Source organism: Petrocella sp. (genome assembly GCF_059865615.1).
This window is the reverse complement of the sequence record NZ_JCBCDA010000043.1, coordinates 1-57671: the sequence shown is the minus strand read 5'-3', so window position 1 is coordinate 57671 and position 57671 is coordinate 1. Positions and strand designations below refer to the sequence as shown.

Sequence of the window (57671 nt, the reverse complement as noted above, 5' to 3'; positions counted from 1 at the left end):
ACTAGTTTATTGAATATTCAACTTAAAATTTAGTTGCCTGATACTTTTGCCTCAAGCTCTAACTTACCATCTTTTACAGTTATAATGGATATGTCTTTGATTGGGTCACCATTTTCATCAAATGTAATATAACCACATACCGCTGGCATATCTGTTGCTTTAAGGGCCTCCACTACTTTTTCAGCATCTGTACCACCAGCTGCTATTATAGCTGCTAACATAACATTGGTTGCGTCATAAGCAAGTGCGCCTAATGCGTTTGGTGTTTCACCAAATTGCTCTTCATAAGATGCAATAAAGTCTTGTACAATTGGATCCGGGTCTGTTGTTGAATAGTGATTTGCGAAGAAATAACCTTCTACTTCGGCTGCGAAGTCATTTTGGATACCATCCCAACCGTCTCCACCTAGTAATACAGATTCAATACCAAGCTCACGTACTTGAGAAGCTACAACACCAACCATATTAAAATAGTCAGGTACAAAGATTACATCCGGTGCATTGGCCTTAACTTTGGTAAGGATTGCACTGAAATCATTATCTGCATCTGTATAACCTTCTGCATCTGTAATGCTACCACCACCTGCTTCAAAAGTTTCTATAAAGGCTTTTGCTAAACCATCTGAATAGTCACTACCAACATTGGTAAATACCGCTGCTGTTTTTGCTTCAAGATTTTCCATTGCGAATTTTGCAACAACACTACCTTGGTAAGGGTCAATGTAGCATGCTCTAAACACATAATCAAGACCAGGTGTTACGTCTTTGTTTGTTGCTGTTGGTGAGATCATAGGAATGCCTAGCTCATTGGCAATCGGTGCCACTGCAAGACTTGTTGTAGAAATAACCGGGCCGATTAAAGCGTCAATCTTATCAACATCTACCAACTTATTAAACAGGTTAACGGTCTTAGTTGAGTCACCTTCATTGTCATAGAAGAACAATTCCACATCAACGCCATTTAAGCCGCCAGCTGCGTTGATTTCTTGAATGGCAAGTTCCACTGAGTTCTTAACCGCTTGTCCATATGGTGCAAGCGCGCCACTTGTTGGTGCTAGAAGACCAAGTCTTATAGCTTCACCTGAAGCTTCTGTCTCAGTCTCGGTTTCCGTTGCATCTGGTGTTGTTGGTTTGTCATTGCCTGCACATCCTGTTAAGAACGTTGAAAGCACGATGACTAAAACCAATGCTAATGATAAAAGTTTTTTCATATGATTTTCCACCCTTTTCTATTTTGCTCTTCTGAGCTATTTTTATCATGGTCACCTAAAAAAAGAATCCATGACTTCACAATAATGAAATTATACACGCTTTTTCTTTCATTTTCAAGCGGTTTTGCACTTTATCTTGCTATAATGGTGAATTTATGCAACGTCAACGTATAATTTAAGCTTAAACCTTGATTTTTGGACTTATTTTCGAGTGTTACTTAAAAATACATTGTTTTTTTTTTTAGTTTTCTTTTAATTACCTTAATATGTAAAAAATATATTGTGAAGGATTAATAATTCTATTATTCATTTTTATCGACTCACAACCATATTTTCAAAAATAATAGAGCCTTCCTTCTTTAATACCATAAGTTTTAAGGTATATGATGGTTTTTCGAATATATTTCTATCACAAGCATGATCCTTTTATGAAGAAGGGGTCACAGATTAATATACTACTGTAACATGATAGTTTTCATCACGAAGGGCTTTTTTGATTTCTTTAACGTGCTTATAACCATTAGTTTCTAGCGTTATTTCAAGTTGAACATGCATAAACCGGTCAAGGGTCTTAAACTGATTATGTTCAAGCTTAATAACATTGGCTTTATGATCCGCTAGTATTTTTGCAATCTTTAACAACTCACCTGGGGTGTCATGTAACTCCACCGAAAAACAAAATAAACGCCCTCTAGAGATTAATCCTCGGTTAATCATTTCAGAAATGGTCACCACATCAATATTACCGCCACTAATAACACTTACTATTTTTTTATTCTTATAAGGGAGCTTTTTTAATGCCGCTAAAGAAAGAACCCCTGCATTTTCTACAATCAACTTTTCTTTCTCCACCATGAGTAGAAAAGCCTCCAATACATCCACATCAGAAACAACAACAATCTCATCCACATAATTCTTAACCATGGAAAATGTTAATTCTCCTGGACGTTTAACCGCTACACCTTCTGCAATAGTAGATACGACTGCCAGTTCACTAACACAGTTGTTTTGCATCGAATAATTCAAAGTCTGTGCGCCTTTGGGTTCAACACCTATTACGCGTATTTTAGGATTGATTTCTTTAATGGCACAGGCTATACCACTGATGAGACCGCCGCCACCAATTGGAACGATAACGATATCAACATCTTCAAGGGCTTCCATAATCTCAAGCCCTATCGTCCCTTGTCCTGCAATAACATAAGGATCATCAAAAGGATGTACGACGGTGGCGCCTTTATCATTATGAATTTCCATAGCCCTCCCATGGGCATCGTCATAACAATCTCCAAAAAGCACCACTTCAGCGCCATATTCTCTGGTTGCTTCTATTTTTATTAATGGCGTCTGGCTGGGCATAACGATGGTTGCCTTCACTCCTAGTTTATTTGCTGCAAAAGCGACACCTTGCGCATGGTTACCGGCCGATGCAGCTACAATACCACATGAACGTTCCAGTTCTGTCAGATGACTAACTTTATTATAGGCACCGCGAATCTTGAAAGCACCTGTTATTTGTAGATTTTCCGGTTTTAAATACACTTCATTACCGCTTTCAGCACTAAATACCTGGCTATAAATTAAAGGCGTCTTCTTAATCACATCTGCGAGTAAGTCAGCCGCCTCTTTTATCATCTCTATTTGCATAATACACCTCATATTCTAAGAATAAGGATGTCAAAAAAAAATCAACATCCTTATTAAAAATAACATTATGATTATGGATTGTCAACAGGCTTTAGAACTTATTAAACCTATAGCCTGCACCCCAAACCGTCTCTATGATTTTGGGTGTGGATGGATTTTTCTCGATTTTCTTGCGTATTTTCTGTATATAGACCGCCACAGTTGCAATGTCACCATACTCATCTTCACCCCATATACGGTCAAATAGAATGGTTTTGCTGTGCACGATATCCGGGTTTTTCATAAAAAACTGAAGCATATCAAACTCTGTTGCCGTAAACGCTACCTCTTTTCCACCAACGATCACCTTTCTTGCTTCCTTATTAAGAACGATGTTGTGATACTCCAAGGTAGCCCCATCTTCATTGCTTTTTAGGAATCTTTCATAACGGGCCAACTGATTTTTGACTCTGGCTATAAGCTCACTTGGGCTAAATGGCTTCGTGATATAATCATCTGCACCTAGTCCCAAGCCTTTAATCTTATCAATATCATCATTTCGTGCCGATACAATAATCATTGGGATGCTTAACTCATCACGAATCATCGCACATATATCAAACCCATTGATTGTAGGCAACATCACATCAATAATAATAAGGTCATATATTTTGGTTCTGGCTTCCTTAACACCCTCTAAACCGTCTGCCACGATTTTTGTCTCGTACCCGTTCATTTCTAAATAATCCTTTTCAAGACCTGCAATATTTTTATCATCTTCAATAATTAATATCTTAGCCATGCCTTACCTCCTTTTGCTGATCTAACAGTGTGAAGTAAATGGTTGTACCCTTACCCGGTGTGCTCTCTGCCCATATATTGCCGCCATGAGCTTCAACTAACTGCCTGGATATAGAAAGACCCAGTCCTGTACCACCTACATCCTTGCTTCTTGAATCATCACCTCTGTAAAACACCTCGAAAATCTGATGAATATGGGCTTCATCAATACCAACTCCGTTGTCTGATACACGTACCATAATGCCATGCTTTTCACCTTCTAAAGTCTTCACTTCTATGTGTAAATTCAGTTTTTGCTTATCATTATACTTAACTGCATTTCCTATTAAGTTGGTTACAACTCTATGAACTAACTTTGAATCTATGGCCATAACAAATGCATCATCAATATCTATATCATAAACCACTTTTGCACCTTGTTCCTCCAAGTCAATTTTCTTTTCAACACATATATCCAAAAAATAGTCCTTTACAGAAATAGGTTCAAAATGATATTCCATTTGATTAATATCCAACTTTGAAAAAAGAAAAAGGTCATCAATAAGCTGGTTGGTATACTGTGCATTTTTATAAATAATATCCATATACGTCTGCATTTTTTCTTCCGTATTGGCAACCCCTTCATTTATACCTTCTACATAACCTAGAATAGATGTGATGGGTGTTTTTAGGTCATGTGATATGCCGGCTATAAGCTCTTTACGGTTTTGTTCATATTTTTCTTTGACCGCTTGGCCTTCTTTTAATTGTACGCTCATTTTATTAAAAGAATGAAAAAGTCCACTGATCATGGTAGGAACTGTATCATCCACTGTATAGCCATAATTGCCACCCGCCACCTCATCTACTGCCTGTTGAAGGTGTTCCAAAGGACGTAAGATGTTGTTACGCATCCTAAAAGAGAAAATTAAGGTGCTGACTTCTCGGATGAAAATAACCATAAAAATCCCTGACAAAATCAATCTAGGAAAATTATATCTTGATAGAAAAAAAAGTAGATAAAAAAAACCTGTGGTCACAAGTAAGAAAATAAATGGAAAGAGTCTTAAAAATAACAGATATTTTTTAAGCCTCAAGCGCTGTTCCTCAGTGGTATTGGTATTGTTTCCATTTGTTCTAATAAACGTTTTGATAAAAATCTGATTGGTTACAGGCATCTCTGGTTTTTTTCTCACCGGTTGCTCTGCTCCATCTTTTTCTTTGTTGACCACAAAGCCACCTCCTTAAAAATTAAGCCTATTTTTTATTATTTTAACACGTACTTCTATATAAGTTCATAAAAACTTATAAAAGCTTTATAAAAATGAGAGAAACAAATTCGCAAAAAAAATTGATAAAATATTGACAAACTCTTAGAAATCTTTTACAATGGTACTAAATTCATTTTCTAAACTCAAGGATGCGTCTAAGAGTAAGGAATTCAAGTGTTTCCAGTCACTATGTGAAGTGGGTATCCATAACACAGCAGGGTTGGGTTTTCTTATACCTTTTTTCACCTTATCATCTTAACTTTTTGAAAGTAGGTTATTATGGTTTTCGCACAGAAAAAGACCAGTTAGGCTCAATGTTTATTCATTCAGATGCCTACGATGGCATACATACCAAACGGGCCCTTCATAATTTTTTACTGGCCAATCGACCGGTTCATCCATTATGCCCGGTAAGGTCAATCCCATCATCTGCGAATCTGTTCTCCAAGCAAGTCTAAAGGTCATTGGTAATGATGCCGTAATAACACAAACAACAAAAGATGAAGACATAACCCTTAGAACTTATCTAATAAAACACCATGTATTGCCTGAAGCTACTGTTAATCTTATTCTAAATCCTAGACAAGTGACCAAACCGGCTGTTCCCGGCAAGTCATAAGGAGAATCATATGAGCCTTAATCAAACACCCCAATCCAACCGCATACATATTGCTTTTTTCGGACAAACCAACGCCGGCAAGTCCAGTCTAATCAATGCTGTTACCCAGCAAGACATCGCTTTGGTCTCCGAGGTAAGAGGTACAACAACGGATCCTGTTTATAAAGCAATGGAACTTCTTCCCTTGGGACCGGTTATGCTCATTGATACCGCTGGACTTAACGACACCACCAGGCTTGGTGCTTTGAGAAAACAAAAAACTTTGGAGGTGCTCAATAAAACCGACCTTGCCGTTCTCGTGATTGACGGCCTCCAATCTTCTTTTGAATTTGAAAAAGAACTTATTGAGACCATTCACAATAAAAAAATTCCTTTAATCGGTGTGATTAACAAAATGGACCTTACTGCCTTGGATGCTTCTTGGCAAGAAGCTTTTTCAAAAGACTTAGGCATCCCTATCTATCCTGTATCAAGCGTAACAAAGGAAGGGATCAAAAAACTAAAAATAGCCATGAGTCAAGCACTGCCTTTTGATGAAAATGCATTCAAAATTGTCGGTGATTTGCTTCATCCAGGAGACTTTGTCGTCTTGGTCACCCCTATAGACAAAGGCGCGCCCAAAGGACGCCTCATCTTGCCGCAACAACAAACCATAAGAGATATATTAGAAAGTGATGCCATAGCCATTGTCTGTAAAGAGCATGAACTTAGAGAGACTTTAGATCGACTGGGTACCAAACCCCAACTGGTCATCACCGACTCACAGGCCTTTTTAAAGGTTGCAGCCGATACTCCAAAGGACATTCTCATGACTTCTTTTTCCATTCTTTTTGCCAGACACAAAGGTGACCTCTCGCAACTTGTTAAAGGTGCAAAAGCCATTGAAGCCCTAAAAGATGGTGATAAGATACTCATTTCAGAAGGCTGTACCCATCATAGACAGTCCGACGATATCGGTACTGTCAAAATTCCGAGATGGCTCAAACAACTCACCGGTAAACAATTGCATTTTGATTATGTATCCGGTGTAAGTTTTACAGATTCTGCTAAAGATTATGCCTTGATTATCCACTGTGGTGCCTGCATGCTCAACAAAAAAGCTATGGCCCATCGGCTTGAAACAGTAGAAACCCTTCAAGTCCCAATTGTCAATTACGGCGTTATGATTGCCTATGTACACGGCATTCTTGACAGAGCACTGGAACCCTTTCCACTTGCAAAAATGATATGGGATGAGGTGAATTAGCATGATAGAAAATCGAATTGGCGTTGTAGGTATCGTTATAGAAAAAGACGGTGATATACATCGCATTAATCAAGTCTTACACGACCACAATCAAATCATCGTCGGTCGAATGGGACTACCCAATATCAATCAGCGTGAGATCAGTATTATTTCCGTTGTCGTCGATGGGACAACCGATCAAATTGGAAGCCTAACCGGTCAACTCGGCGCCCTAAAAGGCGTCAACGTCAAAAGCGCCCTGTCAAAGAAAGACAATAAATAACATAAAATGGAGGATTACAAATGCAGAATTTTATAGATGACCAAAAAATAAGAGCATTATTGGAAGCGGGTTACAAACATAGTAAAGAAGACATACGTGCCATCATAGAAAAAGCTAAAACCTGTGTCGGTTTGAGCCTAGAGGATGTCGCTGCCCTCTTACAGTTTGAAGACCAAGAACTGTTAAATGAGATATATGCTTGTGCCAACCACATAAAAAACACCATCTACGGTGATCGCATCGTTATGTTTGCACCTTTGTATATCTCTAACTATTGCGTCAATGGCTGTATTTATTGTGGTTATAAACAAAGCAACACTATAGCAAGACGTAAGTTAACCGATCAGGAAATTGCAAAGGAAGCCCTGAAAATCGAAGCTATGGGTCACAAACGTATCGCACTAGAAGCCGGTGAAGATCCCATCAACTGTGATTTGGACTACGTGCTTCACGCTATGGATGTCATCTATAAGACCAAAAGTGACAATGGGGCCATAAGACGTATCAACGTTAATGTGGCTGCAACAACCGTAGAAAATTACAAGCGACTCAAAGCTGCCGATATCGGTACTTACATCCTATTTCAAGAAACATATCATCAACCCACTTATAAAAAATACCATCCAAAAGGACCAAAATCCAATTACGAATACCATCTAACCGCTATGGATCGTGCTATGGAGGGTGGTATTGATGATGTGGGTATTGGTGCTCTTTTCGGACTCTATGATTACAAATATGAACTGCTCGGGATGATGATGCACAAAGAACATCTTGAAGAAGTCTTCGGTGTCGGACCCCATACCATGTCCGTACCACGCATCAAAAAAGCCATGAACGTAGCGGTTGAAGCCTATCCTTATGCTGTTGATGATGAAGCTTTTAAACGTTTAGTTGCTATAATCAGACTGGCCGTTCCCTACACCGGCATCATACTCTCAACAAGAGAAGAGGCTAGCTTTAGAGAAGAAGTTATTCACATCGGCGTTTCTCAAATCAGTGCCGGTTCCAAAACCGATGTCGGTGGTTATACGGATGAAGAAAAAATAGCAAGTCAGTTTCAACTAGCCGATGAGCGCCCGCAACATGAGATTATAAAGTCCTTACTGGAAAAAGGCTTCTTGCCAAGTTACTGTACGGCTTGCTACCGTGCCGGAAGGACCGGCGATCGATTCATGCAGGTTGCAAAAAGCGGCCAGATTCATAATCTATGTCAACCCAATGCCTTGCTTACTTTAAAAGAGTACCTAGAAGATTATGCTGACGAGGATCTAAAAGCACTTGGTGAAGCTACAATTAAAATCCACATCGATCGAATTCCCAATGAAAAGATGAAACAAACAACTTTTTCGCGTCTAAAAGCCATAGAAAAAGGTGAAAGAGACCTTTTCTTTTAGGATTTTAGATTTTGAAAAGACAATCTTCCAAAGCTTGAAGATCCAGTATCTTAACTGTATTCTGATAAAAGTCTATAATGCCTTCCGTTTTCATTTTTCCCATGGTCCTAGACAAGGATGGTCTTGGCACATTCAAGTAGCCTGCCAAATCCTTCCTACTAAGAGGTATATTAAAAGTCGTCTGTCGCCTAGCCTTATACTCTTCCAAGATATAACTGGCCACTTTTTCCTCTATGGTTTTAAAAGACAATATAGATGTCTTCTTATTTAGCATTACAACTTTATTTGAAATGACAGATACAAAATTTTTGAGAATGGATTCACACCCCTCCATTAATTGCAAAACATCTTGCCTATTAATATACAGAACTTCTGTTTTAATGGTCGTGATAATCGTGGCAGGATACTTAGAAACATTTGAAAAAACAATGACTTCTCCGAAAATATGACCACTTTCCAAGTAAGTCAACGTCATGTAATGTCCAGCCGGAAACTCTTTTCTCAGTTCTAGATTTCCTGAAAGAACAATCCCAATTTGATTACAACCATCCCCTTCCCTAGCAATAACTTCGTTCTTGTCATAGTTTTTTACTTGATAATTCATTTTGTTCATATTAAGCAAAATACAATCTGGTGTCATGGTCCTAAAGAGGTTGACTCCGCTAAGTACCTCTATAATCTGCTCTTTTTTCATTGTATCACCCTTCTTGATTAAGTGTTATAGTGATTCTTCAATGTACTGAAGCTTAGTTCAAACATCTTGAAGAATCATTATAACATAGGAAATAGTAGGTACAAAACACTAAAAAAATGATATAATATAAGAGCTCAACAATCATACAACTTGAAAGGATGATATTATGCTAAATTATACTTGGTCAATGGATTATAGTGTTTTGAACCCTGTTTTGGACGACCACCACAAAAATCTATTAAAACTCTTTAATGATGCTTATGACTTGATTATTTCCCAAGCACCTATGGAAAATACCATCAAACTCATTAGTGAACTAAAGGTCTATTCTATTTTTCATTTCACAGAAGAAGAAAAGCTAATGAGGGCAGCCAATTATCCAAACTATGAAGAACATGTAAAAGAACACAAAAAATTCGTAGAAGATGTGACCAAATTCAAAGACGCTATATCCGAGCAAACTTCGGAACTCAATGAAGAAATATTCCTTTTTCTAAGTGATTGGCTCATTCATCATATACAGAAGACTGACCGAAAATACATTGACTTCCTCTAAGGTCTATTTAATATATCCACATGATATTTATAAAGTTGTGATCTATAATAAGATTCTTCATAGAATAACTTTAGGTCATTTTGAGCGTAGGTAATACCTGTTATTTTCAAAAGCGCTGTTTGCTTATTTAATCCCATGGCCTCCATAATAATTCTACTTGAGATATTGGCTTCAATATCGCAAGTAATATGGGTCAAGTCATATCCATATTTTTTTTCAAGTATCTTATATAATGAAGACGTCAAATCATATTTATGAATGCCTTCTGCATATTTTTTTGGTATGTATATGGTTTCTAGGGCGATGGGTACGCCATCCCCTAGTCTTAACCGTTTAACCTTATAGTAAGAATCCATTGAATCCACATTCAGCCATTGGCTAATTTTTTTTACTTGTGAGATTGTGGCAACCTCAATCACTTTTGTTGAAGGAACCATCCCTTGACCAATCAGTGTCTGAGTGAAACTTTTCAAATTCTCCTGATATAGACTGGGCGAAGACACAAATGTGCCACGTCCCATGGATTTGTACAAAACACCTTCCACTACAAGCTCTGATAAAGCCTGCCTAATGGTCATCCGACTCACTTTGAATACAAGACTCAAATCTCTTTCAGAAGGTATCTTCTCCCCTGCTTTATAATCACCTTCATGAATTCTATGGATTAATTCTTTTTTCACATCTTGGTAGATTGCCATTCCCTCATTCTCCCATCGTTAAGCAAGTGTATATTGGTTATACTATCAAAAAAAACACTTCTTTACAAATAATTTCTACAGGTAGTAACACAACTTTCAGTAAAAGCGTAAAAACACTTGACGTGTATACAGTATACAGTTATAATGATTATGGGACTCATTTTCTATTCCTGTAAATATATGGTTAAGGCGTCAAAACTATATAGTTGAACTTTTGCATACCATATATAGTTACGAATGCATTAACGTAATCTATATATGGTATGTGAATTTAGTGAAACTTAGTTTTGACCCTTTAACCAATATATAACACTTTATGGTACACTTTAGTCAACAATAATAATTCCAACTGACCCTCAGGAGGTATAATATGAATCAAGCTTGGAAAAATTTCAAAAAAGGAACATGGCAAACATCCGTAGATGTTCGTGATTTTATACAGCATAACCACATACCTTATGAAGGTGATGAGAAGTTTTTGGTAGGTCCTACAGACATCACCAGCCAACTTTGGCAAAAAGTCATCGTACTCTTTGCAGAAGAATCCAGTAAAGGCATTCTAGATGCCGAGAGTAAAATACCCTCTTCCATCACATCACATGGCCCCGGTTACATTGATCCGTCTCTAGAAACCATTGTCGGTTTCCAAACTGATCATCCCTTAAAGAGAGGCATCATGCCTTATGGCGGGGTTAAAGTTGTCAAGGATGCTTTGACCGCCTATGGTTATGAACTAGACCCTGAAACCGAAAAAATCTTTACTGAATATAGGAAAACCCATAATGCAGGGGTTTTTGATGCTTACACAGAAGCAATGCGGGATGCCAGACGTTCTGGTATTATCACCGGACTTCCTGATGCCTATGGCAGAGGTCGAATCATTGGCGACTATCGTCGTGTTGCCCTCTATGGCATTGATTTTCTCATTCAAATGAAACACAAAGAGAAAAAAGAACTTGAAATGGATTACATGGATGCTTCTGTTATCAAACTTCGAGAAGAACTCTCTGAACAAATACGTGCTCTTGGCGCTGTAAGGGAAATGGCAAAGACCTATGGCTTTGACATCAGCCAACCTGCAGCAACAGCTAAGGAAGCGATACAATGGACATACTTTGGTTATCTAGCGGCAATAAAAGAGCAAGATGGTGCTGCTATGAGTCTTGGAAGGGTTTCAACCTTCTTTGATATCTATATTGAGCAAGATCTTAACAATGGCCTTATCAATGAAAAAGATGCCCAAGAACTCATTGACCATTTTGTTATGAAGCTTAGAATGGTTCGTTTTCTTAGAACACCCGCCTATAACGAACTTTTTTCTGGGGATCCCACATGGGTGACGGAAGTTATTGGCGGTGTTGGTGTAGATGGTCGCACTTTGGTTTCTAAGACCTCTTACCGCATGCTTAACACCCTATATACCTTAGGTGCTGCACCGGAACCTAATTTGACCATCTTATGGTCCAATCGACTTCCTGAAGCCTTTAAGAAGTATGTCAGTAAAGTATCTATAGATACCAGTTCCATCCAGTATGAAAACGATGATCTCATGCGACCAAAATATGGGGATGATTACGGTATTGCTTGCTGTGTATCCGCTATGCGCCTTGGTAAACAAATGCAATTTTTTGGTGCACGTGCTAACTTGGCGAAGGCTTTGCTTTATGCCATTAATGGTGGTAAAGATGAAAAAACAGGTTTACAGATTGCACCCATTTTTGCACCCATCACCGGTGATGAACTGACTTATGAAGAAGTCATGCCCAGGTTTGATATGGTAATGGACTGGCTGTCTCAACTCTATATTAATACTTTGAACATTATCCATTATATGCATGATAAATATGCTTATGAAAAGCTTCAACTGGCTCTACATGACCGTGATGTCCATCGTACGTCCGCTTGCGGCATTGCCGGTTTATCTGTTGTCGCTGATTCTCTTTCAGCAATTAAGTATTCTAAAGTAAAAATCATACGTAACGCCGATGGTCTCGCTATCGATTATGAAGTTAAGCCCGACAGCTATCCTGCTTTTGGAAACAATGATGATGCAGTTGATCAAATCGCTAAAGATGTGGTTGAGCAGTTTATGACCAAGTTAAGACGACACAAAACATATAGAGATTCCACGCCTACCATGTCCATTCTTACCATTACCTCTAATGTGGTTTATGGTAAGATGACTGGTTCAACCCCTGATGGTCGAAAAGCCGGTGAGCCCTTTGCCCCCGGAGCCAATCCTATGCATGGGCGCGATCACCATGGCGCCATAGCTTCCATGGCTTCTGTGGCTAAGTTACCCTACGATCAAGCAGAAGATGGCATCAGCTACACTTTCTCCATCGTACCAAGGGCTCTTGGTAAAGACAAGACGCAACAGGTCAATAATCTGATGGGGCTGCTAGACGGTTATTTCTATGACGGTGGACATCATATTAATGTAAATGTATTTGATAAAGAGACGCTTATTGATGCTATGGAGCATCCTGAATCCTATCCTCAATTAACCATACGCGTTTCCGGTTATGCCGTTAATTTTGTCAAGCTTACACGCGAACAACAACTTGATGTTATTCACAGAACCTTCCACGAGCGAGCATGAATAATGAAACTAGGAGGTCGATCACATTGAAACACGGTAAAATACACTCTATTGAAAGCTGTGGCACGGTTGACGGCCCCGGCATCCGATTTGTTCTGTTTCTTCAAGGATGCCCCCTGCGTTGCCAATACTGCCACAACCCTGACACCTGGAAAATTGGTGCCGGAACAGATATGACAGTAGAAAGTCTCATGAAGGAGATTGTTAAATACAAATCTTTTATGCGTTTTTCAAATGGTGGTGTCACCATAACCGGAGGTGAACCTTTGCTTCAGATTGAATTTGTATATGAACTGATTATGGCCTGCAAAGATGAGGGTATACATACCGCCATTGACACTTCTGGTTATGTCTTTAATGATGCTGCAAAAAAAGTTATCGATGCTGTGGATCTGGTTTTATTGGATGTCAAGCATTCTGACCCTAAGCAATATGATTTTATTACCGGGGCCAAACTACAACCTACTTTAGATTTTTTACATTATCTTGGTGATTTAGACAAACCCGTCTGGATTCGCTATGTGTTGGTACCGGGCCTTACGGATCAACCTAAAGCCATAGAAGCTTTGGCTCTTCACTTAAGTCAATATGATAATATTGAAAAAATAGAAATATTACCTTTTCACAAGATGGGCGAATACAAATGGGAAGCACTAGGGGAAACTTACCGGCTCCATGATTTTGATGAACCCACCAAAATACAAATGATTGAGGCCATGGCAATATTAAAGAAACATAATCTAAATGTAGTCACCGCTTAACATAAAAGTCTTTACACAAAGAAGCATTTGGTTTACAATAAGGTGGTAAGTCTAGAATGAGTAACCATGTAATATTTGCATATACTCACAACTAATATGGAGGTGCTTGAAATGGCATATTTTATTAATGATGATTGTATCTCATGTGGCGCTTGTGAATCTGAGTGTCCAGTAAACTGCATCACTGAAGGCGAAGGCATTTATGTTATCGATGCTGACGAATGTATCGACTGTGGCGCTTGTGCTGACGTTTGTCCGGTAGATTCTCCAAAACCGCTATAAGTCACACGGTTTTTTTATCAAAAACTGCAAAAAGAACAAGTTGATTGTCCGTCAACTTGTTCTTTTATTATTCTCTAGAAAAGACTATGCTATGTAACTATCAAGGAAATCTTACCTTTCGAACCGTTTAGAAATATGAGCAGAGCTCATAACGAAGCGAAGCTTCTTTTCTTGTATTTGAGAAAGTTTAGTTTATAACTACATAACTTTAAAAGTTTCTTTACTGGTTTTTTCGGTAATTCGATAGATTTCTCCACCGAGGCCTCTAAGCTTATCTTCAAAATGCTCGTAACCCCTATCAATATACTGAATATTATTGATTAACGTTTCACCTTTTGCAGCAAGCCCGGCTAAGACCAAAGCAGCGCCCGCTCTAAGGTCCGGCGCATTGACTTCCGCTCCGGTCAACTCGGCTGCACCTGTCACAATAGCTGTGTTTCCCTCCACCTTAATCGATGCACCCATTCTAGACAAATCACTGGTATAAGTGAATCTGTTTTCGAATATGCTCTCCGTCATAATACTTGTGCCTTCTGCAATAGATAGCAAAGCAGTAAATTGGGGTTGCATATCTGTCGGGAACCCTGGATAAGGTAAGGTCTTGACTTGTATGTTTTTTAACTTTTCTTTCTTATAGACCCGAATAGCATCATCGTACTCTTCTACACCGACGCCCATTTCATGCAGCTTAGCTACAACCGCTTCCATATGTTTTGGAATCAGGTTGGTAATCGTGACATCCCCACCTGTTATGGCACTTGCAACCATATAGGTACCTGCTTCAATCTGATCCGGAATAATCATGTACTCCGTACCGTGCATTTTTTTGACACCGCTAATCTTAATAACATCTGTACCGGCACCTTTTATATTTGCACCCATACTGTTTAAAAAGTTGGCAACATCAACGATATGTGGCTCCTTGGCAGGGTTTTCAATCTGCGTAACACCTTCTGCCATTACCGCTGCCATCATGATGTTGATGGTAGCACCTACACTGGCCATATCCAAATAGATAGTAACTCCTACAAGGCTATGGGCTTTGACCTTAATCATGCCGTGTTCAATGTCTACAATGGCACCAAGGGCTTCAAAGCCTTTAATATGTTGATCAATAGGACGACTCCCTATATTACAACCACCAGGCAATGCCACCTCCGACTTGTTATAAGCGCCTAAAAGGGCGCCTAACAAATAATAGGAAGCACGAATTTTCTTAATATGTTCATAATCCACAGTGAGTTTTTTGATATGCCGACAGTCCATAATCACTGTATGGTTGTTGTCTTCAAACTTAATCTTAACACCTAGGTCTTCCATGGCCTCAAGTAATACTGTAATATCATTCACACATGGTACATTCTCAATCCTACATATATCACGAGATAATAATGCTGCAGGCAATATACCAAGAGCGGCATTTTTGGCACCACTTACCGCGACTTCCCCACTTAGAGGCTTACCGCCTTTTATTAAAAATTGATTCATAATACACCTCTTATCTATTAATGCTCTCAAAATATTTCAATTATAATCTTATATAGTATAACATAGCTTATTTCATTTGTAAAAATAAACGTTCAAAAAGCCTATATTTAAAAGGATTTCTCCTATTTTACAGTAAATTGTTCATAATATGAACGTGTCATAATTGATCAAAACTTTTATAAATGGGTTTGAGCCTTTTGTAGATTTTTTTATAGATTCTATGATAGATTCTTTCGTATAGGTCAACTTGATCTTTTTGAGGTAGAAACGCATCTTGATTATGGACCATATGTAGTATTGCTTCCTCATAATCAGCGTAAACCTTCAATCCTACAAAACCGGCTATGGCAGCTCCTAGGGCTGAAGTTTCATATGTCTGGACCCTATTAACTGGAAGATTAAAGATATTGGCTGTAATCTGGCATATGGCATCACTTTGTGAACCGCCACCTGAGACCATGATTTTTCTAACTTTGATTTTCGATTTTTTCTCTATACGTTGCATACCTTCAAAAAGCGCAAAACCAATCCCTTCAATAATAGCACGATAGATATGCAAACGGGTATGATCATCTGAAAATCCCAAAATCGCCCCTTTGGCATCATGCATCTTCACGCCTGCGCCCCAATAAGGTTGTAAAATCAATCCATCTGAGCCGGGTGGAATCTTTACTAAAGCCTTTTCTAATAACGCTTCCGGCGTGATCCCTAGTTTCTCGGCTAACTTCACTTCTTTTGCTGCAAACTCTTTCTTAAACCATGAAATCATCCAATAACCTCTATAAATCTGTACCTCAGGATTGTAATAGCCGGGTATAACCGCTTGAAAAGGCGGTATAAAAGTTAGCGCCTCATAGTACTTACTTGTTGTCGTTTGGACACTCGCTTGAGAACCCAAGGATATGGATATGCTTTCATTATCCATACAACCTACACCAAGGGTTTCACACCCCTTATCCGAACCGGCAGCAATGACTTTTAGATTAGGTCTAAGTCCTGTTTCTTCAGCTGCCTTACCCGTTAGTCTGCCTATCGTCTCTGATGACTGAGCTAAGGTACATAGTTTATCATCTTCAATATGAAAAATGTCATGCTTAAGACTATTCTTTTTCTCCCAACGAAAATGTTTATAACTGAAGGGAATATGGCCTATTTGACTAGCTACTGAGTCTAAAAAAAGGCCTGTCAATTTATGGTTTAAGTACCCTGACAACTGAAGATATTTATAAGTTTTTTCCCATATCTTGGGCTCATGATCTTGTATCCAATGTGCCTTACAACTTCTACTTAGAATGTCCGTCGTAGGTTTCATGCCTATAGCGGTAAACGCTAAACGATGATGAAATGCCATCTTTCTTGGCACCTTAATCATCCGTTGGTCTGCCCAAATAATAGCCGGTCTTAGAGCAACCCCCTGCTCATCCACACAGATAGCCATATCCCTTTGTGTAGTCACCGTAACCGCTCCAATTGCATCGTATAAAATAGGATGGGCTTCTATCAGATTTCTTGTTGCTTTGCAAAGGCTTTTATAATACATTTCCGGATCTTGTTCTGCATAACCAGGCATATTGGCATAGTAAGGCTCAAATCCAACGCGCTGAACCGCTATGGTTTTACCTGTTTTGTCAAAAACCACCGCCTTCAAACTTTGTGTGCCACAATCTATAGCAAGTACATACATATCAAAACCACCTCTTCAGGTATTACTTAAGGCCTATATATTTCATTAGTGTAAGCATTGATAAAATAAGTTTGCCCCGTATTCAGTTTAATTCTATAATAAGGTTCAATTTCTATCCATATAACATTCTCAAGGGTGCTCTGACCAATTGCATAGCCAAGATCCAAATCTGTAATCATAATGCTTGTTTCTTCAAATGCTCTAATATAATTCATAAACTTATATAAAGCCTCATCTGCCGGGAATATTTCAAGAGGACTACCAACAAAACCTTGAGGCACATACCTTATAGCTCTGGCTTCTGTAATACCTTCTTTTTCAATACGTACAACCGTTTCATTAGAAAAAATAAGCTCTCCTAAAAATCGTTCATTATAGTAATAGATGGAAAAATCATCTCCATCTCGTTGATCTGTCAACTCGAACTTCCCCTTACCTAGGGTCACTTCTTTTACAAACTGAGAAACCGTTTTGATTTTTTCATGGTCTAATAAATTATTAGGTACAAAAGTGGGTTCACTACTTCCATAAAAAACTCTACCTTTTTCATTGACTTGATCAAAAGTAAGGCGTTCTCTTGATGTCTCATGGGTGTGGGCGTTCGCTGAGATTATAAACCGCACCGCTTCATCTAGAAAAAAGCCTTCCACCAACTCTTTCTCCATATCTATAGGCATCGACACTCTCAGTCTACTTTTAGGGTAAAAATTCGGTAAATGGTCTACCAAATATATATTATTTTTCTCAAGAATATTTTCAAGTTGAATGACACGTTCACTCGAAAGTGTGTACCTGGTGTTTTCTCTTTGAAAGATAAATAAAAACAAAACGACATTGATCACTAGGAAAATAATAATAAAGCCATTCAACATTTTTTGCATGTTCATAGAAACACCTCATTCCACAAGATAAAAGTGAGGGCTACCGTCATACTGAACAACCCAATTAAGTGACATTTCCATCGTATCCCTATTCCAACTGTAACCAAGATACATTTCTTCAATCTCAACATCCAAGGTGCCTGCTTCAAGGATGACTTTATCAAGAATATTTTCATACTTAGCTTGAAAGGTCTTGTTCTGAGGATTCATGTCATCAATTTTCCTTAATATTCTTCTGTATTTAATGACTTTATCGCCACTAACAGTAACTTCAATGGCATGTGACATGCCGTATTTCTGTTTGACTTCTTCTGTCAAGACAAAGGGATAATCATTAAAGCCAATATCATAGTAGAAAACCGTTCTTTGAGCCTCTTGAAGATAGGTCTTCAAAAAATATTCTGTAGGCATTCTTTGAATATCTTGCTCAATAAATTGGTTGGCTACCGTTAGGGCAAGGGTTAAACTGGTCGATTCGGCATTTTCTTTGACTATACGATTATACTCAATTAATCCTTCTGTGTTATATCGAACCACAACATTCCCATCTACGTAGCGAACCTCATTCTCAAGTGGGATTGCTTTCATAATATCCGGATTATCAAAAAACAGACTTACGTAACCATCTAACTCTGAGACATTAACCGCAGCATCCGACACAAACGGAATCCTCATGAAAATCGGATCATGATAGCGGTTATCTTCTGATGGCAAGGGTAATAAAAGATGTTTACTATAATAAGGTATGTTGTTTTTAAGTGTGGAAATAAAAGATGTCCTACTGCCATTTGCTACGACATTCGATAACTGATATGCCAACGAATCATTGGCGATTACAACCTCCGATTTGGGAACTTGATAGTGATGATACAGACCTGTTGAAGGGTCTTCCAAGTAAATATTTAGCCATATTTCATTTCTAAAAGCCGGCATAATCAAAATTGTATCCACTGATCCAATACTTTCAAGTGCCTTTTGCGAGATACCTAAGTTTCTGGCAAGAATCGCCTGTTCCAAAGGAAAATCCAGATGAATGCTGGTATGCTGATTACTCCAAAGCAACGCTTTATCTTCTACAACACCAACATAATACTTTTGATCAAGGCCCATTATTAAGATCTTGATAGACTCACTTCTAAGGGTTTCATAATGGGGGACCCCCTTTTTTACAATCGTGTATTCAAGATTGGGGTGGCCTAGATAGACACCCAATTGCTTGGGTGTTATCATATTACCGGCATCTCTCACAGCCTCCAGATTTTCTATGGTAGAAGATGAGAAAATGCGATAAAAAAGGTTAGGGTCTGATTGATCGTCAAACCATAACCTACTTGTCTGATAAACACTGGTGACAATTAGTGTTATTAATATTACAATTTTGATGGTGCTTACGGCTGCTTTCATCATTATAACCTCGAAAGTATCCTTACAGTGCTTTTATTAAAACTCTACATTGCTCTTCAACTTAAGCCAATCATACATAGATTCCACTGATGTATTAACTTGCTTGTCTTCACTAACAAATCTTATCTGAATGTTTTCAAGTTTTACTTTAGTTTCCATGGCTTTCGTCGTGATTTCAAAAATTCTCCTAGTTACACCTTGATGATCTTTTACAGCAATCACAAGATATTGAGTACGATTAGAGGCATAGGTAATGGTTTCACTGAACATACCGGATGCACCTAATGTCTTAATCGCATAGCTTTCAATCACTTTTTGCTGATTGCTATTAACTGTATATACCATTAGTCCTACTACAGAACCCGACTGGCCTTGTCCTACAATACTCTTGTCACTTGCAAAAGTAGAGAACGCTTGCCTACTAAATCCATTGCTTATTTTTAGAGTTCCTACTGTACTCAACGCTTGTGTTGTCATACCTGTGTCTAATCTATTATTCCCATACTCAATATTTTGTTCTGTTAAATTAAATGTATTGAGATATGTATTAAATGCAGCTTGATTGGCTTCTATAGGTTCCGCATAGGCTGCAACTGAACTTAAGACCATAACTATTGTAAAAAGAATACAAATTTTAATAAATTGCTTAAACATATGCTTCACCACCTTACTTATATTCTCTAAAAAGAATGAACATAAACATCCACACTATGATTATATAAGTCTTAGATTACACTATGATTACAAATACATAACGTTTGGCTAACAGTTAAGGTAACTATAGGGCATACTACGTCGAATAAGGCTCCTGTAAGATTAATATGAACTATCCTTGTTTTTTAAGAAAATATAACTCGAAGGTTGTGCCAACGCCCACTTCAGAATCGACCAGTATTTTTCCACCATGATACTCCATAATCTCTTTGGCAATCGCCAACCCAAGTCCAGTTCCTCCCATTTCTCTGGATCTGGCTTTATCTACGCGATAAAATCTCTCAAAAATCCTCTTCAAGTCATCCTTACTTATGCCCAAGCCGTTGTCCGCTACAGAGACTTTGATATATTTATTCTGATCTTCCATATCAATCTCAATAATAGCGCCTTCCGGACTATATTTAACTGCATTTGAAATAATATTTTTGATGACTTGTTCAATACGATTGACATCGCCAATGGTCCTATACGCGTAGTTCGGTTTATGGTAAATGAGGCTTTGATTTTTTTTCTCAGAATGAATACGGTATTTATTAATACTATCGTCTAATATGCTCTCCAGATTAATATCATTCATAGCGAACTTGATTTGTTTATTATCCAACTTGGATAATTCGAGAAGGTCCTGAACCAACGCGGTCATTCTGTCACTTTCATGATTGATAACATTCAAAAATCTTGTGGCGATTTCTGTGTCTTCTAATGTACCTTCAAGCAAAGTCTCTGTATAACTTTTTATTGTCGTCAGCGGGGTTCTAAGCTCATGAGATACATTAGCAACAAATTCTTTTTGCATCTCTTCCAACTTTTTGTGTTCTGTTATGTCCTGTATAACACAAATAAGACCAACGGCTTCATTGTGTTGATCTAAAAATTTGGCAAAATAAACACTATAATATCTATGTTCTACAATGACAACATGAAGAATGGTTTCTTCCTGCACCATATTTTTTAATTCATTATAACCAACCCCCAAATAAGGGTTAAATACTTCTTGGAAACTAATCTGCTTATCTAACTTAAGCATATCAATAGACGCCGGGTTGGAATGAATCATAACCCCTACTTTATCAAATACCAGTATACCATCTGTCATATGTTTAAAAACAATTTCTAATTTATTTTTCTCACTGGTAATCTCATTTAGAGTTTCATTCAATGATTTTGCCATTCTGTTAAAATTCTTCGTTAATTGACCAATCTCATCGTTTGCATATACTTTAATCGGTTTATCTAAATGACCTCTTGCCATATCTCTGGCTTTAACCGTCAAGGCGGTAATCGGTTTGGTCAAAAAGTCTGAAAAGATAAAGCCCAGTACAACCGCAATCAAAATAGCCACCGCAGCTGCCGAGATAATCACCATGATGGTTTTCTCAATGCTGTTGGTGACAGATGTTGTTTCACCTAAGACATAGACCACATAAACCACTCGGCCGTTACTGTCTTTTATGTTCTCTGCATAACCTATGTATTTCCTATCATCCCCCGGTAAGCTCCGGTTCTTGTCATACATCTCATAGGGTTGTCCATCTTCAATAGCTCCCATAACTTGATGGGTGGGAAAACTTAACCCTTTTTCAGCATCACTAAGCGGCAGTACCACTCTAGAAGTTCGATCCAGCAAAAAAACGCGTTTTCCTTTGTAGAGTGCTGCATATTTTTCATAGACATCTGATAACTTCAATTTGACATCTTCAATGTCATCGATATTCACATCTTCAAAGGCTGTTGTTTTAATTGCCTCAACGGCTAACTGGATGCTTTCTTGAACCGACTCCATTTCATTGCTTCGAACCAAGAGTACGATCATCGTCCCGCTAACCATCATGACAATTACAACCATAAGTACATACATAAGTACCAAACGCCATCGTATGCTTATACTCATTGCATTTCCAACTTTCACTAGACTTTGTACCTATTATTGCTTTCTAGCCTTTAAAATAGTAGCCAATACCTCTTTTGGTTAGAATAAACCCAGGTTTGCTTGCATCGTCTTCTACTTTTTCTCTTAGTCTACGAATGGTAACATCCACAGTTCTTACATCACCATAGTACTCATAGCCCCAAACTTTCTCTAGAAGCTGTTCTCTTGTAAAAATCTGGTTCTTCTGTGTAGCTAAGAACTTGAGCAACTCATATTCTCGAACGGTTAAATCGATGACGACTTCGTCCTTGCTCACTTCATATTTATCCACATTAATGGTCATATTGCTTACATGAATGATTTGTGTGTTCTTTGTATGATCATAATCCATAGATGTTCGTCGTATGTTAGACTTAACTCTAGCAATCAACTCACGTACACCAAAAGGTTTCGTTACATAGTCATCAGCACCGAACTCTAAACCCAACACTTTATCAACTTCTTCTGCTCTGGCTGTCAACATAATGATTGGTACATTAGATTCCGTTCGTATTGTTTTACAGGCCTGTAAGCCATCTATTTTAGGCATCATAATATCCAGCAAAATTAAATCCGGCTGTTCTTTATGGAACATTCGTATGCCTTCTTCACCATCTGCTGCTGTCACCACAGTAAAGCCTTCTCTTTCAAGATTGAACTTGAGTATGTCAACAATTGCTTTTTCATCATCTACGACCAATATTTTTGCCATACTTTTACCTCTACATTTCTTGGACTCTATTTAGTCCAACACACACTGGTTAAAGGGTCAATATTATATAGCTTAGACGCTTTAACCCTACATTAGAATTTTAAATACTTCATCGGGTCTTTTCTAACACCGTTTACATGAATCTCAAAATGTAAATGAGGTCCCGTACTATTACCTGTATTACCAACGGCTGCGATTCTTTCATATTTCCCCACGTCTTGACCAACTTTAACGTAAATCGAGCTACAATGGGCATATAAGGAAGTCATACCATTACCATGGTCGATAACCACTCTATAACCATAGCCGCCGTCCCAGCCAGCTGCTATGACACGTCCGCCATCTGCAGCCTTGATTTCCGTTCCTCTTGGCGCAGCCAAATCAATACCGGTGTGCATTCTTCCCCACCTAGGACCAAATTTGGAGGTTAACCTATATTTTATCATAGGTACTTGGAAAGTACCAGTTGCATTTGTAATTGGTAATGCTTTAGAACCTCTTAAGATCTTTTCCGTTGTTGGGTTGGATATTACAGTTTCTTCAAGAATCACTCTATCAAACTCTTTACCATTTAGTTTTTTAATAAGTGCGTGGACTTCTAGCACACCTTCAACACCCGGTTCAAGGACCTCATCTGTACCTATATATGCATTAGGATTATCCACATAAACCTTCTGTTTATCTATGATTTCTGTGTAAACCACTTCTTCAACTGATGAGACAAATAACTCAGGTTCAGGTACCATAACAATCAACTCTTCACCTATTTGTATCTTACTTGCTCTTTCCTCTAAACCGGCATTTAAATCATACAGGGCTCTCGTTGTCATACCATTAGATACTGCAATCGTGGACGGTGAATCGCCGGACTGTACCGTATATGTTTTTACTTTTTCATTTTCTTTGGTAATCATCGTTGTAGCTGTTTCAACATCCACGATTTCATCTTCATTTACAAAAGCTTCAATAATGACAATCTGTTGTTCTAAGCTAATTTCTTTGACCACTGATTGAAATACTTTGCCTGCTTCTTCATTTTCAGCTGTATCGTTTAGAGTCGCAGAGGTTAAGAAATTCCGATCAACTTTTAATTCTTTTTGTAATACTTTAATAACCGGCTTCATGACTAAGGTGTTATGTGGATCTCTTTTCATTTCCACACTCACCGCGCTTTCTTCTTCTAGATATACTTTTTGTGCACCTTCCAGAACGGCTTTTAAGGCTTCCTCATTTTCAAGGGCAACTGTAAAATCATCCCCTATCTTCATGACATAACCTTTGATTTTATGATTTTCAATTGACGCGTACATGGTATTTTCTAGCATCACTAGAAGCTCTTTTTCATCTGTGAAAATCATTTTTTCCCCATGTCTTGGGTTGTATCTTATATTTTGAGTCAGCTCAGGATCATAACCAATGCGTTCAATAATATTCGACTTTGCAACTTCTACCATCGTTTTTCCGACAACTAAACTTGGCACATAACCTACCAATTGATCGTTGAATATCACCTCAACATAGCTGACATCTTCATCCTCTGAAGCCACGGATACTTGTGAACCCATTGATATCATAAAACTCTGGGCAACACCTATGCCTGACATGAGCATAACACCTACAACTCCCATAGCTATGACCCTTTTAGGTTCTCTTATGATAATAGCTATGGTCACTTTTACACTTTTCCAGTCTACTTTTTTCCACTTCGATCTCTTAAAGCTCTTTAGAGACATATGCTTGAAACTTAACTTATTCACAATAAAATCTTTAGGACTTAATTTTTTAATATATGATTTAAAAACATCTAACTTATTGAATATAACCTTATTTAACTCAGATGCTTTTATTACTAAGTTTTTTATATTTTTCTTCAAACTGCCAATTTTAGATTTATCCATTGGGACCTCCCAGTCTCTTAACGAACTCTAATTCATTCGTCGGCTTCAATATGACACAACAAACAATTTACGTAAATGCTGGGTGTAAGTACAACACTTACGTAAACCGTTTTTGCTTTGGGCGTGCCTTTTGGCACCGCCCTGTATCTATGATACACTCATAACTATATCTTGTATGTAAAAGTTCAACTATATAGTTTTGACTCTTTAACCATGGTTAGTATTCTAGATAATTCATTGGGTTTGCTGCAACACCATCAAAACGTATTTCAAAATGAACATGTGGTCCTGTACTTCTACCTGTACTACCTACTTTTGCTATGGTTTCATACTGGGCTACTTTTTGTCCTACTTTTACATTAATCTTACTGTTATGACCATATCGTGTTCTTATACCATTGCCATGATCGATCTCAACTAAATAACCATAATTACCACGCCAACCGGCGATTGTCACCGTACCACCATCAGATGCTCTCACTGTAGTACCCGTCGGCGCTGACAAATCAACACCTGCATGAAAAGCACCCCATCTTCTGCCAAAAGGCGAAGTTACTTTAAAGCTGGTTAAAGGGAATTTATAGCTGCCGGTTGCACCTTTTTTAGGCAATGGCTTTATACCTCTGGATATTACCTTATCTTTTGCTTCTTTTAAAACGGTTTGCTTCGTTATTTCTCGGCCGATTTCTTTACCATTGACTTTTGACACAACAGCTGTTAATTCTAACACACCATCATAACCGGCGTCAACCACGCTATCTGACCCCTTATATACATTAGGATTATCCACATAAGACACACCCTTAATAATCGATTCAGTATAAACCACTTCTTCTTTAGTTGCAATAGATAACTCCGGTTCAGGTACCATAACCACCAATTCGTCACCTATTTTCATTTTTAAAGTATTTTGTTCAAGCCCAGGGTTTAATTCATACAGCTGAGCTAGTGGCATACTATTATTAGCTGCGATGGTCGACGGTGCATCGCCGGAAACAACCGTGTATAGCTTTGCTTCCTCATTTTCCTTTGTAATCAATGCTGTTGCTTCATCTACAGATAGCACTTCATCCTCAAAAACATAAGCCTCTACAGCCATAACCGACTCTGCAAAATCTACCTCCACAGTAACACCCTCTTTGGATACATCTTTAGGTGTATCCAAAGAAGCCTCATCTATTGTTTCTGCATTCGCAGTTATGGTTGTTGTAAACGTTCTATTGGAGGCGCCTTCATCTTCTTTTAACATGATTACTTGGGGCTTAATGATTAGGCCATTATGCTCATCTTTTGCTAGACTTATATCTAATGCCATATCTGTGTTCACATAAATGCTTTGAGCATTTAGCAATACCTTCTTGATGTCTTCTTCATTTTTGACCGCAACAGTAAAATCATCGCCTATCTTCATGACATAGGCCATAACTTTGTGCCGTTCTAGGTTGTGAATCACCTGACTTGCGATTAATGTTGCCAGTTCTTCAGGCGCCATGTAGTTTTCTTCTTCAGAGTAATCGCTCTCAAAGGTCAATACCGGCTCTACTTCGGGATTATACCCTAGATCGGCAATGACCATTTCAAGTGCTTGATTGGTAGCCGCTTGACCTTCGTCTTTATTTCTAACAACGCCAAGTCTAACCCCATCTATTAAGACATTGTAGCCCTTTGCTACAAGTTGTTCTTCAACTAATTGATTGTTTGAATTTCGTGCTTGTACAGCCCCACTTTGTGTAACATCACTTGGTGTATATCTGACCACAGCAGAAAAAATCAGTACCGCACCTAAAGTCAGAGCGATTTCTTTCTTATATCTAAGAAAGAAATTCTCTTTATATTTAAGAACCCCATTCATGGTTAGCCTCCATAGTTTTGTAACATTTCTGTAATAACTTATTTTATAATATCATAGAACATAGCCTTTGTAAAGAAATTCGTAGGACTTAATTAGGCAAAACTAGGACTTAATTAGGACTTTTTTGTTACATAATACTAAAATCCTTAATCATACTAACATAATTATATGGCTAAATTATGACATTTTTGTAAATACGCCCGATTACCTTTCAAAGTTCTCAAAAAAGAAGGAAGAAGTCCCGATTTAAGACTATCTTCCTTTTTTATTAATATATTTATTAAGTCGTATTATTGCGATTAATAAAAGCTATTTAACCAACATCAAATCAACCGGTACATAAGCATCTAGGCTTTCTCCCATAATGGCTTTTAGAGCCGCTTCCACACCCAAGCTACCAATCAAACTCGGTTGTTGTGCCACCGTTGCTGCCAGCTTACCTTCTTCTACTGCTTTGACCGCGTCATCTGTCGCATCAAAGCCAACAATCAGAATGTCTCTTCCAGAAGCTTCCACCGCTGTTAATGCACCCAGGGCCATTTCATCATTATGAGCAAAGACAGCGTCGATTTCAGGTTGAGCTTGAAGGATGTTTTCCATAACAGACAAGCCTTTTGTACGATCAAAGTCTGCTACTTGCTTGGCCACGACTTCTATGTCGGTTGTGCCTATAGCATCATTAAAGCCTTGACCTCGATCTCTGGCTGCACTGGTTCCTGCTATGCCTTCAAGTTCTACGACGTTACCACTACCGCCAAGTAATTCTGCAATGTAGTCACCTGCCATAAGACCACCCGCTACGTTGTCGGATGCAATGTGAGTTACCACTTCTCCACCATTGGCGCCACGGTCTAGAGTGATTACCGGAATGTCTTTTTCATTGGCCATAGCAATAGCGCCTATTACAGCATCTGAGTCTGTTGGGTTAATGAGTATAACACTCACACCCTGAGTTAATAAATCTTCCATATTAGCCAGTTCTTTTGCCGGATCGTTTTGCGAGTCAAGAACTACCAATTCCATACCCAGTTCTGTTGCTTTTGCCTCGGCACCTTCTTTTAAAGTTACAAAGAAAGGATTATTAAGGGTCGATACGATTAAACCTACTTTTTCACCACCTACAGCGGCCTCTTCTTCTTTTTTACCACATGCTACCAATAAACTTACTACCATGACCATTGTTAATAATACTACCAATACCTTTTTCATTTTGTTTCCTCCCTATAATTTTTCTTTTCGATCTAACAACACAGCAATCAGTATGACCAGGCCTTTTGCAAGCTGCTGATAATAAGATGACACGTTCAACAGATTCAGTGCGTTGTTTAAGATCCCAATGATGAGTGCGCCAATTACTGTTCCTAATATAGATCCAACCCCGCCAGCCAAGGACGTACCACCAAGTACAACAGCTGCTATGGCATCTAGCTCATAGCCTGTACCTGCTGTTGGCTGTGCTGAGGAAAGTCTTGAAGTGATAATCATACCCGATATGGCAGCAAACAAACCACTGATACCATATACGAATACCTTGACCTTTTTAATGCTGACACCGGAAAGCTTGGTCGCTTCCTGGTTGCCACCTGTCGCATAAATATATCGTCCCATACTCATGTGTTTTAAGATGTAATATGCCAAGCCAAAAAGTACAATCATGATTAGAATCGGATTGGGTATACCTAAAGTATAACCGCCACCGATTTTGGCAAATATGGCTGCACGGCCGTCATAGCCGGTTCCAATGGGTTTTCCGTCTGTAAAAACCAAGGTGGCACCTCTAAAGATGGTCATGGTGGCTAGAGTTACGATAAATGGCTGAAGGTTCCAATGGGCAATGATGAAACCATTGGCCATCCCAATCAAGAGACCGATGAACAATGCACCTGCCACCGCAACCATCACCGGTTGGCCTATGCCTATCAAGTAAGCACCGATAGCACCTGAAAAAGCAAAGGTGGAACCTACAGATAGATCAATCCCACCCGTTAAGATGACAAAAGTCATCCCTGCTGCTATGATTGCATTAATTGAGGTTTGTCTAAGCACGTTAAATATATTAGACCCGGTAAGAAAACGGTCACTTACTAATGAAATAATGAAGGTGAAAAGCAACAATCCGAAGACAGATTGAAAGCGCCTTAGATTTTCTTTATACTCTTGTTTCATGACTTGCCTCCTTCTAATCCGACAGCATAACGCATGATGTTCTCTTGTGTGGCTTCAGCTCGTGTCAATTCTCCTTGTATAGTACCTTCATGCATGACAAGAATCCGGTCACACATACCAATAAGTTCAGGTATTTCTGAGGATATCATCAAGATGCCCATACCCTCTTTCTTAAACTGATTCATCAGGTCATAGATTTCTTTTTTTGCGCCAACATCCACGCCTCTCGTTGGTTCATCTAAGACCAATACTTTCGGTCTTGTCATCAAGCTTTTGGCGATGCTCACTTTTTGCTGATTGCCACCGCTTAGATTCTTAACCTTTTGTACTTCAGAGGGCGTCTTGATGGATAACTGACGGATAAAGTCCTTAATCAATCCAAGCTCCTGACTTTTTCTGATGATATGATGTCTTGTAATGCGATTCATGGCGGATAGGGATATGTTCTCCTTCACTGACATGCTAAGAATTAGGCCGTCTTTTTTACGGTCTTCTGAGACATAAGTCAATCCCGCTTTGATTACAGCCGCTTCCGATTTGGGTAGAATCTTATTACCGGAAAGTTTCATTGTTCCTTTTTCTATCGGATAAGCGCCATATAAGGTTTTGGCAAGTTCTGTACGACCGGCACCCATTAAGCCGGACACACCTAGTATCTCCCCAGCATAGAGCATAAAATCGATGTCGTGAACAAAATCATTACCTAAGCCTACTACTTCTAGAAGAAGATCGCCTTGATGATCTTTAACGTATGGATATTGTTCTTCCAGTTTTCTACCTACCATCATTTCAATCAATGCATTTTCATCAATATCAGAGACTTGCTTTTCGGCTACGAAACGACCGTCTCTTAGGATGGTAATATCATCACATATTTCAAATATTTCCTTCAGCCTATGAGAGATATAAACAATGCTCTTACCTTGATCTCTAAGCGTCCGTATAACTTTATAAAGGCTTTCTGTTTCTTTGTCCGTTAGTGCATCCGTCGGTTCATCCATGATAATCAACTTGGCATCAAGAGACAAAGCCTTAGCGATTTCTACCATTTGCTTTCGACCTATTGACAATTGCTTCATGAGTTTATTAGGATCTTCAACCAAATTAAGACGTTCAAGTAAGGCCTTGGCACCCGCTAGCATTTTCTTCCGATCGATCGCACCAAAACTTTTTTTAGGTTCTCGTCCAAGAAAAATATTTTCTGCTATGGTCAGCTCATCCACCAGATTCAACTCCTGATGTATAATGGCAATGCCGGCATCTTGAGATTCTTTAACGTTTTTGAAGATGACCGGCTGACCCATATAATATATTTCTCCTTCGCTTCGTTCATAGACGCCGGAAAGTATCTTCATGAGTGTGGACTTACCGGCACCGTTTTCACCCAAAAGCGCCATCACCCTTCCTGCATAAACATTCAAATGAACACCATCTAAAGCTTTAACGCCAGGGAAAGTTTTACTAATATTTTCCATTTTTAGTATCGGATTATTCATTTTAGCTCCTTTAAAAAAACACACCAGATCTTAGAATTATATTTGCATAAGGGCTACACTCCCCAGTTCGAATGACGGCCTTTGCTGATATTGTCTGTTTTTTAAAATCATCGTGACTTACATAGGTGATAGGTATATCTTTTAGTCGTGATTTTATTGCCAATTCTATAGTAGGATTCATGGTCTGAATCTCGTTTGCTAGAGTAGCTCCTTCGCACACAAATTCTGTCATCAAGGTTTCCAAAGTCTCCATGAAATTAGGTATTCCTGCTTTTAGTGCTAAATCAATCCGTCTAACACCCTGAGGAATCGGAAGGCCGGCATCGGCTATCACAATCTCATCCATATGCCCCATTTTTGCAATTACTTCAACGATCTCTGCGTTTAATACGATACCTTTTTTCATCTAAGACCTCCTATATAGACTTCCACTTCTTTTAAAGTTGGTAGTGAGGATTGGGCACCTAGCTTAGTTACGGTTAAAGCGCCAATAATGACCGCTCGTTTCATGGCTTCTTTTATGTCTTCACCCTGAGCCATACCATATAGCAATCCACCTATGAAGCTATCCCCTGCTGCCGTTGTATCAAGTACTTTTACCTTATGGCCTTTTTCATAATGTAGATGCCCTGTAGTATCCACATGGCATGCCCCATCTTCTCCTAAAGTGATGATGATTTCCTTCACACCCATATCAAAAAGTATCTGTGCACCTTCTTTAATATGCGCCTCTGAATCGGGATGTATACCAGTTAAGGTTTCAAATTCTGTTTCATTTGGTACTAATAAGTCGGTCAATCCAATTAATTGTTTCGATAAGGTTCTCGCCGGTGCAGGGTTTAGGATGGTATAGAGCCCTTGTTCCTTCGCCATGGAAAAAGCTGCCTCTGTAGTTTCTATAGGTGTCTCAAGTTGTGCTAATAGATAGTCACATCCTTCAAACATCTCCTGAGTGAGATCTTCCTTCTTAAGTGCAAAGTTCGCACCGGGAATTACCACTATCGAATTGTCCCCACTATCGTTAACCATGATCAAAGCAACACCGGTAGGTAGTCCTTGGACCGCCTTAGTGAATTGAGCTTCCACACCATTTACAGATAGGTTCTTCATCAGCACTTCACCAAATCCATCCACACCCACACGACCAAGCATGGCTACCTCTCCCCCTAATTTACCAACAGCAACCGCTTGGTTGGCGCCTTTGCCACCGGGAATCTGCTCTAAGCCTTCGCCAAGGAGGGTTTCTCCAACTTTGGGTGTCATCTTTACGCGCGTCACTAAGTCCATGTTCAAACTACCTAGCACCAATATTTTTTTCATGCACTTCACCTCTCTAGGGTAAACGTTTAACCCCTTAAATTTTTACTTCGTACTGCCACGTATCATTAACTTCGTTTCAAGTACCCATTCCCTTTGTATCCCATCTTTATGTTTAATACGATCTAGCATCATCTCTGCCGCTTTATAACCCATTATATAGGAAGGTTGTCTAACCGTTGTCAGTCCGGGTGAGACAATCTCAGCCATATAAATGTCGTCAAACCCAATAATACCGATGTCCTGCGGGATTCTTATGTTTTTTTCATGTAAAGCTTTATAAGCTCCAAGGGCTATAAGGTCATTGCCACAAAAAAGACTGTCAAAATCTATATGGCCTTCAATAAGCCCAATGGTATGCTCATAACCGAGGGTACTGGTATAGTTCCCTTCTATAAGATGGTCTTCTACAGGCACGATACCTTTTTCCTTATGGGCCCTTAAAAAACCGGCATAGCGGTCTTTTGCGGTCTTAGATAATAAAGGACCTGATATATGATAAATTTTTCTATAACCTTGGTCCAATAAGTAACATACCGCTTGAAAAGCACCTTTTTCATTATCGACGGTGATCTTACCTTCAAGTTTTAGTCCTTCAATCTCTCTGTCCACAGATACCACCGGTATATTCAGCTTCAAAAAAGCTGGACTCATGGTTGTACGTCGACTGGAGGCTGTAAAAATAATACCGTCCACCATTTTCTCCTGTAACATCTCCAGATAACTCTCTTCTTTTTGGAGGTCGTTGTCTGAGTTACATAGAATAAGAGTATAACCCCTCTCATTGGCACCATCTTCAACACCTCTTGCCAATTCAGGGAAGAAAGGGTTGGTAATGTCTGGAATCATAAGACCCAAGGTTTTGGTTCGCTTCGTTACCATGGAGCTGGCAACACGATTGGGTATATAACCTTGTTCCTTAATAACCTCAAGTACACGATTTCTCGTCTGATGGGTGATTTTCTCATCTTTATGGTTGATGACCTTAGATACTGTCGCTATGGATACGCCTGCTAATTCTGCAATATGCTTGATTGTCACTTTCATATCATGCCCATCCCATCTAAGTAAACGTTTAACTAAGTATAATTATACAACTTTTTTTATTATTGTCAACCTTTTTGTGTGATTATCACCAAAATTCCAAAAGGCGCAATCAATTATACTTCTCTTGATTGCGCCTTTTGTCTATTTAAGGGGGAACGTGTTAGACTATTAATTTTCTTTCCAATATGAGTGCTTCACCATTTTTGAAGTCTTTTATTTGATCTTCTTTGTTCATGGTTTTTTTCTCTAATGCTAATGTTGGTGAATGGAGGGCAACTTTCCATTCACCTTCAAAATTCAGAAAAATATTTAAAGGACAAAGATCAATCGTCGCTCCTTCCATATTGGCAATGAAGAATATCTGAGTGGCCTCATCCGGCGATGTGCGCCAGCCATAATAGATTGTGTTACAAAGGACTTTATCACCTTTGTCACCCCATTCTCCGGTTTCTTTGGCACCGTTTATATATAATTTTCTGGCAAAATAATCTTTTCGCACATGATTGACCGAATTATACATCAGCCAAGGATGACGTATTCTAAACTGTCGTAGATCAAAGTTGAATCTGGTATGAGCCGGATCAATACGATCCTCATAGCGATGAACTTTACAAGCCAAGACAGCGTCCTTCATGAAAATACTTGCCATTTTTCTAAGATCGACACTTCCGGAATCAGTATAGAACCGGGCCTTCTTAGGCATAAGTTCAACTAATTTTGAATCTGTAGACCAAGCTTGTACATCATAAGCATTTTGTTTTCTACTATGTTCAAGGAGCATCATAAGCTGCATTTCATTTAAACCAATTAAATACGCCAGTTTATCCAGTTGCTGATTCAATGATCTTATCCTTTTTTCATTTCCTATATGATCATTATCTTCTATATCCTTGGTCACATCCAGTAAAGCCCTCTTTAAAAAGCTTAGATTTTTATCAAAGAGCTGTCTTGCATTGATCCTTCTTTGTTCCGAATCATGAGCATCTTTTTCCATTTGTTTTACCAACAAATCGACGTATGTTTTATCTTCTTTGGTTTCTGGTTGGACTAGGCGGCTAAGTTGACTTTTGATTGCTTCAACATCTTTATAACATCCTTCTTCCCCTGGATCTTCAAAAAGCACACGTGCTGTTAGGGCATCTGTTTTAACTTTTGACTGTAGCTCATATAAGTACTTTAGTACTTTAAACAATAGGTTATAGTCATCTAAGCCTTGTCTTTTTAGCAAGGTAAAATTATCTTTTCTCATAAAGGTCGCTTCATCTACATACCACTCAAAGAATTTTGCACCTTCCGAAGCCAGAATCTCAACCCTATAGGTATCATCTATATCCCTAAGAAACATCCAAGGCGTGTGTACCAAGGCATTAAGCAAAAACATAGGGTGCCCCGGCAAAAAACCAAGCATTAAAGCCGAAAGTGCCTCATGGTCCATGGCATGATGGACCACTTGCTTTTGGGTGTCCCCAAGGTATTGATTATAGTAATTAGAAAAAGCATCTCCAGGTTTATACTCAAGCGATGATTGGGACGATACCATCTTATAGAAATACCTTGCATTATCATGATTGGACTGACCAGTGATCCAGTGTTCTCCATACCTAAAGACTTCAACAAAACGATCCCATTTATCCATAAACCACTTGTACTTGCCGTGAACATTATGGGCAAAAATTATCGGACTCCATTGCTTAGGTATTACATCATGGGGTAGGTTCATTTCTATGGTGTGATCTAAATATTTCGAATTATAAAGCCAGTTTAGATCATCTGGCCATGGTCGCCCATCTTCAAGATTAATATCCAGGTGCCTTATTAAGCCATTAATATTCTGCTCTATACTCACCAGTTCCTTTAGAAACGCATCATCCTGAATCCGGAAACCGGTACGCTTGTCTCTGGCCTTAATGAAATCCTGTGCCCCATCAATCCGAATACAGTCAAAGCCATAATCCACTTTTCTTCTGAGCATCTCTAATAACATAGCTTTAACGTTTGGGCTGGAAAAATCAATATCTCTGCCATACATATTAGGACCTGTTAAAAAACTGCTGTGTATGTATTTGGGATTATGTGTATCTTGCGGTACTTCATCAAAGCTTTCCAAAAGAAAAGCGCCTTGAAAATCACAATGACCAAGAACCGAATCAATACAGATCTGAATGGGTCGACCCGGCATATTATGCAAGGTTTCAATCAACCCTAATAATTCATTCGGTCTTAAAGTCCCTAAAAGTGATGGGCTCACTGCAACAGATCCATAAATAGGCGTATCGTAACCCCAGTTGGATATATCTGGCTTTTTAAGTCGAACCGTCATACACTCTGTATTTCCATTTACAATTGTAAAAAACTCTCCCGTTTCCGCTTTAATATGCTCTCTTTCTGATGTTGGTACTTCCGGCATTAATTCTATGGTATCAAAACCTATATAGTTAAGGTCTTTGTTGCTTAATTGATCATATAGATCTTCAGAATCTTGATCTATGCTTCTTTGAATCTTCTCACCGATAGTCTGAAAACGTTTTGTCAGCATTTCCAAAGTACCTTCCTCCGTTGCTGTTTGGGTATGAATCTCCAAACAGGAACCGATATGATTGGCCTGGTATGAGCCATCTGGATAAATGGCCAGATGGTTTTGATGAAAATAATCCATGTCCTTTCTATTATGAAACATCGTTTCCATATCAAATACTTCTGATGGCCCATAGATACCAAAAGGTACTGAGCAGCTTAAAGGATCTCGAATGTACTTTTTACGGTCATCCATATCCACCACTAACCAATACAAGTCACCCAGTTGCTCTTTGTTACCCCGTGTTAAGCCTTCTACTACACCTATCAAATAGTCTTCAACCACCATAAGAGGCAGGTGAACAATGTCCATAGTGACTTCCTGGGTATTCAAAGCCTCTTCAACTTTTCTGACTTTAGGTTTTAGAATCTCAAGATAGAGGGTTGCGGCAAATTGATGGATGTATCCACGATTCATTCCCGGAACCCAAAACCCAAATAAAGTCTCATGAGCGTTTATTCTTTTTACACCCATATGGTCTTTTGTTACCGTCTTAACCGCCTCATAGTGGTCACTCTTATCCAACACTTGCTGTATCTGTTGTATATATTCAATTGTTTTCGTTTCATTTAATCGAATTTTTTTACCGGACTCCATCCAAGCCTCCTCTTAATTGAACCTATTCCTTTGAATAAATCTACCTACAGCATATAGATTGCATATCAAGCATTCACGACTATATGTTGTAGGTAGCGGTTCAACTAATTCGCCAATTCTTCAATTTTCCCAGCCAATTGATTCGCAAATTCTGCTTTTGTAATATCACCTTTTGCAAAAGACTCATATATTGGTCCTATGGTACCCATACCAAAGCCGTCAGGCATATCATTTTGAAGCCAAGTATAAGCGCCATTTTCTTTGACGAGCCATTTGGCTACATCTGCTGATAATGGGGCATCTGGTGTCATTGTCACATTTGTAAATGCAGGTATCATTTTGGCTTCATTGACCATATAATTATGCCCTTCTTCTGATGTTGCTATAAAGTTTAGGAATGCTTTTGCTTCATCTAGGTATTCACTATCCTTATTAAGAACATAGTATGAAGGTGCACCAATAAAGATGGCATTATGTTCACCGGCAACGGATGCATGAGGTACATAGCCCATCTCAAAATCAACACCATTTTCAGCTAACCATGGGTCAATCCAGTTACCTTGATGAATGAAAGCTGTTTTACCTGTTGCAAAAGCACCAACTTGTGCATCATAATTACCCGTAAGAAGAATACGTTTCTCTGCATAGTCAAACAATAATTCTACCCAATCTGCGTATTCTTCTAAACGTTTTCTATCCGCTTCACCCTTAAGTAATTTGTCTAGTACGGAACGATCTCCATATTCAAGACCGGCTGACAAATAGCCATTGAAGTTATGAAGGCCTGTTACCCAACGAAGTTCTGGACCGACCGCCATAGAGACAACGCTATCAAGACCTAAGCTGTCTTTTTGTGCATCAATTTTCTCAAACGCTGTTTTAAAGGCTTCTTGGGAGGTTAATGTTGTAGGATCAACACCTGCTTCTTCAAGTATTGCTTTGTTATAACCCATACCCCAAGCTTCAACCGCAACGGGAAATCCATAGACTTGATCATCCACAACAAATTCAAGGGCTGTCAAATCAATCCATTCATCACCTTCAAAGGTTGCCATTTTACTATTCCATGTATTGTAGCCGCCCATGCCTTCAATAATAAAGATATCCGGTTGTTTATCGGACTGAAACTCAGCTTTTAGGTTTTCCTGATAGGGTGCATCACCGCCTGATGTCTTAACGGTAACTTTAACACCTGTTAACCCTTCATATAGCGTTGCAAATGCCACCAGTTGTTCACCAATCTCTACCTTATTCTGATACATAATCACTTCTACATCATCTTTGACTTCTTCATTTCCACTCTCTCTTGTTCCGGATTCTTGAGAGCTTGTTACATCTCCTTCGACTTTCTCTTGGCCTGCGCCACAACCTACTACTAGTGCAAGTACCAATACCAATGCTAATAATTGTTGTAATTGCTTTTTCATAAAATCCTCCCAATTCCTTATTTATATTTTTTCTTGATACATTTTAATTATATGACCATATATCTGTCCTTTCTGTCATTTTTCTGATATAATATGCACAAAACTGATATGAACGTATTTAACAACATATAAGGCAAAGGAGCGGGTTTTGTGAAAAAGTCAATAAAAAAAGAACGTTTACGTAACCTCACAAGAGAGTATACGCATCCTTCTTATACATTTGAAGTAAAATTATTAAATGAAATGAGACTAGGTTTACATACGCAGGCCATTCGTACAATGGATACCATCAACACCCTAGAAAGAGCAACCCTATCCAAAAATAAGATACGCTCCAAGCGTAACTCCTTAATTATCTGGTGTTCCTTGTTTACGAGAAGCGCTATTGAAGCCGGCGTTAACTATGAGGATGCCTTTGCCCTCAGCGACATCCTCATTAATGATATTGATGATACTCAAAACATGGAAAAACTTATGGCTTTTGAGTACCATATGATCAATGAGTTTATTGACCTCATTCACGATTTCCATCAAGAAGCCTACCACTACCCTGTATCCAAAATCATAAAATATATCCATGCCCATGCCAATGAAAAACTTACTGTCAACAGGCTAGCCGCTATCTTTGGCCTTCATCCTGATTATTTGTCCAAATTATTCAAAAAAGAGGTTGGTATAACCTTAACCCAATTTATTCAAGACAAGAAAACTGAGCTTGCAAAGAATTTCTTAACATACTCTCAAATGACCGTAACTGAAATCGCAACATTATTGGACTTTTCAAGCCATAACTATTTTTCAAGAACTTTTAGGCGTGTTACCCATATGACCCCTTTAGAATTTCGCAAGTCAACGATGAAATATGAGAATGAGTGACTTATCTTTTTTCCATAGGTAAATATATTCGTTTAGGTTCTACACAGTTATAAGCCGGACGAATAATTTTACCGTCGTTAGCTAATTCTTCAAGGATATGGGCACACCAACCACTAATCCTTGCTATTGCAAAAAGTGGTGTAAAAAGTTGCTGTGGTATTTCCAACATCCTGTATACAAACCCTGAATAAAAGTCCACATTAGCAGATATGCCTTTATAGATTTTCCGGTGCTTACCAATGACTTCAGGTGCCAGTTTTTCTACTAGATTATAAAGCTCAAATTCTTTGTCCAATCCCTTTTCCTTAGCCAGTTCCCTAACATAGCTCTTAAAAATAATGGCCCTAGGGTCAGATATAGAATATACTGCATGACCGATTCCATAAATCAAACCGGTCCTGTCATAGGCCTGTTTTGTTACAAGTTTTTCCACGTAGTTGCTGACCTCGTCAGGATCTTGCCAATCGTCTACGTTGGCTTTGATCTCTTCAAACATTTCCACCACTTTAATATTGGCCCCACCATGTCGAAGTCCCTTTAAAGAACCCATGGCTGCAGCCACCACAGAATAGATATCTGTATAAGCGGATGATACAACATGGGTTGTAAAGGTGGAATTGTTACCACCACCATGTTCTGCATGGAGTACCAACGCCAAATCTAATAACTTGGCTTCTAGATCTGTATGTTGATTGTCGTGCCTTAACATGAACAAAATATTTTCCGCAATGCTTAAATCCTTTCTTGGTGAGTGGATGACAAAGCTTTTCTTTTCATGATAATGGGCATAAGCTTGATAACCATAAATCGCCAACAGGGGAAAATGCGCAATCAACTGTATGCTTTGCCTAAACACATTTCTCTCACTTAGGTCATCGGCCTGATTATCAAAACAGAAAAGTGTCAATACACTCCTTGCAATGGTATTCATTAAGTCTTTACTTGGTGCTTTCATGATGATATCACGAACAAAATCATCCGGTAAGTCATAATTATTGGCAATCAAACCCCGGAATTCCCGAAGCTCAATAGCATCCGGAAGGTGTCCTACAAGAAGTAGAAAACAGGTTTCTTCAAAACCAAATCGTTCATCTTTCAAAAATCCATTGACCAAGTCTTCAACATTAACACCTCTATAGCTTAATCTTCCCGGTACCGGTATCGATTTACCATCGGATATAATATAGGAGTGAACCTCTCCAATCCGGGTCAACCCAGCCAAAACCCCTTTACCATCTATATCTCTTAGGCCTCGTTTCACTTCATACCTTGTATATAATTCCTTATTCACCTTATTTGCGCGACATGATTGATTGCTCCATTTTGTTATAAGTCCGTTTAGATTGTTATCCATATAATACCCTCCTTATCTTAATATATCCTTAAAAACTACTTATTTATTATTAAAATCTCTTACATAATGATCTTCTACATATAACCTATATTACAGATAGCCGGTTCTTCTTCCTATCCTTTCTGCAAGAAGGAATGGATTGTCAACACCCATTTATCCCTCGTTCACCGTTAATAGATTCCTATAGTCTTCCATGTTGGGAAAAGAACGTTCTGATGCAATTTTATAAACCAAATCCAGATCATAAGCCACTTGCCTAAGCTCAACGTTAAAACCCGTATTGGTATCCAAGATAGCATAAGCCGCCCGTGTATCATTTTTATGGTTACAAGCCCCCACTGCGCCTGGGTTAATCAATCGATGAACATGATATCTAAGACTTATTTGCTTATGGGTATGACCAAATAAAACAACGCCTTCTTCTGTATATTTAAGTTGGCGTTCTAGTTTTTCCGGTTTTTTAAATGGGTCCATTCCATCATCCATTCCAAGAGGTGAGCCGTGAACACACAAAATATCATAGTGTTCAATATGAAGGTGGCTTATTTTCTTTTGAGCAATGAGCGCATCCATTTCACTTCCTTCTAGCCGATGTGCCATATAATCATAATAAGCTAAAAGAAGAATTTCTTTTTTAGTTGTTGGTAATATATCAATCATAGCATCATCCAACCACGCATCTGTGTTGCCTTTTAGCCAGACTAAAGGTTTCAGCGCCATCATTCTCTCAAAAACCTCTTTAGGCTGGGGGCCTTTTGCCACTAAATCACCTAAAAAGATTATGTTGTTGATATTTTGATGATTCATATCTTGTACAACCGCTTCAAAAGCAACATCATTACCATGAATATCTGAAAGAATTGCCGTTCGCATAACGCCACCACCTTTGTACTATTATCTCACATCCTGCCGTGTGTGACAATATTTTCAGAATAATAGAGTAGAGAAATAATAGCCAGTATTACTTCCCTCTCGTTAAACCGTACGTACGGGTCTCGTATACGGCTCTACATCTTATATTCCAACACTTCTTAGATAGTATTGTAAAGGATTGAGCAAACATGCTCCGTCCTTTATTTTTGTTTCAAGTAACTTTGGATTTAGTATAAAATTCACTACATTCATCCCACTTCTTTTGTAGCACCCAAGTCTTGAATTTGCAACTTTATTAATAGCTTCATGATTGAACCCATTATTATATTTTCTATTTAGCTAGGTCAAATTTCTATAGATTGTCTTAGTTATCTTCCATTGTTTCATAAGAATCACCCTTATTTTATGTCTTAACCATGCTCCAAACTCTTCCATGAATCCTTTCATCATTCCAATTCTAAAGTAATTTATCCACCCAACAACCATTTGATTTACCCTTTTTATTGTTACTGCTAAGGAACGTGATATTGCTTTCCCTCTTTTAAGGTATTCACTCATCTTTTTATATAAGGTTTTCTTCTTTTCTGTTGTGGTTTTTACTTTCCATTGTTCACCCTGTTTAAGAAATGTGAACCCTAGATATTTACCCCTTGTTGGTCTGACTAATTTTGATTTTGTCGCATTTACTTTTTGGGCCTAAAACCAAAACTATTGTCATCAAACTGTTTCTCAAATATCGGTGTCATTTTCTGGGCTATAGCTTGTTGTATAACACGGTCAATAACTGTTGGTATTCCTAGTTTTCTGACTTTGCCTTTTTCTTCTTTGGGTATTTCTACCCTTCTGACTGCTTGTGGCCTATATTTGCCACTAAGTATTTGCTCTTTTAAGTTTGCCCAGTTCTTTTCAAGGTAGGTGTCAATCTCTGTGACCTCTATGCCATCAATCCCCGATGCCCCTTTATTTCTCTTAACTCTTTTTGTTGCTTCTTCTATGTTATCTTTAGTTAAGATACTTTTAAGCAAATCCTCTTTTCCTAGATAACGGTTGATGAGGTTGTTTTCAGCTATCTTCAGTGAATCATGCGCCACCACATACTCTTTCTGTTCCGCAGATACCCTCCGTGGTTGGCCTTCTTTATGAAGTTGTCTACATTTCATTTCACTTTCAGTAACTTTCATTTTGCCCCCATGCCGGGCGCACCATAAAAAAGACCTGAAGACAAGTCTTCAGGTCTTGATAGGTTTAATTAAGCTACTGTGATGTTTTCTGCTTGAGGGCCTTTAGCGCCATCAACTACATCAAAGTTAACTGCTTGTCCTTCTTCTAATGATTTGAATCCGTCTTTTTGAATTTGTGAATAATGTGCGAACACATCATTTCCATCTTCTGTAGTGATAAATCCAAAACCTTTGTCTGCGTTAAACCATTTTACTGTACCTGTCATTTTAATGACCTCCGAATTTTTATTTCCTTACTATCATTTGGTAAAATTGCATCATTCAATAAAAATTCAAAATCAACTTGTACATGGTACATGGTACATGGTCTTGATAATTTTTATAATTTGATTCATTTACTAACAATACAAGGTTCTCCTTAATAATAAAGCATTTTGAAAAAAAAGCAAGCCTTTTCCCACTTTTTCTTTATCAAACTCAATATTTGATAATTATATATAATTTTACATATAATATTATATATAATTGCGCCTATGCTAACATAGATACTATAACACTTAGAAATATAGAAGCCGCATAACTTCCTGATATTACTACAAAGTTTTTCACAGAGACAACGAATGTCTTGGCCTTATCCTGCTCCTTCAAAAACTCTTTTACGCCCTTATACACTGGAAAAATAGTTAAAAAAACCAATAAAGTTGAAATAGGCAACCATTTCATTATGATACCAATCAATATACTAAAATAGGACAGTCCAACCAATAGAACAAATAAATGAATGGCGTTTTTTTTACCTATATAGGCCGGCAATGTATAGCGCTTATTAATTAAATCGTCCTCCATATCACAAATATTGTTGGCTAACATAATATTTGCAATCAAAGATATAAGGGGTACTGCAATAAATATAATGATTATGATTTCTTTCGTATTAATTGCCAAATGAAAAGTCATATCTTCCATATAGTAATTAATATAACCTCTTTCAAAAATCTGAATGTAATTTGTAATGAAAAATATAAGCCCACCCATCATTGTACCTGATACCACTTCGCCAAGAGGCGTATGGGATATGGGGATTGGCCCATAAGAGTATAAAATACCAATACCAAAGGCAAGGATGCCTATTACTAGTACTACCCAATCCGTTAAAAGGAATAAAGCAAACCCGAAAAGAGCACCAATCACTAACAATAAACCAATTGTTAATATGACCTGTTTTTCTGTAAGCTTGTCTCTAACAATTGCGTTGTGGCTTTCATAGTTAAAGCCCTCTTTTAGAATCGCTTTTTTGTAGTCCCAATAGTTATTAATAGTTGTTGTTGCCATATCCACACATAACATACTCAAAAAAAACAATCCAAGTCTTAGCAGATCAAATTCACGGTATCTATAGTAGCAAAAAGCAACCCCTGTTAAAAAAGGCAACACACTTGCTACTTTTGTCTGTATTTCCACGAGCTTAAAAAAAGAGCTAATTTTCATTTCTACCTCCAACGAAGCGATAAAGATTTTTAGGTCGACCTACGCCACCATATGCAAGTTCCAAAACAACAATCCCATCATTCTCCATCTCTTCTAGATACCTACGGGCTGTTATTCTGGAAATCCCTAATGTTTTGGCAATTTCAGAAGATGTGTAACTCTGTTCCAGATTTTTTTGCAAAAAAACCATTATGTTTTCGAATGTCTGATTCGTACTTTCTTCATAGATTGGATTTTTATTCAAACGCATTAATTGATCAATATTCTCTTGATCCATCATAATTATACTATGAAGCTGCGCCTTTTTCGTCAAATATCTTTTTAATGCTTCTTGAAATCGACTAAATCTAAATGGTTTAATCAAATAATCTACCGCGCCAAACCGCATAGCCTTTTCAAGCGTTTCTGATCTATTATCTGCGGTAATAAGTAGGGCATCTATAGCCCTCTCTTGCTGTCTTATCCACTTTAGTAGATCTATACCTAATCCACCTGGCAAATATATATCCAATAGTACAAAATCAATGGCTGTAGATTCAATAAAACTTTTTGCATTTGTGTAATCAGAAGCCACACCCACTAAAGTATACCCTTTGATTTTTTTCAGAAACTCTGTCAGTATGCGCTGAATCATTAAATCATCTTCAACGATCAATACTTTTATCTCTTGGGATATTGACATACCATCTCACTCCTTCATCATATACATAATCAATAATGCCTTCTGCATTTTCTACAATACTTCTAACAAGATATAAGCCGTAGCCTCGGTTGTTACCTTTTGTTGAAAATCCTTTTTCATATATATGAGCCAAAGCATCTTCATCTACCGGAGGACCCGAATTATATATTTCCATAATAAAATGGTCCTGATTGCTATCTAAAAAAATAATGATTTTCTTTTGAACGCCTTGATTAACCGCATGCATTGCGTTTTCAAGCAAATTACCAATAATTGAACAGGCTTCTTCTGCATTTAATTCCGTCGGTAAACCATCTACAAATGAATCCTGATCAATAACAAAGTCTATCTTGTTTTCCGAGAATAATGCGTACTTGGTCAACAATAAGCCGGCAATTTTATTATTTCTTATATGTTCACTTAGAAGGTGATTAAGCCTACTATTTTTTGATGCTAGAGTGTCAATATAATCTAAAACTTCTTCGTGCTCGCCTAATTGTAATAACCCGGATATCGTTTGAAGTTTATTCATAAATTCATGATTCTGAGCTCTTAAAGAATCCACCAAATGCCTATAGTCCGTCAATTCCTCCGCTAGGGCTCTGACTTGTGTCAAATTTTCCAAACTTGCAACTGCACCGATAACTTGATTGTCACTGTCATACATAAGACATAAGCTAATTAAGATTCTTGTTTTGTTTGGTAAAAACAATTGCTCATTTGCAATATCAGACTCTGTTCGAATGGCATCCAACATATAGTCATAGATTGGTGTTTGTGATAGATATTCTATTGAACACTTATCATCTATAGGTAGATTCAACATCATTTGAGATTTCTTATTGCAAATAAGGACTTCACCTTTTTGATCTATAGCTATAATACCCTTTTCAATGCTGTGCAAAATCAACTCCCGTTCACTAACCAATAGGGCTATTTCTTTTGGTTCAAGTCCGAAGATAGATTTCTTTATATCCATCGCTAGATATAAAGCCAAAATAATCCCAAGGACCATACCTATAACCAATGCATACTCGATATTTTCGCGATGGGTTTCATTTTCTTTCTGAACTTCATCGGTTAATAATCCCACAAGTACCGCACCTACTTGTTCATCTTTATAATATATTGGATGAAAGGCTCTTATTGCAGAAATAAGTTCATTATTATCGGCGGATATATAGGCCTTACCTTCATTTAGAACCGCTTCTTCACCGCCATTTTTGTACGGCTTATATAGACCACTTTTATAGGGATAGGCATATTGTATACCTTCCATGTCCATTATTATAATGTACTGATACCTAGTCAGTACTCTTAATCTTTCAATTTGCCTTTGAATGGATCCATCTTCTCTTTTTTCAGACAACTTCTGACCAAGCTCAGGCAATTTCGCAATAACCACAGCCATATCACTTGCTGCACTGCCCATATGTTGTTCCATAGAAGCTTTCAGTTGATGATTTGCTACTAGAGATATGAAGCCAATTACTAAAATAATGGCCGTTGTCACAACAATCATAATTTTATAATGTAGCTTCATTATTCCTCCGCCACCTTTGCCTGTTCAAGGGCTTTTTTTACTGCATCAATCAAGGCTTCACTTGTGTAGGTCGCACCTGATACAATATCCACATCCGTATTATTTTTTTTGATAATAGCCTTAGGTAATTTTTCAAAAACCACATTTGCCAATAGTTCCGGCTCCTCATGATCTAATATCTCAATATTGATTATATGACTATGATCCACCGTAACACTGACTCTAAGGTTACTATAATAACCCTCTGTCTCGTTAATATACGTTCCCGGTATAAAAATGGGCTCTTTTTTAGTACAGCTCGTTGCCATAATCATCATAACTATGAGAAAAAAGGTTAAAGAGAAGAAACCCCTTAACCCTCTTATTTTTTTTGTATGCACCATTATCGCCTCTTTTTCTTTTACCTTAGTTCATCCGACTCAATAAGGGAGGAATCATGTCTTTAAGTATTTTTTTAGTCTCGCCTTTGGGTAACTTGTCCAATAAAGCCATGGCTCTCATGTGATACTTATTAGCCAAAGCCCTTGTTTGTTCAATACCACCTGTAAGCCTGACCGCTTCGAACATTTCCATTAGGCTATCATCATCCGCATCTTGCCCCAATAACGTTTTTAGTCTTTCGGAGTAATGATTTTCTTTTTGAAGAGCAAAGATGATTGGCATGCTATAATAGCCGCGCCGTACATCCATTTGAACTTCCTTACCCACCGTTGTCATGTCTCCTTCAAAATCAAGAAGATCATCTACAAGTTGAAAAGCCATTCCTATCTCATAGCCAATTCTACTGAGAATCTTGACATCTTTCTCATCGGCGCCTGCATAGTAAGCGCCCGAACTCATCGCTACAGAAAACAATGCAGCCGTCTTACCTGATACCATTTTAATATATTTGTAAGGTGTAATCTTAACATTGTACCGCAACTGATTCTGTTTCATATCACCCAGACAAATTCTACTAACAACTTTTGCAAGGGCAATTGCAAGGGGTTTTTCAAGATCAAGGTTAGTAAGCATCAAGAAACATTGACTAAGCAAATAGTCACCCATATAGACAGCATAGGATTGGCCATACTTGCCTTGTATAGAAGCTTTACCTCTTCGCATGGTTGCTTCATCAATGATATCATCATGAATTAGGGTTGCAAGGTGTATGGTTTCTATAGCCGTAGCCAGCTTTATAATTTCAGGTTCTCGCTCCATATAGGCTTTACCCATTCTACTCCCAACCAAAAGAAATGTAGGTCTTAACATTTTTCCGCCGGTAGCCATTAAATAGTCAAGAGATCCATTTAAAAAGGCATCACCTGAAGCTGTTTGAGATTTCATATTCTTTTTTACTTTTTCAAGTTGTAGAAACAAAGATGCTTCTGTTGTTTTTGTATTCATATTATCACCACTTGTTTTATGTCATTTCTTCAATACTGCAGGAACCGCTTTAGTTTAGGATGCTGGCCACTGGCCAGCATCCTACCCAAGCATTGTATTATTATGTGAATAAATACCATTTTTTAATAAATTTTGATTTCATCCATTGTTTCTTCAATAAGGGTAAGACATAATAATCTAAACCAAAGGTGCTGCCACTGCCTCCAATTAAAGCAAATCCTCCTGCAAGATACCATAACATCTCCACTGGTGCCATATTAGAAGACCAAATCATTACGCCCATTATAATAGAACCAATAGAAGCCAGTGCTGTAAATAGACCCAGTATAAGCGCACCACCGACTGCAATTTCACCAAGTACCATTACTGTTTGAAAAACGGATGCCATGGCTGTAAAGTCTCCCGTAGATGTATAAAACATCACATCCATAGAAGCATCTACCATGTTTGTTATGAATTCTGGAACCGGTAGTGCTGCACCTTGGCTAAAGTTAAGCATCCAACTAACGGTATCTTCAACAAACTGTGGCAAGGGCAAAGATGTTGTCCATACGATGGCTTCTGTTGCCTCTTCAACCCATACTTCGGATGCTCCGGAAGTTGGTATTTTTGCCGGTATCAAGAAAATATCATTTGGATTTTCCATGATTCTCGGTAATTTTGCAAGACCTTCTAACAACCATTTCAAACCAACAAACAACCTAAGTGGCAATAAGAAAAAATTAGGTGATCGTTTTGAAAAATGCCCACCCAAAAAACTACGTCGATCTTCAACATGGAAAAATTCATGCATCATATACGTCCATGCTTTGTTAAATCCGGATACTTGTAAAAAATAAACCATATTAATCATATGTTTAATCAACATCGCGATAAATCCGGAATATACCATTTGGTTTTTGGGCGAACCGACTTGAGCTACACCGTACTTACCACCGATGCTAACCATAGCACCATGAAACTTTGGTTTATAAGGTTTAAGAGGTTCTTTTTTTATCGTTGCTACTATATTTTGTGCAACCAAAGCAGATGAATGCTCAGCATTTTCAACCATCTGCGGTACAGGTTGTTCCTCACCTTCCGGAATGAAGAAGATGTTATCTCCTACCACAAAAACATCATCATGACTTTCAGATCTTAGATACTGATCCGTTTGCACACGATTTCTTGGTCCTTTACTAAAATGCTCTTTTTTCAAAGTCCCCATCAAGTCGCTGCCTTCAACACCCGCGGCCCATATAGTGGTATAGGTGGGAATAGGCTCTTTACCTTCTATACTTATGCTGTTTCTATTTACTTCGATAATATTAGAATGGGTTAAGACTTTTACTCCTAGTTTCTCCAAGCGCTTCTCTGTTTTATGTATTAATTTGTCTTTAAACATTGGCAATACTCTTGGCAACAAGTCAACTACCATAAGTTTTACTTCTTCCCTTGGTATATTGAAATTAAAGCATAATTTGTCAGTCCATTCTGCGAGTTCACCAATCATTTCTATACCTGTGAAACCACATCCAACAACAACAAAAGTCAAAAGATGCGCTCTTTTATCAGGTGTCTTTTCTACACTGGCCTTACCAAAAGCTTCTAAAATATGATATTTAATCTTCAAAGCATCTTCATATGACCATAAGGTCAAAGCGTTTTCCTCTGCACCCTTACAACCATAGAACGTTGGTTTCGAGCCTGTACCAAGCACCAAATAGTCATAAGTATAAGTATTCAAATCACCGGATAATTCTTTCTGATCAAAATCTATGTTTTTAATCTCATCCAAAACCACTTCCACATTACGACCCTCAAAAATCTTATCAAGGTCAATTCTTATAGATTCTTCCGGCACTCGACCGGCAGCAACCTCATGTAGCTCAGTCAACATAGTATGATATGTATTTTTATCAATTAATGTAATCTTTATATCTTCTTTTTTCTTGAGTTTTTTTGCAAGTTTTTTGGCCGTAAGGATGCCACCATAACCTGCACCTAAGACCACGATGTGTTTTTTATTTTCCATTTTTTCGCTCCTATTCCTTTTTATTCATTCAACTTAGTTTAGAATGTATTGACATAATCCATTTTGTACGTGAATTAGTCAAACCTTTTTTTAATCCTTTAACCAAATATACAAGTTTGACATTTATTTGTCAATATTACGGTCGTTTTTGTTCTTTTTGTTCTTTTTGTTCTTCCTCTATCGAGAAACAATCATCTTAACCCTACCGACAATACCATTCTCTAACATGACTTTAATACCATGAGGATGATTTTTGGAATTGGTCAATATTTTCTTAACCACACCTTCAGTTAACTGGCCATTTTTTTGATCTTGTTTTTGAACCACTTTCACATTCATGCCAACTTGAATTTCTTCTCTTTCACTACCTTCCACAGGCATACCTCCTTTTGTAGATAATATTTATTAGTCAATATAATGGTAATAAATATTAGCGGATTTTAATCGCAAATAATGTTTAATTTGGTAATTGAATCCATTGATATGAAAAAACCAAATAGAAAACATTTCCCACATAGCCACCCAAGCACCAATATAAAGGCCTTCTGACAACAATTGTTCTAGAATCGAGTTTTTAATTAAACGAGTCGAAAAAACGGCAAAGATTAACAAAAGTACACCTATTATAAAGAAAGTAAAGGTATTTCTTATTTGGCGAAACCGTTGTGTTTTTACTTGACGAATACGATACCCAAAATAATTATGAATACCCTCTATACTTCTCTTTTCTCGATTGGCATCTTGTAGTGTTTTTAACAAGAAAAAATTAATATCCAAGTTCTTTTTCATGGGTATTTCATAAGAACAAGACATTAAATACTCTAATAAGTCTTCGTCCATATCTCTATTCACAAATGGTGAATAGTCCCATTCACTGTATACATCTCGATAATTATCAAGATGCACATCTATATGATAGGTTTTTTCTTTTTTATCATAACGGTATATTGATTTTAGCATCTTTTCATTCATAAGTTCTCCCCAATCATTTCTAAGAAACTATACCATCGTATTGCTTATTTTCTTAATGAAGCCTCTTCTGTTTTGCTGGAACTTCTTATGAGCCGATCTATTTCTTTTATCTCACTCTGATCTAGGTAACGCCACTGACCGGATTCAATACCTCTGAGTTCAATATTCATGATTCTTATACGCTTAAGCTTTACAACCTTATAAGCAAAGACCTCACACATACGTCTAATTTGTCGATTGAGTCCCTGAACCAAAATAATTTTAAACCTGTTCTTACCAATACGTTCTATTTTACAAGGCTTGGTTTTTGTTTTTAATATTGAGACACCACGTTCCATTTTCCTAATGAAGTCATCCGTTATTGGTTTATCCACAGTTACAACATATTCTTTTTCGTGTTGATTACCCGATCTAAGGATTTTGTTAACAATATCACCGTCATTGGTCATGAAAATTAAGCCTTCTGACATTTTATCCAAACGACCTATAGGAAAAATGCGTTCTTTAAAACCAATGTAATCCACAATATTACTAGGGTCTTTCATATCCGTGGTACAGGTGACACCTACAGGCTTGTTAAAGGCCATATAGACCCTTTTGGTTTTGGGTTTTATGATTTTCCCATCTATTGCTACACTGTCCTCATTTTCTACTTTTGAACCTACAAGAGCGATCTTACCATTTATCGTAACCACGCCTTTTTGAATCAACTTATCGGCTTCTCTTCTAGAACAAGTGCCGGATTCACTAATATATTTATTCAGTCGCATTGAATCATTCATATACGCCACACCTTTAACATAGATTCCAATATTTGGTTATTTTACCTCTTTTTTTATTATATCATGAATGGTTCAAGTGTCAAAACTAAGTTAAGCATAGAAATCATAAAAGAGCAGCAAACTCTTTGCTACTCTTTTATTTATACTAGGGTATGGTTAAGCGTCAAAGCTATGTATTATAGTAGGTTTGGTAATTCATCCATTCTGTTATTAATTCTTATTACAATAACCGTTTCATTGCCACCTTCGTCTCTTGCATATACCGCATAATATCCATTTTCAGTCACATCAAATCTTTCATGAAGGTATTCGATGTCGTTTTTATTAAGCGCAAAATCATGGATGGCGTCAATCTCTGCCCCCGTCATTTCAATCATTAGCCCTTGATTGCTTCCAATCAAATCACTAAAATCTGATACATTGGCACTGGTTATACCACCAGATAGCTTCATATAATGCGTCTCGACAATTCTAGAACCGGTTCCGTTACTTTCAACATAGACCGGCATAGCTGAACCATCTAATACAAAACCTTTCATATGATTGTATTTTATGATTGGTGGCGTATTGTCCGCTTCAATGCTTTTTTCATGATACAGGTTACTTGTGTTTCCGAAGGCATTTTCTACACCGATTTCAAGCAAATTGACGCCTTCCTTTAACGTTAAATTGTGCTGATATTGTCCAAAATCATCTGTAAACTTATTGGTTGTAACCGTTGCCTCGTTAAGATTGATTTTGGTGACGGTACTATTAATTTGAGTTTGTAATACTAACTCTGAATCTCTTTGACTCTCAATAGATAAAATCGTAATAATTGGAACTGTTTCATTGGTCACATTACCATATGGATCTGTTGCTCTAACCTTAAGATGGTTTCCTAGGAGCTGATTTCTAGTCATCTCTTTCTTATTCTCACCTTTTGCACCTGCAAGTGTGAATAAGAGCGTATCGTTGATGTCGTATACTTGAAGACTCGCATTAATATTAATATCAATGGTCAAAATGTAGTTCGATAAATGCTCTTTTGTATTGGACAAATTTACATTCATATTAGGGGCTTGCGTTTCTGTTACAATCATCTCAAGTTCCGCAAATCCTCTGGTTTTTTCCCCACCGTCTAAGTCTCTATAACGGATAAAGGATTTCTGTCCTTCACCAAGGACGTACTCACCCGGCGTCTTAGCCTTTAGGGTTATGGTGAATTCCATCGGGCTGGCGACAAAATGTGTTCCTGCTGTATTCAGATTATAATTGATGCTACCGAACTGGCCTTTTATTGTATTGTTAACTTTCTCCATGCTTGAAGGATAACTTACAATCTCAAAACCTTCATCAAAAGTCTCTTCGAAGTAGACATTTTTCAGTGAAAAATCACTGCTGATTTGTTCGCCAAGTTCATTGTAAATATCTTCCAAAGCAGTACCCGTTAATGCTTTTTTATAAGTTCCCCTTGCTTCATCAGATATAACTTTTAATGTATTACCAGCATCATTATCTGCAAATGCAATAAAATAGCTGTGAATATCAAGGCTACTGTTTTTTATAAGTCTTCCTATATTTTTCCCATAATTAAGGGCATACCCATCGTTATCACTATTTCCTGTCCCACCTAAATATATATTATTACGGGTATCCGTATTGTAATAATATTTATTACCATTTCTTAAGTAGTATGAATAATTGGTTGGTACACCATCCGTCATAAAAATAAAATATTTTTCCGAATCTCTATTTGTATTCAAAGCCTTCAAGCCTTCATACATACCTAAACCAATGTTAGTTCCTCCGTCTGCTCTTAAATTATTAACGGCTGAAACTAAGAAGTCATAATTGGTAGTATTGTCCACAGGAAGTAAAATATTGTTATTTCTATACTTAATGGCAAAACCTGTATTATATTCAATTATACCCACATTGGTATTTGGTAAGCCTTTTAGTTGATTAAGAAAGTTTTTTGCTGAAGTTTTTGCCAATTCCATTCTAGATGGAATTGTATTATCAATCAGAACACCTTTCTCATATATAATATATTGCTGCCCCCAACGCTGATAACTTCTCTTTCTATAATCCTCTCGATTATCTATATATTGATTTTTAGATATTTCATACCAATTGTATCTATCATTGCCCTCTATATCCCAAGCCATACTTCCTGAAGTATCAATAATCAATATAATATCTTTTGGCGTATTATAATCCTCTGGCAACAACATTTCTGCCGGAATATCTTGAGGTTGAAACTTATAACTGACTTGAAAGGTGTCATTAACCAATACTTGTGTCTTATTGCCAACAATTGTTTTGTTCATATAGATTGGCGCTTCATAGCTAACAGTATTAGCCTGTACCGATGCACCCATACTAACAACCATCACCATTACCAAAAGCATACTCATCCAAGATCTTGCATTTATTTTTGTCATTATAGCCCTCCTTCTTATCATCGTGCTACATCATGGTATTTGACGATATATACATCTTCTACCGTATCATCAAAATATCCCATAATTTGATAGGTTTCTCCAATACTTTCTTCGAATCTTATGCCACTGTTCCTAAGTCCCTTTATGCCATCTTCGATTCTTCCTAGGACAAAATCGTTGCCATTCATTGCTTTTAGTAATTCTTTATATAATGTCTCTAGAGTTGCATCTATGTTTGTCTGACTATTAAGTTCCAAAATAATACCTCTTGAGTCTCGAACCATATAAATCGTGCTGTTTCCACCAATACTTAGCAAGGCGGAACGATCTGATACATCAACAATTCTTACTTCCTCCGAGTCTTCTAATCCCAACAATAAGGTTGCTGCTTCTTCGGAAAACTGTCTCGAAAAAAGTGTGAGATCAAAAAGGTCTCCTGCTTCTTTAAGTACCGTGCTATCGGTATTGTTTTCATCTATCGTTATTTGTCCAATAGAAGGTGCATTGATGATCTCTTTCTGATTGGCCAGTCGGTACATCAGTAAAATAGCTTCTTCTAGTGTTGTTGTGCCTAATGGTCTTATAATATGCAGACCAATCTGATCTTTACCGACACCTTTCATAATATCGTTCTGATAACAATACTCCACTGCCTTTTTTGCCCAGCTACTGATGTGGATTCCGTCAGAATATTGGGTATCTGCTTGAATAAGAGTATCTTCATCAAGAGCTAAGACGTTCATAAGTTTATACACAAGGCTTGCTACCTCTTGGCGCGTAATATTGGCATCCGGCTTAAACAGTCCGTTACCATACCCATCAATAATCTTAAAACTATAAGCTTTTAGTATTTCATGCTCATATGGATGTCCTAATATGTCTGAAAAGACATATTCTGATTCTAGTATAATATCTCTGCCTGTTTTTTCTACAATGGATAATGCTAAAAGTACATACTCATAACGTTTGATTGGCTGACGATAGCCTTCCATTAGGCTCTCATGAATAAGTCCATGACCAATCGCTTCATCGACTTCAGTTGTTGCCCAATTGCTTGGCATTCTTTCATTGCCAAAAATAACCGTTGTTGTCATAGCTAGCAGCATTAAAATTCCTACAAATAGTTTTAATATTTTCCTCAACATATAACCCTCCCTCAAGCTGTTTACAAATTATCCGCCAATAGTACTTATACCTACAAAATGCGTCTAAAGCACTATAGATTTAATTAATTATAACATAAATTATTGTAAGTTCATAGGTCCCAGATTGAAGAATTTCATGTACATTACCCTAATAAAAAGGTCCGTTGTGATGTCTTTACACAAGAAAAGACGCTTCGCTTCGTTATGAGCTCTGCTCATATTTCTGAAGGGTTCGAAAGTAAAGGACCTTGACGCATTCAGCTATGTTTTAAAGCAAAATGCTAGAGTATGACTTTCCTAGAGAATAAAAAAAAACCAAAGCGTATAGCTTGGATATTTTTTATTCAGATTACAGTTAAGGTCAAAACTTTGTTTTGACCTTATTCAATTATTATCTATTATATTTTTTTTCATGATCAATGAGCCATGTTTTTCTCCAGATACCGGCTGCATATCCGGTCATCTTACCATTGCTACCAATAACTCTATGACACGGTACAACAATAGCCAGCTTATTTTTGTGGTTGGTTCCACCAATGGCACGATACGCTTTCTCATGTCCAATGCTTTGTGCAATGTCTTTGTATGTAGTCGCTTTTCCATATCCTATCTCTGTAAGTGCCTTCCATACCTTCATCTCAAAATCTGTACCTTCTAATACTATAGGTAAATCAAACTCTTTTCTTTTGCCTTCAAAATATTCAGCCATTTGCTTTTTTGCTAATTGAAGTATTGGTGTTAAGTTTTCAGGTATTTTTTCACTTTCTACAAAAGACAGGCCAGCAATAGTTTCATCCTTTGCTTCTATCATGATTAATCCAATGGGCGACTCGTAATAAGCAATATTTAAGTTCATTGGCCTGCTCCTTCTTTAGCTTATCAATTGTAGGTTCTTAATAACATCAATAAGTTTCTCTATATCTAAAGGTTTGTTCGCATAAGCATTTGCACCTTTTATAAAAGCATCATCTACCACTTCTGTTTCACCAAGTGCCGTTGTCATAATTATTTTAGCTGGGTTCTTGATTTGATTTTGAATCTCCAAATCTCGAATGGTTTTTAATACTTTCACGCCATCCACCTTCGGCATCATGATATCCAAGCAAATCAAGTCATAAGGTTTATGGTCTTTTAAGGCTAAAAGGAAGGCATCAATTGCTTCAAGTCCATTAATCACCAAATCACAGTCACCATAATCGGATAGTATTTTCCACATGAGTTTTCTACTGACCACATCATCTTCTGCTATAAGTATTTTCAATTCACGTCACTCCCCATATATTCTTTTTTATTCTCTATACTATAAGATTACTACATTTTATTCTAAATCTAAAGCTATTTTTTCTATTAGGTCCAAAATATTTTCCCATTTTCCCTTTCGTGCTTCCATTACCAGTTTAAATGCTAATATTCTTGAATCTTCTTTCTTCATTTTTTCAAAATAATCAACCAACGTCTGAGCATGTATGGTAATCTCATCGATGGCTTTAACTTCATACAGGCTTCTTATTTTCTCTAAGATGGCTTCTATTGTTGGGTCTTCTTCGACTATAGTTCCTTCAGGTTGAACAACCACTGCTTCATTGTATCTACCATCATAAATAATCCGTTTATCACCGGACAATAAAGACTGTGCCACCTCGGATATTTTCTGAAGCTGAATTGGTTTAGTCATATATAAATCAAAGCTATGTTTCATAATCACATCTCTGTCTTCCTTTAATGCTAAGGCTGTTAATGCGATAATAATTGGCTTTTTGCCTTTATCATTTTTTCGAATGATATCAATGGCCTCTAATCCACTCATAACCGGCATCTGAATATCCATGAAAATCAGATCATAGGCCGAAGTGTTTTCTACTATATCCACACCCATCTTCCCATTTTCTGCTATGTCTACTATATGACCGTCAAGTTCTAGTTGTTTGCGAATAATCCTACGGTTAATATCATCATCTTCAACCACTAAGATTCTCCCTTTTTTATGGCTACTCTTAGATATTTCCTTCTTCTTGTAAGGCTCGTACAAGTTTTCTAATTTTCTATAATTAGCATCTACATCCTGTCCCAAATCCGTCTCAACCTCAAAAGGTATATAGAAATAAAAATCTGAACCAATGCCTTCTTTTGATTCTACCGTTAGATTGCCACCAAAAAGTTTAATAATCTTTTTAGAAATAGTTAGACCTAGACCTGTACCACCTTTTTTTCTTGTATAAGAACCATCGGCTTGGGTAAAGCTTTCAAATAAATTCGTCATAAATTCTTCGCTAATACCAATACCGGTATCTTTTACATGCACATGCAATTCTAATTTATTATGCCCGATTATAGAAAAACAGTACTGCATTATGACTTCACCCACATCTGTGAATTTAATGGCATTATCCACCAAATTGGTCAACACTTGCTTTAGCCTCACCCTATCTCCAATAACCCTACCTATGGATGTGGGACTTTTTTGTACACTAAGCTGTATATTTTTCTCTTGGGTCTTAAATAGATTTTCTCTATAAACTTCATCAAATAGACGATCCACGTAAAAGGGTTTCATTAATAAAGTCAGCTTACCTGCTTCTATCTTTGAAATATCTAGAATACTGTTAATAATATTAAGCAAATTCATGCTGGATGATTTTGCAATATCAAGGTTCTCAATTAGTGACTTGTCTGTTAGATGGCGACGCGTAAGATCCACCATACCAATGATACCATTTAGTGGCGTCCTAATTTCATGACTCATATTGGACAAAAATTCACTTTTTAGACGATTGGCTTCTATGGCATCATCCTTGGCTTTTTGAATTCTTTTTTCATAACTAACTTGTTCCGTTATGTCTTGAATAATAATTAAGGTCTGTATCTCATCATGACTCATGATTTTTACAAATCCCAGTTGATAATCTCTGTAAATTTTTTCGTCAAAAATAGTATGTTTAAACTGTAGCCTATTGGTTAGATAGTCTTGATTATCTTCATATAGGGCATAAACGCTTTGTCTCATTTGACAGTCAACACATCGTTCACTTAACCCACATAATTTATCCTTGGCATTTGAACACTTTAACAAGTTCCCTAATAGTTCCTCACCGGCTTGTAAATGTTTCACATCAAAGTTATGAGAAATATATCGGTTAATCTTAACGACCTTTCTTTGCTTATCCACAACAACAAGACCTAACGGTAAAGCGTCATTGATGATTTCTAGGTTTTTTTTCTGCTCAATATGATTATTTTCAAGTTCTATTAAATTCGTTACATCGCGAATACTAAGCACTACTTGATATTGATTTTGAACCTGTATCCGTGTGATGCTAGCTGACATATATCTTTTACCTACTTGGGGCACATTAATATAAGCACCTCTTTCAAGCCCTCTTGTATTCCCAAAAGTTTTTACTTCTTCAATGATACTTCTAATAATTTCTCCCTTTTCATCTGTTTTTACCGAAAAAAAATGGGCGATATCTTCAAGTTCTTTAGGTCTACTACCAATAATCTCTATCGCTTTTTTATTAATGTACTCAATCTCATTAAGGGCGCTAACCGTAATGACACCGTCACCTAGGGCTTCCAAAATATTATAGTAATCGAGTTTATTTTTCATACTTATCACCTATATAACCATTTTTTGCTGTTTGACATGTATGTGACCATTTGAGACTTTTACTGTAACTGTCCGGCTAAAACGCTCACCGGTTTCTGCATCATCCATCTTTAAACCATAGGCTCTAATCAAATGCCCAACCATAGCTACATTCTTTTGTCCGACTAAAA

The 57671-nt window shown here is 37.6% G+C and carries 51 protein-coding genes and 1 pseudogene; 9 read left to right on the top strand and 43 right to left on the bottom strand.

Annotation, left to right across the window (positions count from 1 at the left end):
• Nucleotides 1-29: 29 nt before the first annotated feature.
• The 4 genes from AC6F8J_RS05240 to AC6F8J_RS05225 all read right to left on the bottom strand — a co-directional run bounded on the left by AC6F8J_RS05240 (nt 30) and on the right by AC6F8J_RS05225 (nt 4849).
• Entirely contained in the window at nt 30-1211 is a 1182-nt protein-coding gene (locus AC6F8J_RS05240; RefSeq protein ID WP_500721547.1) for an ABC transporter substrate-binding protein, read from the bottom strand.
• Nucleotides 1212-1658: 447 nt separating this feature from the next.
• Nucleotides 1659-2858, bottom strand: a complete 1200-nt coding sequence (gene ilvA / locus AC6F8J_RS05235) for a threonine ammonia-lyase (protein WP_500721545.1) — start codon at nt 2856-2858, stop codon at nt 1659-1661.
• A 91-nt stretch (nt 2859-2949) separates the two neighbouring features.
• Entirely contained in the window at nt 2950-3639 is a 690-nt protein-coding gene (locus AC6F8J_RS05230) for a response regulator (RefSeq protein WP_500721544.1), read from the bottom strand.
• Nucleotides 3632-4849, bottom strand: coding sequence for an ATP-binding protein (locus AC6F8J_RS05225; RefSeq protein ID WP_500721542.1), 1218 nt, complete (start codon nt 4847-4849; stop codon nt 3632-3634). The genes AC6F8J_RS05230 and AC6F8J_RS05225 overlap by 8 nt, the downstream gene beginning before the upstream one ends.
• A 433-nt stretch (nt 4850-5282) precedes the next feature.
• On the opposite strand from AC6F8J_RS05225, the pseudogene AC6F8J_RS05220 reads away from it, so the two are divergent.
• From AC6F8J_RS05220 to hydG, 4 genes and pseudogenes are all read left to right on the top strand, one after another.
• Nucleotides 5283-5507, top strand: a pseudogene (locus tag AC6F8J_RS05220) (hypothetical protein); the annotation flags it as partial.
• Nucleotides 5508-5517: 10 nt separating this feature from the next.
• On the top strand, nt 5518-6753 hold the full coding sequence (gene hydF / locus AC6F8J_RS05215) for a [FeFe] hydrogenase H-cluster maturation GTPase HydF (protein ID WP_500721541.1): 1236 nt from the start codon (nt 5518-5520) through the stop codon (nt 6751-6753).
• A 1-nt stretch (nt 6754) separates the two neighbouring features.
• Nucleotides 6755-7015, top strand: coding sequence for a TM1266 family iron-only hydrogenase system putative regulator (locus AC6F8J_RS05210; RefSeq protein ID WP_500721540.1), 261 nt, complete (start codon nt 6755-6757; stop codon nt 7013-7015).
• 20 nt (nt 7016-7035) lie between these two features.
• The gene (gene hydG, locus AC6F8J_RS05205) at nt 7036-8412 is read left to right on the top strand and encodes a [FeFe] hydrogenase H-cluster radical SAM maturase HydG (protein WP_500721538.1); all 1377 of its coding nucleotides are present in this window, start codon (nt 7036-7038) and stop codon (nt 8410-8412) included.
• A 4-nt stretch (nt 8413-8416) separates the two neighbouring features.
• On the opposite strand, the gene AC6F8J_RS05200 is transcribed toward hydG, so the two are convergent.
• Nucleotides 8417-9106 (bottom strand): helix-turn-helix domain-containing protein, encoded by a 690-nt coding sequence (locus AC6F8J_RS05200; protein WP_500721537.1) that lies wholly within the window; start codon nt 9104-9106, stop codon nt 8417-8419.
• Nucleotides 9107-9272: 166 nt separating this feature from the next.
• On the opposite strand from AC6F8J_RS05200, the gene AC6F8J_RS05195 reads away from it, so the two are divergent.
• The gene (locus tag AC6F8J_RS05195; RefSeq protein WP_500721535.1) at nt 9273-9662 is read left to right on the top strand and encodes a bacteriohemerythrin; all 390 of its coding nucleotides are present in this window, start codon (nt 9273-9275) and stop codon (nt 9660-9662) included.
• Here AC6F8J_RS05195 and AC6F8J_RS05190 read toward each other — a convergent pair.
• Nucleotides 9659-10360 (bottom strand): UTRA domain-containing protein, encoded by a 702-nt coding sequence (locus tag AC6F8J_RS05190; protein ID WP_500721534.1) that lies wholly within the window; start codon nt 10358-10360, stop codon nt 9659-9661. The genes AC6F8J_RS05195 and AC6F8J_RS05190 overlap by 4 nt on opposite strands.
• A gap of 370 nt (nt 10361-10730) precedes the next feature.
• Here AC6F8J_RS05190 and pflB point away from each other — a divergent pair, with 370 nt between their 5' ends.
• From pflB to fdxA, 3 genes are all read left to right on the top strand, one after another.
• A complete protein-coding gene (pflB, locus tag AC6F8J_RS05185; protein WP_500721533.1) occupies nt 10731-12962 on the top strand; it encodes a formate C-acetyltransferase in 2232 nt (743 codons plus the stop codon).
• A gap of 26 nt (nt 12963-12988) precedes the next feature.
• Nucleotides 12989-13723: a pyruvate formate-lyase-activating protein gene (gene pflA, locus AC6F8J_RS05180; RefSeq protein WP_500721531.1), complete on the top strand. Its 735-nt coding sequence runs from the start codon at nt 12989-12991 to the stop codon at nt 13721-13723.
• 111 nt (nt 13724-13834) lie between these two features.
• A complete protein-coding gene (gene fdxA / locus AC6F8J_RS05175) occupies nt 13835-14005 on the top strand; it encodes a 4Fe-4S ferredoxin (RefSeq protein WP_500721529.1) in 171 nt (56 codons plus the stop codon).
• 198 nt (nt 14006-14203) lie between these two features.
• Here the strand turns inward: fdxA and murA are convergent, their stop codons facing one another.
• The 17 genes from murA to AC6F8J_RS05090 all read right to left on the bottom strand — a co-directional run bounded on the left by murA (nt 14204) and on the right by AC6F8J_RS05090 (nt 37172).
• Nucleotides 14204-15493, bottom strand: coding sequence for a UDP-N-acetylglucosamine 1-carboxyvinyltransferase (gene murA, locus AC6F8J_RS05170; RefSeq protein ID WP_500721528.1), 1290 nt, complete (start codon nt 15491-15493; stop codon nt 14204-14206).
• Between the two features lie 157 nt (nt 15494-15650).
• The gene (locus AC6F8J_RS05165) at nt 15651-17177 is read right to left on the bottom strand and encodes an FGGY family carbohydrate kinase (protein WP_500721526.1); all 1527 of its coding nucleotides are present in this window, start codon (nt 17175-17177) and stop codon (nt 15651-15653) included.
• 26 nt (nt 17178-17203) lie between these two features.
• A complete protein-coding gene (locus AC6F8J_RS05160; RefSeq protein WP_500721525.1) occupies nt 17204-18064 on the bottom strand; it encodes a two-component system regulatory protein YycI in 861 nt (286 codons plus the stop codon).
• Nucleotides 18065-18073: 9 nt separating this feature from the next.
• Entirely contained in the window at nt 18074-19465 is a 1392-nt protein-coding gene (locus tag AC6F8J_RS05155) for a hypothetical protein (protein WP_500721523.1), read from the bottom strand.
• Nucleotides 19466-19498: 33 nt separating this feature from the next.
• The gene (locus tag AC6F8J_RS05150; protein ID WP_500721521.1) at nt 19499-20116 is read right to left on the bottom strand and encodes a hypothetical protein; all 618 of its coding nucleotides are present in this window, start codon (nt 20114-20116) and stop codon (nt 19499-19501) included.
• Nucleotides 20117-20288: 172 nt separating this feature from the next.
• Nucleotides 20289-22067, bottom strand: a complete 1779-nt coding sequence (locus AC6F8J_RS05145; RefSeq protein ID WP_500721520.1) for an ATP-binding protein — start codon at nt 22065-22067, stop codon at nt 20289-20291.
• A 43-nt stretch (nt 22068-22110) separates the two neighbouring features.
• Nucleotides 22111-22797, bottom strand: a complete 687-nt coding sequence (locus AC6F8J_RS05140) for a response regulator (protein ID WP_500721518.1) — start codon at nt 22795-22797, stop codon at nt 22111-22113.
• Nucleotides 22798-22889: 92 nt separating this feature from the next.
• Nucleotides 22890-24695 (bottom strand): peptidoglycan DD-metalloendopeptidase family protein, encoded by a 1806-nt coding sequence (locus AC6F8J_RS05135; protein WP_500721516.1) that lies wholly within the window; start codon nt 24693-24695, stop codon nt 22890-22892.
• 217 nt (nt 24696-24912) lie between these two features.
• The gene (locus AC6F8J_RS05130; protein WP_500721515.1) at nt 24913-26547 is read right to left on the bottom strand and encodes a peptidoglycan DD-metalloendopeptidase family protein; all 1635 of its coding nucleotides are present in this window, start codon (nt 26545-26547) and stop codon (nt 24913-24915) included.
• Between the two features lie 309 nt (nt 26548-26856).
• Entirely contained in the window at nt 26857-27756 is a 900-nt protein-coding gene (gene rbsB / locus AC6F8J_RS05125; protein ID WP_500721514.1) for a ribose ABC transporter substrate-binding protein RbsB, read from the bottom strand.
• A gap of 12 nt (nt 27757-27768) precedes the next feature.
• Complete coding sequence (gene rbsC / locus AC6F8J_RS05120; RefSeq protein ID WP_500721513.1) at nt 27769-28713, bottom strand: ribose ABC transporter permease; 945 nt, start codon at nt 28711-28713, stop codon at nt 27769-27771.
• Nucleotides 28710-30209 (bottom strand): ribose ABC transporter ATP-binding protein RbsA, encoded by a 1500-nt coding sequence (gene rbsA / locus AC6F8J_RS05115; RefSeq protein WP_500721511.1) that lies wholly within the window; start codon nt 30207-30209, stop codon nt 28710-28712. The genes rbsC and rbsA overlap by 4 nt, the downstream gene beginning before the upstream one ends.
• Before the next feature lie 10 nt (nt 30210-30219).
• Nucleotides 30220-30615 carry a D-ribose pyranase gene (gene rbsD / locus AC6F8J_RS05110; protein ID WP_500721510.1) on the bottom strand — a complete coding sequence of 132 codons (396 nt, stop codon included), beginning with the start codon at nt 30613-30615 and terminating at the stop codon, nt 30220-30222.
• Nucleotides 30612-31529, bottom strand: a complete 918-nt coding sequence (gene rbsK, locus AC6F8J_RS05105) for a ribokinase (RefSeq protein WP_500721508.1) — start codon at nt 31527-31529, stop codon at nt 30612-30614. The genes rbsD and rbsK overlap by 4 nt, the downstream gene beginning before the upstream one ends.
• A gap of 42 nt (nt 31530-31571) precedes the next feature.
• A complete protein-coding gene (locus tag AC6F8J_RS05100; protein ID WP_500721507.1) occupies nt 31572-32573 on the bottom strand; it encodes a substrate-binding domain-containing protein in 1002 nt (333 codons plus the stop codon).
• A gap of 160 nt (nt 32574-32733) precedes the next feature.
• Nucleotides 32734-35745, bottom strand: a complete 3012-nt coding sequence (gene gghA, locus AC6F8J_RS05095) for a glucosylglycerol hydrolase (protein ID WP_500721505.1) — start codon at nt 35743-35745, stop codon at nt 32734-32736.
• A gap of 104 nt (nt 35746-35849) precedes the next feature.
• Nucleotides 35850-37172 carry an extracellular solute-binding protein gene (locus AC6F8J_RS05090; protein ID WP_500721504.1) on the bottom strand — a complete coding sequence of 441 codons (1323 nt, stop codon included), beginning with the start codon at nt 37170-37172 and terminating at the stop codon, nt 35850-35852.
• 150 nt (nt 37173-37322) lie between these two features.
• Between AC6F8J_RS05090 and AC6F8J_RS05085 the strand changes: the two genes are divergently transcribed.
• Nucleotides 37323-38048, top strand: coding sequence for a helix-turn-helix domain-containing protein (locus AC6F8J_RS05085; RefSeq protein WP_500721502.1), 726 nt, complete (start codon nt 37323-37325; stop codon nt 38046-38048).
• Nucleotide 38049: 1 nt separating this feature from the next.
• On the opposite strand, the gene AC6F8J_RS05080 is transcribed toward AC6F8J_RS05085, so the two are convergent.
• The 20 genes from AC6F8J_RS05080 to AC6F8J_RS04985 form a co-directional block, all read right to left on the bottom strand.
• Nucleotides 38050-39402 (bottom strand): citrate synthase, encoded by a 1353-nt coding sequence (locus AC6F8J_RS05080; protein WP_500721500.1) that lies wholly within the window; start codon nt 39400-39402, stop codon nt 38050-38052.
• 153 nt (nt 39403-39555) lie between these two features.
• Nucleotides 39556-40275, bottom strand: a complete 720-nt coding sequence (locus AC6F8J_RS05075) for a YfcE family phosphodiesterase (RefSeq protein WP_500721498.1) — start codon at nt 40273-40275, stop codon at nt 39556-39558.
• 339 nt (nt 40276-40614) lie between these two features.
• The gene (locus tag AC6F8J_RS05070) at nt 40615-40833 is read right to left on the bottom strand and encodes a group II intron maturase-specific domain-containing protein (protein WP_500721497.1); all 219 of its coding nucleotides are present in this window, start codon (nt 40831-40833) and stop codon (nt 40615-40617) included.
• A 125-nt stretch (nt 40834-40958) separates the two neighbouring features.
• Nucleotides 40959-41456, bottom strand: coding sequence for a hypothetical protein (locus AC6F8J_RS05065; protein WP_500721495.1), 498 nt, complete (start codon nt 41454-41456; stop codon nt 40959-40961).
• A gap of 68 nt (nt 41457-41524) precedes the next feature.
• Complete coding sequence (locus tag AC6F8J_RS05060; protein WP_275841185.1) at nt 41525-41722, bottom strand: cold shock domain-containing protein; 198 nt, start codon at nt 41720-41722, stop codon at nt 41525-41527.
• A 265-nt stretch (nt 41723-41987) separates the two neighbouring features.
• Nucleotides 41988-42944: a 1,4-dihydroxy-2-naphthoate polyprenyltransferase gene (locus tag AC6F8J_RS05055; RefSeq protein ID WP_500721493.1), complete on the bottom strand. Its 957-nt coding sequence runs from the start codon at nt 42942-42944 to the stop codon at nt 41988-41990.
• Nucleotides 42934-43626 (bottom strand): response regulator, encoded by a 693-nt coding sequence (locus AC6F8J_RS05050; protein ID WP_500721492.1) that lies wholly within the window; start codon nt 43624-43626, stop codon nt 42934-42936. Before AC6F8J_RS05050 ends, AC6F8J_RS05055 begins: the two co-directional genes overlap by 11 nt.
• Nucleotides 43589-45169, bottom strand: a complete 1581-nt coding sequence (locus AC6F8J_RS05045; protein WP_500721491.1) for a Spo0B domain-containing protein — start codon at nt 45167-45169, stop codon at nt 43589-43591. Before AC6F8J_RS05045 ends, AC6F8J_RS05050 begins: the two co-directional genes overlap by 38 nt.
• Nucleotides 45169-45552 (bottom strand): FMN-binding protein, encoded by a 384-nt coding sequence (locus AC6F8J_RS05040; RefSeq protein ID WP_500721489.1) that lies wholly within the window; start codon nt 45550-45552, stop codon nt 45169-45171. The genes AC6F8J_RS05045 and AC6F8J_RS05040 overlap by 1 nt, the downstream gene beginning before the upstream one ends.
• A gap of 22 nt (nt 45553-45574) precedes the next feature.
• On the bottom strand, nt 45575-46555 hold the full coding sequence (locus AC6F8J_RS05035) for a polyprenyl synthetase family protein (RefSeq protein ID WP_500721488.1): 981 nt from the start codon (nt 46553-46555) through the stop codon (nt 45575-45577).
• Between the two features lie 100 nt (nt 46556-46655).
• Nucleotides 46656-48569 (bottom strand): FAD-dependent oxidoreductase, encoded by a 1914-nt coding sequence (locus AC6F8J_RS05030; protein ID WP_500721486.1) that lies wholly within the window; start codon nt 48567-48569, stop codon nt 46656-46658.
• A 177-nt stretch (nt 48570-48746) separates the two neighbouring features.
• The gene (locus AC6F8J_RS05025) at nt 48747-48950 is read right to left on the bottom strand and encodes a YwbE family protein (protein WP_500721485.1); all 204 of its coding nucleotides are present in this window, start codon (nt 48948-48950) and stop codon (nt 48747-48749) included.
• A gap of 24 nt (nt 48951-48974) precedes the next feature.
• The gene (locus tag AC6F8J_RS05020; RefSeq protein WP_500721484.1) at nt 48975-49541 is read right to left on the bottom strand and encodes a hypothetical protein; all 567 of its coding nucleotides are present in this window, start codon (nt 49539-49541) and stop codon (nt 48975-48977) included.
• 44 nt (nt 49542-49585) lie between these two features.
• Nucleotides 49586-50323 carry a 23S rRNA pseudouridine(2604) synthase RluF gene (gene rluF / locus AC6F8J_RS05015; RefSeq protein WP_500721482.1) on the bottom strand — a complete coding sequence of 246 codons (738 nt, stop codon included), beginning with the start codon at nt 50321-50323 and terminating at the stop codon, nt 49586-49588.
• A gap of 176 nt (nt 50324-50499) precedes the next feature.
• Nucleotides 50500-52749 carry a VWA domain-containing protein gene (locus AC6F8J_RS05010; protein WP_500721481.1) on the bottom strand — a complete coding sequence of 750 codons (2250 nt, stop codon included), beginning with the start codon at nt 52747-52749 and terminating at the stop codon, nt 50500-50502.
• A gap of 17 nt (nt 52750-52766) precedes the next feature.
• Entirely contained in the window at nt 52767-53894 is a 1128-nt protein-coding gene (locus AC6F8J_RS05005; RefSeq protein ID WP_500721480.1) for an S-layer homology domain-containing protein, read from the bottom strand.
• A 391-nt stretch (nt 53895-54285) separates the two neighbouring features.
• The gene (locus AC6F8J_RS05000) at nt 54286-54750 is read right to left on the bottom strand and encodes a methylated-DNA--[protein]-cysteine S-methyltransferase (RefSeq protein ID WP_500721478.1); all 465 of its coding nucleotides are present in this window, start codon (nt 54748-54750) and stop codon (nt 54286-54288) included.
• 15 nt (nt 54751-54765) lie between these two features.
• Nucleotides 54766-55155 carry a response regulator gene (locus AC6F8J_RS04995; protein WP_500721476.1) on the bottom strand — a complete coding sequence of 130 codons (390 nt, stop codon included), beginning with the start codon at nt 55153-55155 and terminating at the stop codon, nt 54766-54768.
• Nucleotides 55156-55212: 57 nt separating this feature from the next.
• Nucleotides 55213-57501 carry an ATP-binding protein gene (locus AC6F8J_RS04990; RefSeq protein WP_500721475.1) on the bottom strand — a complete coding sequence of 763 codons (2289 nt, stop codon included), beginning with the start codon at nt 57499-57501 and terminating at the stop codon, nt 55213-55215.
• Nucleotides 57502-57510: 9 nt separating this feature from the next.
• Nucleotides 57511-57671 (bottom strand): hypothetical protein (locus AC6F8J_RS04985; RefSeq protein ID WP_500721559.1); only part of this gene is annotated, 161 nt, incomplete at its 5' end.

What these genes read in the sequence shown, in the direction of transcription:
- AC6F8J_RS05240 (WP_500721547.1), bottom strand. Translation starts at nt 1,211, where the DNA reads ATGAAAAAACTTTTATCATTAGCATTGGTTTTAGTCATCGTGCTTTCA.
- ilvA (WP_500721545.1), bottom strand. Translation starts at nt 2,858, where the DNA reads ATGCAAATAGAGATGATAAAAGAGGCGGCTGACTTACTCGCAGATGTG.
- AC6F8J_RS05230 (WP_500721544.1), bottom strand. Translation starts at nt 3,639, where the DNA reads ATGGCTAAGATATTAATTATTGAAGATGATAAAAATATTGCAGGTCTT.
- hydF (WP_500721541.1), top strand. Translation starts at nt 5,518, where the DNA reads ATGAGCCTTAATCAAACACCCCAATCCAACCGCATACATATTGCTTTT.
- AC6F8J_RS05210 (WP_500721540.1), top strand. Translation starts at nt 6,755, where the DNA reads ATGATAGAAAATCGAATTGGCGTTGTAGGTATCGTTATAGAAAAAGAC.
- hydG (WP_500721538.1), top strand. Translation starts at nt 7,036, where the DNA reads ATGCAGAATTTTATAGATGACCAAAAAATAAGAGCATTATTGGAAGCG.
- AC6F8J_RS05200 (WP_500721537.1), bottom strand. Translation starts at nt 9,106, where the DNA reads ATGAAAAAAGAGCAGATTATAGAGGTACTTAGCGGAGTCAACCTCTTT.
- AC6F8J_RS05195 (WP_500721535.1), top strand. Translation starts at nt 9,273, where the DNA reads ATGCTAAATTATACTTGGTCAATGGATTATAGTGTTTTGAACCCTGTT.
- AC6F8J_RS05190 (WP_500721534.1), bottom strand. Translation starts at nt 10,360, where the DNA reads ATGGCAATCTACCAAGATGTGAAAAAAGAATTAATCCATAGAATTCAT.
- pflB (WP_500721533.1), top strand. Translation starts at nt 10,731, where the DNA reads ATGAATCAAGCTTGGAAAAATTTCAAAAAAGGAACATGGCAAACATCC.
- fdxA (WP_500721529.1), top strand. Translation starts at nt 13,835, where the DNA reads ATGGCATATTTTATTAATGATGATTGTATCTCATGTGGCGCTTGTGAA.
- murA (WP_500721528.1), bottom strand. Translation starts at nt 15,493, where the DNA reads ATGAATCAATTTTTAATAAAAGGCGGTAAGCCTCTAAGTGGGGAAGTC.
- AC6F8J_RS05165 (WP_500721526.1), bottom strand. Translation starts at nt 17,177, where the DNA reads ATGTATGTACTTGCTATAGATTGTGGCACACAAAGTTTGAAGGCGGTG.
- AC6F8J_RS05160 (WP_500721525.1), bottom strand. Translation starts at nt 18,064, where the DNA reads ATGAACATGCAAAAAATGTTGAATGGCTTTATTATTATTTTCCTAGTG.
- AC6F8J_RS05155 (WP_500721523.1), bottom strand. Translation starts at nt 19,465, where the DNA reads ATGATGAAAGCAGCCGTAAGCACCATCAAAATTGTAATATTAATAACA.
- AC6F8J_RS05150 (WP_500721521.1), bottom strand. Translation starts at nt 20,116, where the DNA reads ATGTTTAAGCAATTTATTAAAATTTGTATTCTTTTTACAATAGTTATG.
- AC6F8J_RS05145 (WP_500721520.1), bottom strand. Translation starts at nt 22,067, where the DNA reads ATGAGTATAAGCATACGATGGCGTTTGGTACTTATGTATGTACTTATG.
- AC6F8J_RS05140 (WP_500721518.1), bottom strand. Translation starts at nt 22,797, where the DNA reads ATGGCAAAAATATTGGTCGTAGATGATGAAAAAGCAATTGTTGACATA.
- AC6F8J_RS05135 (WP_500721516.1), bottom strand. Translation starts at nt 24,695, where the DNA reads ATGGATAAATCTAAAATTGGCAGTTTGAAGAAAAATATAAAAAACTTA.
- AC6F8J_RS05130 (WP_500721515.1), bottom strand. Translation starts at nt 26,547, where the DNA reads ATGAATGGGGTTCTTAAATATAAAGAGAATTTCTTTCTTAGATATAAG.
- rbsB (WP_500721514.1), bottom strand. Translation starts at nt 27,756, where the DNA reads ATGAAAAAGGTATTGGTAGTATTATTAACAATGGTCATGGTAGTAAGT.
- rbsC (WP_500721513.1), bottom strand. Translation starts at nt 28,713, where the DNA reads ATGAAACAAGAGTATAAAGAAAATCTAAGGCGCTTTCAATCTGTCTTC.
- rbsA (WP_500721511.1), bottom strand. Translation starts at nt 30,209, where the DNA reads ATGAATAATCCGATACTAAAAATGGAAAATATTAGTAAAACTTTCCCT.
- rbsD (WP_500721510.1), bottom strand. Translation starts at nt 30,615, where the DNA reads ATGAAAAAAGGTATCGTATTAAACGCAGAGATCGTTGAAGTAATTGCA.
- rbsK (WP_500721508.1), bottom strand. Translation starts at nt 31,529, where the DNA reads ATGAAAAAAATATTGGTGCTAGGTAGTTTGAACATGGACTTAGTGACG.
- AC6F8J_RS05100 (WP_500721507.1), bottom strand. Translation starts at nt 32,573, where the DNA reads ATGAAAGTGACAATCAAGCATATTGCAGAATTAGCAGGCGTATCCATA.
- gghA (WP_500721505.1), bottom strand. Translation starts at nt 35,745, where the DNA reads ATGGAGTCCGGTAAAAAAATTCGATTAAATGAAACGAAAACAATTGAA.
- AC6F8J_RS05090 (WP_500721504.1), bottom strand. Translation starts at nt 37,172, where the DNA reads ATGAAAAAGCAATTACAACAATTATTAGCATTGGTATTGGTACTTGCA.
- AC6F8J_RS05080 (WP_500721500.1), bottom strand. Translation starts at nt 39,402, where the DNA reads ATGGATAACAATCTAAACGGACTTATAACAAAATGGAGCAATCAATCA.
- AC6F8J_RS05075 (WP_500721498.1), bottom strand. Translation starts at nt 40,275, where the DNA reads ATGCGAACGGCAATTCTTTCAGATATTCATGGTAATGATGTTGCTTTT.
- AC6F8J_RS05070 (WP_500721497.1), bottom strand. Translation starts at nt 40,833, where the DNA reads ATGAGTGAATACCTTAAAAGAGGGAAAGCAATATCACGTTCCTTAGCA.
- AC6F8J_RS05065 (WP_500721495.1), bottom strand. Translation starts at nt 41,456, where the DNA reads ATGAAAGTTACTGAAAGTGAAATGAAATGTAGACAACTTCATAAAGAA.
- AC6F8J_RS05060 (WP_275841185.1), bottom strand. Translation starts at nt 41,722, where the DNA reads ATGACAGGTACAGTAAAATGGTTTAACGCAGACAAAGGTTTTGGATTT.
- AC6F8J_RS05055 (WP_500721493.1), bottom strand. Translation starts at nt 42,944, where the DNA reads ATGAAAATTAGCTCTTTTTTTAAGCTCGTGGAAATACAGACAAAAGTA.
- AC6F8J_RS05050 (WP_500721492.1), bottom strand. Translation starts at nt 43,626, where the DNA reads ATGTCAATATCCCAAGAGATAAAAGTATTGATCGTTGAAGATGATTTA.
- AC6F8J_RS05045 (WP_500721491.1), bottom strand. Translation starts at nt 45,169, where the DNA reads ATGAAGCTACATTATAAAATTATGATTGTTGTGACAACGGCCATTATT.
- AC6F8J_RS05040 (WP_500721489.1), bottom strand. Translation starts at nt 45,552, where the DNA reads ATGGTGCATACAAAAAAAATAAGAGGGTTAAGGGGTTTCTTCTCTTTA.
- AC6F8J_RS05035 (WP_500721488.1), bottom strand. Translation starts at nt 46,555, where the DNA reads ATGAATACAAAAACAACAGAAGCATCTTTGTTTCTACAACTTGAAAAA.
- AC6F8J_RS05030 (WP_500721486.1), bottom strand. Translation starts at nt 48,569, where the DNA reads ATGGAAAATAAAAAACACATCGTGGTCTTAGGTGCAGGTTATGGTGGC.
- AC6F8J_RS05025 (WP_500721485.1), bottom strand. Translation starts at nt 48,950, where the DNA reads ATGCCTGTGGAAGGTAGTGAAAGAGAAGAAATTCAAGTTGGCATGAAT.
- AC6F8J_RS05020 (WP_500721484.1), bottom strand. Translation starts at nt 49,541, where the DNA reads ATGAATGAAAAGATGCTAAAATCAATATACCGTTATGATAAAAAAGAA.
- rluF (WP_500721482.1), bottom strand. Translation starts at nt 50,323, where the DNA reads ATGAATGATTCAATGCGACTGAATAAATATATTAGTGAATCCGGCACT.
- AC6F8J_RS05010 (WP_500721481.1), bottom strand. Translation starts at nt 52,749, where the DNA reads ATGACAAAAATAAATGCAAGATCTTGGATGAGTATGCTTTTGGTAATG.
- AC6F8J_RS05005 (WP_500721480.1), bottom strand. Translation starts at nt 53,894, where the DNA reads ATGTTGAGGAAAATATTAAAACTATTTGTAGGAATTTTAATGCTGCTA.
- AC6F8J_RS05000 (WP_500721478.1), bottom strand. Translation starts at nt 54,750, where the DNA reads ATGAACTTAAATATTGCTTATTACGAGTCGCCCATTGGATTAATCATG.
- AC6F8J_RS04990 (WP_500721475.1), bottom strand. Translation starts at nt 57,501, where the DNA reads ATGAAAAATAAACTCGATTACTATAATATTTTGGAAGCCCTAGGTGAC.